54 protein-coding genes (2 of these 54 running past the window's edge) are annotated in these 55,746 nt (G+C 72.5%); 24 read left to right on the top strand and 30 right to left on the bottom strand.

The window, feature by feature from the left end:
* From htpX to AMK10_RS01650, 3 genes are all read left to right on the top strand, one after another.
* Window positions 1-534 carry the 3' portion of a zinc metalloprotease HtpX gene (gene htpX, locus AMK10_RS01660; RefSeq protein WP_073745971.1) on the top strand. It extends 378 nt beyond the left edge of the window, so the window shows 534 of its 912 coding nt (coding positions 379-912); its start codon lies beyond the left edge, outside the window; the stop codon is at window positions 532-534.
* 9 nt (window positions 535-543) lie between these two features.
* Window positions 544-1,137 carry a PspA-associated protein PspAB gene (pspAB, locus tag AMK10_RS01655; RefSeq protein ID WP_073744047.1) on the top strand — a complete coding sequence of 198 codons (594 nt, stop codon included), beginning with the start codon at window positions 544-546 and terminating at the stop codon, window positions 1,135-1,137.
* A 104-nt stretch (window positions 1,138-1,241) separates the two neighbouring features.
* Window positions 1,242-2,429, top strand: a complete 1,188-nt coding sequence (locus AMK10_RS01650) for a flavin-containing monooxygenase (RefSeq protein ID WP_073744045.1) — start codon at window positions 1,242-1,244, stop codon at window positions 2,427-2,429.
* Window positions 2,430-2,447: 18 nt separating this feature from the next.
* On the opposite strand, the gene AMK10_RS01645 is transcribed toward AMK10_RS01650, so the two are convergent.
* From AMK10_RS01645 to AMK10_RS01635, 3 genes are all read right to left on the bottom strand, one after another.
* The gene (locus tag AMK10_RS01645; RefSeq protein WP_073744043.1) at window positions 2,448-3,305 is read right to left on the bottom strand and encodes a hypothetical protein; all 858 of its coding nucleotides are present in this window, start codon (window positions 3,303-3,305) and stop codon (window positions 2,448-2,450) included.
* An 83-nt stretch (window positions 3,306-3,388) separates the two neighbouring features.
* Complete coding sequence (locus AMK10_RS01640) at window positions 3,389-4,708, bottom strand: MFS transporter (protein WP_073744041.1); 1,320 nt, start codon at window positions 4,706-4,708, stop codon at window positions 3,389-3,391.
* Window positions 4,709-4,774: 66 nt separating this feature from the next.
* A complete protein-coding gene (locus tag AMK10_RS01635) occupies window positions 4,775-5,200 on the bottom strand; it encodes a ribosomal maturation YjgA family protein (RefSeq protein WP_073744039.1) in 426 nt (141 codons plus the stop codon).
* Window positions 5,201-5,262: 62 nt separating this feature from the next.
* Between AMK10_RS01635 and AMK10_RS01630 the strand changes: the two genes are divergently transcribed.
* Window positions 5,263-6,252, top strand: coding sequence for a GlxA family transcriptional regulator (locus AMK10_RS01630; protein WP_073744037.1), 990 nt, complete (start codon window positions 5,263-5,265; stop codon window positions 6,250-6,252).
* A 112-nt stretch (window positions 6,253-6,364) separates the two neighbouring features.
* Here the strand turns inward: AMK10_RS01630 and AMK10_RS01625 are convergent, their stop codons facing one another.
* The 3 genes from AMK10_RS01625 to AMK10_RS01615 form a co-directional block, all read right to left on the bottom strand.
* Window positions 6,365-6,835 (bottom strand): ATP-binding protein, encoded by a 471-nt coding sequence (locus tag AMK10_RS01625; protein WP_073744035.1) that lies wholly within the window; start codon window positions 6,833-6,835, stop codon window positions 6,365-6,367.
* A gap of 551 nt (window positions 6,836-7,386) precedes the next feature.
* Window positions 7,387-7,923, bottom strand: a complete 537-nt coding sequence (locus AMK10_RS01620; RefSeq protein ID WP_073744033.1) for an EF-hand domain-containing protein — start codon at window positions 7,921-7,923, stop codon at window positions 7,387-7,389.
* 93 nt (window positions 7,924-8,016) lie between these two features.
* Window positions 8,017-8,391 (bottom strand): STAS domain-containing protein, encoded by a 375-nt coding sequence (locus AMK10_RS01615; protein ID WP_073744031.1) that lies wholly within the window; start codon window positions 8,389-8,391, stop codon window positions 8,017-8,019.
* A gap of 289 nt (window positions 8,392-8,680) precedes the next feature.
* On the opposite strand from AMK10_RS01615, the gene AMK10_RS01610 reads away from it, so the two are divergent.
* Window positions 8,681-9,250 carry an RNA polymerase sigma factor gene (locus AMK10_RS01610; protein WP_073744029.1) on the top strand — a complete coding sequence of 190 codons (570 nt, stop codon included), beginning with the start codon at window positions 8,681-8,683 and terminating at the stop codon, window positions 9,248-9,250.
* Window positions 9,247-10,476 (top strand): zf-HC2 domain-containing protein, encoded by a 1,230-nt coding sequence (locus AMK10_RS01605; RefSeq protein ID WP_073744027.1) that lies wholly within the window; start codon window positions 9,247-9,249, stop codon window positions 10,474-10,476. The genes AMK10_RS01610 and AMK10_RS01605 overlap by 4 nt, the downstream gene beginning before the upstream one ends.
* Before the next feature lie 50 nt (window positions 10,477-10,526).
* On the opposite strand, the gene purU is transcribed toward AMK10_RS01605, so the two are convergent.
* Window positions 10,527-11,426 (bottom strand): formyltetrahydrofolate deformylase, encoded by a 900-nt coding sequence (gene purU, locus AMK10_RS01600; protein WP_073744025.1) that lies wholly within the window; start codon window positions 11,424-11,426, stop codon window positions 10,527-10,529.
* 28 nt (window positions 11,427-11,454) lie between these two features.
* Window positions 11,455-11,901, bottom strand: coding sequence for an SCO4402 family protein (locus tag AMK10_RS01595; RefSeq protein WP_073744023.1), 447 nt, complete (start codon window positions 11,899-11,901; stop codon window positions 11,455-11,457).
* A 174-nt stretch (window positions 11,902-12,075) separates the two neighbouring features.
* On the opposite strand from AMK10_RS01595, the gene AMK10_RS01590 reads away from it, so the two are divergent.
* Complete coding sequence (locus AMK10_RS01590; protein ID WP_073745969.1) at window positions 12,076-13,344, top strand: ABC transporter substrate-binding protein; 1,269 nt, start codon at window positions 12,076-12,078, stop codon at window positions 13,342-13,344.
* 103 nt (window positions 13,345-13,447) lie between these two features.
* Here AMK10_RS01590 and AMK10_RS01585 read toward each other — a convergent pair whose 3' ends face one another.
* Together AMK10_RS01585 and AMK10_RS01580 are read right to left on the bottom strand one after the other, a co-directional pair.
* Window positions 13,448-15,004 carry a hypothetical protein gene (locus AMK10_RS01585; RefSeq protein WP_198959604.1) on the bottom strand — a complete coding sequence of 519 codons (1,557 nt, stop codon included), beginning with the start codon at window positions 15,002-15,004 and terminating at the stop codon, window positions 13,448-13,450.
* Window positions 15,005-15,164: 160 nt separating this feature from the next.
* Window positions 15,165-16,547 carry a transcriptional regulator gene (locus AMK10_RS01580; RefSeq protein ID WP_073744021.1) on the bottom strand — a complete coding sequence of 461 codons (1,383 nt, stop codon included), beginning with the start codon at window positions 16,545-16,547 and terminating at the stop codon, window positions 15,165-15,167.
* Window positions 16,548-16,804: 257 nt separating this feature from the next.
* On the opposite strand from AMK10_RS01580, the gene AMK10_RS01575 reads away from it, so the two are divergent.
* Genes AMK10_RS01575 through AMK10_RS01565 form a run of 3 tightly spaced genes read left to right on the top strand, consistent with a single transcriptional unit; the run spans window position 16,805 to window position 20,048 of the window.
* Window positions 16,805-17,482 carry a bifunctional DNA primase/polymerase gene (locus AMK10_RS01575; RefSeq protein ID WP_073744019.1) on the top strand — a complete coding sequence of 226 codons (678 nt, stop codon included), beginning with the start codon at window positions 16,805-16,807 and terminating at the stop codon, window positions 17,480-17,482.
* 38 nt (window positions 17,483-17,520) lie between these two features.
* Entirely contained in the window at window positions 17,521-18,405 is an 885-nt protein-coding gene (locus tag AMK10_RS01570) for an ABC transporter ATP-binding protein (protein WP_073744017.1), read from the top strand.
* Entirely contained in the window at window positions 18,402-20,048 is a 1,647-nt protein-coding gene (locus AMK10_RS01565) for a transporter (RefSeq protein WP_073744015.1), read from the top strand. The genes AMK10_RS01570 and AMK10_RS01565 overlap by 4 nt, the downstream gene beginning before the upstream one ends.
* Before the next feature lie 150 nt (window positions 20,049-20,198).
* Here the strand turns inward: AMK10_RS01565 and AMK10_RS01560 are convergent, their stop codons facing one another.
* Window positions 20,199-21,092: an alpha/beta fold hydrolase gene (locus AMK10_RS01560; protein ID WP_073744012.1), complete on the bottom strand. Its 894-nt coding sequence runs from the start codon at window positions 21,090-21,092 to the stop codon at window positions 20,199-20,201.
* A gap of 819 nt (window positions 21,093-21,911) precedes the next feature.
* Window positions 21,912-22,604, bottom strand: a complete 693-nt coding sequence (locus AMK10_RS01555) for a metal-dependent transcriptional regulator (protein WP_073744010.1) — start codon at window positions 22,602-22,604, stop codon at window positions 21,912-21,914.
* Between the two features lie 210 nt (window positions 22,605-22,814).
* On the opposite strand from AMK10_RS01555, the gene AMK10_RS01550 reads away from it, so the two are divergent.
* Window positions 22,815-23,570: an SIS domain-containing protein gene (locus AMK10_RS01550; RefSeq protein ID WP_073744008.1), complete on the top strand. Its 756-nt coding sequence runs from the start codon at window positions 22,815-22,817 to the stop codon at window positions 23,568-23,570.
* A gap of 73 nt (window positions 23,571-23,643) precedes the next feature.
* Here the strand turns inward: AMK10_RS01550 and AMK10_RS01545 are convergent, their stop codons facing one another.
* Entirely contained in the window at window positions 23,644-25,029 is a 1,386-nt protein-coding gene (locus AMK10_RS01545; protein ID WP_073744006.1) for a PAS domain-containing protein, read from the bottom strand.
* A 382-nt stretch (window positions 25,030-25,411) separates the two neighbouring features.
* The gene (locus AMK10_RS01540) at window positions 25,412-26,197 is read right to left on the bottom strand and encodes an SDR family oxidoreductase (protein ID WP_073744004.1); all 786 of its coding nucleotides are present in this window, start codon (window positions 26,195-26,197) and stop codon (window positions 25,412-25,414) included.
* A 101-nt stretch (window positions 26,198-26,298) separates the two neighbouring features.
* Here AMK10_RS01540 and AMK10_RS01535 point away from each other — a divergent pair, with 101 nt between their 5' ends.
* Entirely contained in the window at window positions 26,299-26,898 is a 600-nt protein-coding gene (locus tag AMK10_RS01535) for a TetR/AcrR family transcriptional regulator (RefSeq protein ID WP_073744002.1), read from the top strand.
* Between the two features lie 4 nt (window positions 26,899-26,902).
* On the opposite strand, the gene pdxH is transcribed toward AMK10_RS01535, so the two are convergent.
* A complete protein-coding gene (pdxH, locus tag AMK10_RS01530; protein ID WP_073744000.1) occupies window positions 26,903-27,535 on the bottom strand; it encodes a pyridoxamine 5'-phosphate oxidase in 633 nt (210 codons plus the stop codon).
* Between the two features lie 251 nt (window positions 27,536-27,786).
* Between pdxH and AMK10_RS01525 the strand changes: the two genes are divergently transcribed.
* On the top strand, window positions 27,787-28,896 hold the full coding sequence (locus tag AMK10_RS01525) for a citrate synthase 2 (protein ID WP_073743998.1): 1,110 nt from the start codon (window positions 27,787-27,789) through the stop codon (window positions 28,894-28,896).
* Between the two features lie 182 nt (window positions 28,897-29,078).
* The gene (locus AMK10_RS01520) at window positions 29,079-29,723 is read left to right on the top strand and encodes a hypothetical protein (RefSeq protein ID WP_073743996.1); all 645 of its coding nucleotides are present in this window, start codon (window positions 29,079-29,081) and stop codon (window positions 29,721-29,723) included.
* Window positions 29,724-29,778: 55 nt separating this feature from the next.
* On the opposite strand, the gene AMK10_RS01515 is transcribed toward AMK10_RS01520, so the two are convergent.
* The 11 genes from AMK10_RS01515 to AMK10_RS01470 all read right to left on the bottom strand — a co-directional run bounded on the left by AMK10_RS01515 (window position 29,779) and on the right by AMK10_RS01470 (window position 42,214).
* Complete coding sequence (locus AMK10_RS01515; protein ID WP_073743994.1) at window positions 29,779-30,357, bottom strand: TetR/AcrR family transcriptional regulator; 579 nt, start codon at window positions 30,355-30,357, stop codon at window positions 29,779-29,781.
* On the bottom strand, window positions 30,345-31,079 hold the full coding sequence (locus tag AMK10_RS01510; RefSeq protein WP_073743992.1) for an enoyl-CoA hydratase family protein: 735 nt from the start codon (window positions 31,077-31,079) through the stop codon (window positions 30,345-30,347). Before AMK10_RS01510 ends, AMK10_RS01515 begins: the two co-directional genes overlap by 13 nt.
* On the bottom strand, window positions 31,076-32,653 hold the full coding sequence (locus AMK10_RS01505) for a 4-coumarate--CoA ligase family protein (RefSeq protein ID WP_073743990.1): 1,578 nt from the start codon (window positions 32,651-32,653) through the stop codon (window positions 31,076-31,078). The genes AMK10_RS01510 and AMK10_RS01505 overlap by 4 nt, the downstream gene beginning before the upstream one ends.
* Before the next feature lie 82 nt (window positions 32,654-32,735).
* Window positions 32,736-33,902, bottom strand: a complete 1,167-nt coding sequence (locus tag AMK10_RS01500; RefSeq protein WP_073743988.1) for an acyl-CoA dehydrogenase family protein — start codon at window positions 33,900-33,902, stop codon at window positions 32,736-32,738.
* Window positions 33,899-35,929, bottom strand: a complete 2,031-nt coding sequence (locus tag AMK10_RS01495) for an acetyl/propionyl/methylcrotonyl-CoA carboxylase subunit alpha (RefSeq protein WP_073743986.1) — start codon at window positions 35,927-35,929, stop codon at window positions 33,899-33,901. The genes AMK10_RS01500 and AMK10_RS01495 overlap by 4 nt, the downstream gene beginning before the upstream one ends.
* Before the next feature lie 8 nt (window positions 35,930-35,937).
* Window positions 35,938-37,533 (bottom strand): acyl-CoA carboxylase subunit beta, encoded by a 1,596-nt coding sequence (locus AMK10_RS01490; RefSeq protein ID WP_073743984.1) that lies wholly within the window; start codon window positions 37,531-37,533, stop codon window positions 35,938-35,940.
* Complete coding sequence (locus tag AMK10_RS01485; protein ID WP_073743982.1) at window positions 37,530-39,233, bottom strand: acyclic terpene utilization AtuA family protein; 1,704 nt, start codon at window positions 39,231-39,233, stop codon at window positions 37,530-37,532. The genes AMK10_RS01490 and AMK10_RS01485 overlap by 4 nt, the downstream gene beginning before the upstream one ends.
* Entirely contained in the window at window positions 39,230-40,036 is an 807-nt protein-coding gene (locus AMK10_RS01480; RefSeq protein WP_073743980.1) for a TIGR03084 family metal-binding protein, read from the bottom strand. Before AMK10_RS01480 ends, AMK10_RS01485 begins: the two co-directional genes overlap by 4 nt.
* A gap of 363 nt (window positions 40,037-40,399) precedes the next feature.
* On the bottom strand, window positions 40,400-40,567 hold the full coding sequence (locus tag AMK10_RS37590; protein WP_198959603.1) for a hypothetical protein: 168 nt from the start codon (window positions 40,565-40,567) through the stop codon (window positions 40,400-40,402).
* 94 nt (window positions 40,568-40,661) lie between these two features.
* On the bottom strand, window positions 40,662-41,180 hold the full coding sequence (locus tag AMK10_RS01475; protein WP_073743978.1) for a mycothiol transferase: 519 nt from the start codon (window positions 41,178-41,180) through the stop codon (window positions 40,662-40,664).
* An 89-nt stretch (window positions 41,181-41,269) separates the two neighbouring features.
* On the bottom strand, window positions 41,270-42,214 hold the full coding sequence (locus tag AMK10_RS01470) for an EamA family transporter (protein ID WP_073745965.1): 945 nt from the start codon (window positions 42,212-42,214) through the stop codon (window positions 41,270-41,272).
* A gap of 159 nt (window positions 42,215-42,373) precedes the next feature.
* Here AMK10_RS01470 and AMK10_RS01465 point away from each other — a divergent pair, with 159 nt between their 5' ends.
* Entirely contained in the window at window positions 42,374-43,303 is a 930-nt protein-coding gene (locus tag AMK10_RS01465; RefSeq protein ID WP_073743976.1) for a LysR family transcriptional regulator, read from the top strand.
* A 63-nt stretch (window positions 43,304-43,366) separates the two neighbouring features.
* On the top strand, window positions 43,367-44,530 hold the full coding sequence (locus AMK10_RS01460) for a serine hydrolase domain-containing protein (protein WP_073743974.1): 1,164 nt from the start codon (window positions 43,367-43,369) through the stop codon (window positions 44,528-44,530).
* A 222-nt stretch (window positions 44,531-44,752) separates the two neighbouring features.
* Here the strand turns inward: AMK10_RS01460 and AMK10_RS01455 are convergent, their stop codons facing one another.
* Window positions 44,753-46,555, bottom strand: a complete 1,803-nt coding sequence (locus AMK10_RS01455) for an LCP family protein (protein ID WP_073745963.1) — start codon at window positions 46,553-46,555, stop codon at window positions 44,753-44,755.
* 520 nt (window positions 46,556-47,075) lie between these two features.
* Between AMK10_RS01455 and AMK10_RS01450 the strand changes: the two genes are divergently transcribed.
* The 8 genes from AMK10_RS01450 to AMK10_RS01415 all read left to right on the top strand — a co-directional run bounded on the left by AMK10_RS01450 (window position 47,076) and on the right by AMK10_RS01415 (window position 54,497).
* Window positions 47,076-48,599, top strand: a complete 1,524-nt coding sequence (locus tag AMK10_RS01450; protein ID WP_073743972.1) for an ATP-binding protein — start codon at window positions 47,076-47,078, stop codon at window positions 48,597-48,599.
* Entirely contained in the window at window positions 48,596-49,036 is a 441-nt protein-coding gene (locus AMK10_RS01445) for a roadblock/LC7 domain-containing protein (protein ID WP_073743970.1), read from the top strand. Before AMK10_RS01450 ends, AMK10_RS01445 begins: the two co-directional genes overlap by 4 nt.
* Window positions 49,033-49,404 (top strand): DUF742 domain-containing protein, encoded by a 372-nt coding sequence (locus AMK10_RS01440; protein ID WP_073743968.1) that lies wholly within the window; start codon window positions 49,033-49,035, stop codon window positions 49,402-49,404. The genes AMK10_RS01445 and AMK10_RS01440 overlap by 4 nt, the downstream gene beginning before the upstream one ends.
* Window positions 49,385-50,038: a GTP-binding protein gene (locus AMK10_RS01435; protein WP_073743966.1), complete on the top strand. Its 654-nt coding sequence runs from the start codon at window positions 49,385-49,387 to the stop codon at window positions 50,036-50,038. Before AMK10_RS01440 ends, AMK10_RS01435 begins: the two co-directional genes overlap by 20 nt.
* Complete coding sequence (locus AMK10_RS01430) at window positions 50,035-51,270, top strand: cytochrome P450 (protein WP_073743964.1); 1,236 nt, start codon at window positions 50,035-50,037, stop codon at window positions 51,268-51,270. The genes AMK10_RS01435 and AMK10_RS01430 overlap by 4 nt, the downstream gene beginning before the upstream one ends.
* On the top strand, window positions 51,267-52,475 hold the full coding sequence (locus AMK10_RS01425; protein ID WP_073743962.1) for a cytochrome P450 family protein: 1,209 nt from the start codon (window positions 51,267-51,269) through the stop codon (window positions 52,473-52,475). The genes AMK10_RS01430 and AMK10_RS01425 overlap by 4 nt, the downstream gene beginning before the upstream one ends.
* A gap of 141 nt (window positions 52,476-52,616) precedes the next feature.
* Window positions 52,617-53,735 (top strand): phosphoserine transaminase, encoded by a 1,119-nt coding sequence (serC, locus tag AMK10_RS01420; RefSeq protein ID WP_073743960.1) that lies wholly within the window; start codon window positions 52,617-52,619, stop codon window positions 53,733-53,735.
* Between the two features lie 150 nt (window positions 53,736-53,885).
* A complete protein-coding gene (locus tag AMK10_RS01415) occupies window positions 53,886-54,497 on the top strand; it encodes a Uma2 family endonuclease (protein ID WP_073743958.1) in 612 nt (203 codons plus the stop codon).
* A 21-nt stretch (window positions 54,498-54,518) separates the two neighbouring features.
* Here AMK10_RS01415 and AMK10_RS01410 read toward each other — a convergent pair whose 3' ends face one another.
* The 3 genes in view from AMK10_RS01410 to AMK10_RS01400 are tightly spaced (at most 51 nt apart) and all read right to left on the bottom strand, a layout consistent with a single transcriptional unit that may run on beyond the window.
* Window positions 54,519-54,935, bottom strand: a complete 417-nt coding sequence (locus AMK10_RS01410; RefSeq protein WP_073743956.1) for a DUF4259 domain-containing protein — start codon at window positions 54,933-54,935, stop codon at window positions 54,519-54,521.
* Window positions 54,936-54,949: 14 nt separating this feature from the next.
* On the bottom strand, window positions 54,950-55,642 hold the full coding sequence (locus tag AMK10_RS01405) for a class I SAM-dependent methyltransferase (protein ID WP_073743954.1): 693 nt from the start codon (window positions 55,640-55,642) through the stop codon (window positions 54,950-54,952).
* Window positions 55,643-55,693: 51 nt separating this feature from the next.
* Window positions 55,694-55,746 carry the final stretch of a GNAT family N-acetyltransferase gene (locus AMK10_RS01400; RefSeq protein WP_073743952.1) on the bottom strand. The gene runs 484 nt beyond the window's last position, so 53 of the gene's 537 nt are visible here — the last part of the coding sequence; its start codon lies off the right edge, out of view — the gene reads right to left on this strand; its stop codon occupies window positions 55,694-55,696.

The raw sequence follows: 55,746 nt of genomic DNA, 5'->3' as shown, positions 1-55,746 counted from the left end.
ACCGGGTTGCTGCGCAGACTGGAGCCGGAGGAGCTCGAAGGCGTACTGGCCCACGAGATGTCGCACGTCGCGCACCGCGATGTGGCCGTGATGACGATCGCGTCCTTCCTCGGGGTGCTGGCCGGGATCGTCACCCGGGTCGCCCTCTGGGGCGGCTTCGCCCGCAACAGCCGGGGCAACGACCCCGCCGGCATCATCGTCATGCTCATCCCGCTGATCAGCGCGGTCGTCTACGCCCTGAGCTTCCTGCTGACCCGGCTGCTCTCCCGCTACCGCGAGCTCTCGGCCGACCGCACGGCCGCCCTGCTCACCGGCCGCCCCTCGGCGCTCGCCTCCGCCCTGACGAAGGTGAGCGGGCAGATGGCCAGGATTCCGACGGAGGACCTGCGGAAGGCCGAGCCGTACAACGCCTTCTACTTCGTGCCGGCCTTCGCCGCCAAGGAGGGCCTCGGCCGGCTGCTCTCCTCGCACCCGACCCTCGAACAGCGGCTGGACCAGCTGGCCCGTATCTCCGCCGGCCTGTCCCGCCCGTAAGGAGTCCCCGTGGGCCTGCTCGACAGCATCCTGGGCCGCAGCAAGCCGGTCCGCCCCGATCTCGACCAGCTCTTCGCGGTGCCCTCCGCCGCGCTGACCGTCCAGGCGGGGACGGGCTTCACCCCGACCGGGACCGGCTCGGTGTGCTTCGCGGGGGTGGAGGGCGGCACGTTCGCCCGCATCCGGGAGGACGTACGGGAGTTGCTCGACGCGGACACGGAGCGGGGCGGCATCCCCGTGGAGTTCAGCCGGGACGCCTACGGCTACACCTGGCTCCTCGCCCGCCAGGAGCCCGGCAGCGCCGACGGTACGGCGGCCCTGGTCAACGACCTGCATGCGGTCAACACCCTGCTGCGGGACGGCGGCTTCGGCCCGCATCTGCTCTGCTCGATGATCGGCTTCCGCAACCCGCAGGGCCGTGTCCTCGCGCTGGTCTACCTCTACAAGCGCGGCACCTTCTATCCGTTCGCCCCCGCCCCGGGCGGCGGGGAGAGGCGCGACAACGAGCTGGAACTCCAGGTGCGGGCGGTGCTGGGCGACGACCTGCGGGTGGAGAGCGACCTCTCGCGCTGGTTCCCGGTGTGGGGCGCGCCCGGTCTCTGAACCACGGCCGCCCGGGCCGCGCGGCCGGCACCCGTGATCATTTCGCAACCGATTCCCACCCGAACCGGGACCCATCATGTCCATGTCCTATTACGCTCCGAACCATGCCCGAACCCACCTCCACCTCCGGTGACGCCCTGCCCGACTCCATCGACCGCACCGACGGCCGGCCGGTCTATGTGATCGGCGGCGGCCCGGGCGGTCTCGCCGCCGCCGCGGCCCTGCGGGAACAGGGCGTACGCGCGGTGGTGCTGGAGAAGTCCGAGCACGTCGGGGCGTCCTGGCGCCGCCACTACGAGCGGCTGCACCTGCACACGACCCGGCGCTGGTCCGCGCTGCCCGGGCTGGCGATGCCCCGCAGGTTCGGGCGCTGGGTCTCGCGCGCGGACATGGTGCGCTACCTGGAGAAGTACGCCGAGCACCACGAGCTGGAAGTCGTCACGGGCGTCGAGGTGACCCGGATCGGCCGGACGCCGGACGGCACCGGCTGGCAGCTGGACGCGACCGGCGGGCGGGTGCTCACCGGGCGCGCGGTCGTCGTGGCCACCGGCTTCAACCACACCCCGAGGACACCCGCGTGGCCCGGCCGCGAGGGCTTCACCGGCGAGCTGCTGCACGCGGCGGAGTACCGCGCCCCGGCGCCGTACGCGGGCAAGGACGTCCTGGTGGCCGGGATCGGCAACACCGGGGCGGAGATCGCCGTCGACCTGGTCGAGGGCGGTGCCTCCCGGGTGCGGATCGCGGTCCGCACGACCCCGCACATCGTGCGCCGCTCCACGGCCGGCTGGCCCGCGCAGGCGACCGCGGTGCTGGTCCGCAGGCTGCCGGTCGGGCTCGTCGACCGCGCGGGGCGCCTCCTGAGCAGGGTCGCCGTCCCCGACCTGGCCGCCCAGGGCCTGCCCCGCCCGGACACCGGCCTGTACAGCAGGGTCAAGCAGGGGGCGATCCCGATTCAGGACGTCGGCCTGATCGACGCGGTGAAGACCGGCCGCGTGGTCCCCGTGGCGGCCGTCGAGTCGTTCGACGGGGACGCGGTGGTCCTGGCGGACGGCACCCGGATCACGCCCGACGTGGTGATCGCGGCGACCGGCTACGAACGCGCCCTGGAACCCCTGGTGGGCCACCTCGGTGTACTCGACTCCCGGGGCCGGCCCGTGGTGCACGGTGCCCGCGCACCGGAGCGGGCACCCGGCCTGTACTTCACCGGGTTCACCAATCCGATCAGCGGCATGCTCCGCGAAATCGCCCTGGACGCGCGGAGGATAGCCAAGAAGCTGGCCTCGGCCGGCTGACGGCGGGAGCGAGGGGCCTCAGGGGGCGGCCTGCTGGACGAGTATCCGGACGTCCCCGGCGTCCGGATCGCCGAACAGGACGTACAGCTCGGGCCGTTCCGCGGTCCCTCCCACGGTCCACGCGCCCACCTGGCAGTCCTCTCCGGCGACGTCGAACTCGACCGCCCCGGCGGCGTAGCTCCACGTCCCCGTGCCGTCGCAGCGCCCCTCCCTCTCCCAGCCGTCGTACGGCATCGCGGTCAGCACCGCCCCACCGTCCGCGCGCAGAACGACCTCGGCCGGCCCGTCCTCGCTCGCCCAGACCCCGGCCATGGCCTCCTTCGAGGGACGCGGGGGTGCGTAGTCCCCGATGACTCCGGTGTGGAGCGCGCCCCCGCAGGCCACCGCAACGGCCACGGTGAGCAGGAGGCCGGCGGGCAGCACCCGGAACAACACCTCGCCCAGGCTGTACGGCCGTCCGCGCCGTTCCTCGCCCCTGCGGAACCGTGCGACGCACAGCAGCGGCAGGGCGGCGCTCGCCGTGATCGCGGCCCAGCAGGACAGGAACGGGGCGCCGGCCGCGGCGAGCGCCGCCGCGTACGCCGCTCCGATGACGACCGGGGCCGCGCAACGCCACTGCCACAGCGCGCCCTTCGCACGGCGGGCGAGGGCTTGGGCCACCAGATCGGACGGCATCGTCATCAGGGCGGTGTGCACCGCTCCGAGGAACAGCAGGAGCGGCGGACCGAAGACGCACACGCACAGCAGCCCGAGCGGTGCGTAGGGCGGCCTCCCGTACTCGTCGGTCCGGCCCAGCTGCACCACCAGCCAGCCGGCGAGCGCCGCGCCCAGTTGCACGGCGCAGACCAGCATCGCCGCGGTGCCTTCGGGCGCCATCGCCCCGGAAGGCCCATATCTCCGCATCAGCCCCACCCGTCCGCCGGAGAAGGAGCACGGTAGCGGTCCCGTCCGGCCGGGGTTCAGGCGGCCAGGGTCGCCGGCCGGTCCTCCGGCTGCCTGCGGATCACAAGGGCCATCAGGGCGGCCGTCGCGCACAGGGCACCCGAGGCGTACCAGACCAGGTCGTAGGAGCCCGTCACATCGCGGGCCACACCCCCGAGGAAGGCGACCAGGGCGGCGCCCACCTGGTGCGAGGCCAGGACCCAGCCGAAGACGATCGCGCTGTCCTCGCCGTACTGCTCCCGGCACAGGGCCATGGTCGGCGGGACCGTGGCGACCCAGTCGAGTCCGTAGAAGACGATGAAGAAGACCATCGGCGGGTGCACCGAGGGGGCCAGCAGCATGGGCAGGAAGAGCAGCGAGATCCCGCGCAGCCCGTAGTAGACGGCCAGCAGCCTGCGGGCGTCGAAGCGGTCGGTGAGCCAGCCGCTGAAGACCGTGCCGATGATGTCGAAGATCCCGATCACGGCGAGCAGCGAGGCCGCCGCGGTGATCGCCATGCCGTGGTCGTGGGCGGAGGGAACGAAGTGGGTGCGGATCAGGCCGTTGGTGGAGGCACCGCAGATGGCGAACGATCCGGCCAGCAGCCAGAAGGGGCCTGTGCGGGCCGCGTCGAACAGGACGCGCACGGTGCGTCTCGCGGCGCCCCGCGCGGGGGCCGGCTTCTCCACGTACGCGCCACCGTAGGGGGCGAGGCCCACGTCGGCCGGATGGTCGCGCATCAGGAGCCAGACGAACGGGACGACGACGAGGGCCGCCAGGGCGACGGTCACCGAGGCGGGGCGCCAGCCGTGCTCGTCGACGATCCAGGCGCACAGCGGGAGGAAGACCAGCTGTCCCGAGGCTCCGGCCGCGGTGAGGATGCCGGTCACCAGCCCCCGGCGGGCCACGAACCAGCGGTTGGTGACGGTCGCCGAGAAGGCCATGGCCATCGAGCCGGTGCCCAGGCCGACGAGCAGGCCCCAGTAGAGCATCAGCTGCCAGGACGCCGTCATCCAGACGCTCGCCAGTGCCCCGGCCGCCACCGCGCTGAGGGCGACGACCACGACCCGGCGGATGCCGAACCGGTCCATCAGCGCCGCGGCGAACGGCGCGGTCAGCCCGTACAGCGCCATGTCGATGGAGACGGCGAGACCGATCTCGCCGCGCGACCAGCCGAACTCCGAGTGGAGGGGGTCGATGAGCAGGCCGGGCAGGGAGTTGAAGGCGGCGCCGCCGATGATCGTCACGAAGGTGACGGCGGCGACGATCCACGCGCGGTGGATGCGGCGGCGTGAGGGACGGGGCGGGGCGGCGGAGACGGCCACGCTGTCGGTTGTCTGGGTCACGCGCTCCAGCATCCGGGCGGCGGAAGCCCCGGACGAGTGGCCTGGAGGACACCCTTCGAAGGGATCGGGCCACCGCGGTCAGAACTGCGCGAGGGAGCCCCCGCGCACCGTCCGGCGGTGGACGGCCCAGGCGAGGGCTGCCCCCACGGCGTACCAGAGCAGGTCCGGGGCGTTGAACGTGGAGCCGAGCACCAGCCGTGCCACCGTGCTCCGCCGGGCCAGATCGGCCGGTACGCCGGTGAGCTGGGCCAGCTCCACCACCCAGCTGACGGCCAGGGCGGCTCCCGCGGCGGTCAGTGGCCGCACCCGGGGTGCGAGGAGGACCACGAGGGTGTGGATCAGCACCGTGTAGAGGGCGTCGCCCGCGTACTTCGCCGCGTCCCCGCCCGCCGTCGCGCGCACACCGAGGCCCGCCGCCACGGTCACGACGGCCGCGGCCACCGCCGCCGCGCGGACGGCCCGAGCCGGGGGAACAACCGCGCTCGCGGTCGGCTTCTCGTTCATGACCGGTACGTTTATCAGGCCGTACCCGGTAGCACTGAATCCGCGGGAGAACGGGAGTCCGTATGCGCCACCGCGTGGTCGTCCTCGCGCTGGACGGGGTGATCCCCTTCGAACTGGGTATTCCGCAGCGGATCTTCGGCCGGGCGCGCGACCTGGAGCCGTCCGACGGCTCCGGGAGCCTGTACGAGGTCGTGACCTGTTCCGTGCGCCCGCCGGGCGAGGTCCGCACCGACGCGGACTTCAGCATCGTGGTCGAGCACGGCCCCGAGGCGCTGGCCGCCGCCGACACGGTCGTCGTCCCGGCCTCGTACGAGCTGGGCCCCGTCCACGAGGAGGGCCGGCTCACCGGCGAACTGGCCGATGCGCTCGGGTACATCAGGCCGGGCACCCGGATGGTCTCCATCTGCACGGGCGGCTACGTCCTCGCGGCGGCCGGACTTCTCGACGGGCGCCCCGCCACCACGCACTGGTCCTCGGCCGATCACTTCCAGCGGCTCTTCCCGAAGATCCACGTCGATCCGGACGTCCTGTTCATCGACGACGGCGACGTGCTGACCTCCGCCGGAGTGGCCGCCGGGATCGATCTCTGCCTGCACATCGTGCGCCGCGACCACGGCACCGCCGTCGCCAACGACGTCGCCCGCCGCACCGTCGTGCCCCCGCACCGGGACGGCGGCCAGGCGCAGTACATCAGCCGGCCCGTCCCCGAGCCGAGGTCCGCGACGACGACGAGCGCGCGGGCCTGGGCGCTGGGGCGGCTGGAGCAGCCGATCCTGCTGCGCGACCTGGCGCGGCTGGAGTCGATGAGCGTGCGCACCTTCACCCGGCGCTTCCGCGAGGAGGTCGGTGTCAGTCCGGGACAGTGGCTCACCCAGCAGCGGGTGGAGCGGGCCCGGCAGTTGCTGGAGTCGTCGGACCTGTCGATCGACCAGGTGGCACACGACGCGGGCTTCGGTACGGCGACCTCCCTGCGGCAGCACATGCAGGCCACGCTGGGGGTCTCGCCCACCGTCTACCGACGGACGTTCCGATCGGCGTCCGCCGGAAGGTGAGGCACGGGGCTCCGGGACAGGGCACCGGCATCACGGCGTTCGCGGCCGGGATCGCGGCGTTCGCGGGGCCGGGCTCCGGCACAACCCGCGACCCCGGACCGGAGGCACCGCCTCAGAGGCGGGCCCGGTCGCCGGGCTGCTCCTGGATCGCCGGGACCATCACCGGGCCGCCCCGGTCCACCTCGCACCAGATCCGCTTCCCCGCGCCCTCGGGCTGCCAGCCCCAGCGGTCGGCCAGGCCGTCCACCAACTCCAGTCCGCGCCCGCCGGTGTCCTCGCCCTCCGCGTGACGGGGCTGGGGCGGGCGGGTGCTGGTGTCGGCCACCTCGACCCTCACCGTCCCCGTCGACCCCGGGGAACCCGCCGGGCCCGCCGTGCCGAACAGCATCCGCAGCACGGCCGGACAGCCCGTGTGGACCACCGCGTTGGTGACGAGCTCGGAGATCAGCAGGATCAGCGTCTCCGCGAGTGGCTCGTCGTCCTCCAACCCGGACCCGATCAGCCGCGACCGCGCCCATCTGCGGGCCCGCCCGACCTCTGCGGGATCCGCCCCGACCTCCAGCTGAACCTGAAGCACCTGCACCGCTCACACCATCCGAACCGGCGGACACATCGCCTCGCGCCTCCTCGGGGTCACGGAACGTGACTCCCCTGCGAGACAGCATGGTTGACGTACAGTCACCGCAACAAGCGCTTCGGGCATATTCCAGCGCGAAGGAGTACGCGTGGTCCATACTGTGCGACGCGTGCTGCGGAGAGTCGAACAGAAGCGCGTCGGCGCCCCGGGAAACGTGCCCCCGGCAGGCCCCGCGCAGCTCCGTGGGTCGCGAGCAGGGCACCGTTCGCCGACCGGGGCGCCCGCAGGGGCCGCACCCGGATCCTCCGGTTCCAGTGCCACTCGCATCCAACGGAGCGTACCCGAGCCGGACCGCGCGACTCCGCCCGGTGACCGCCCGCACCCGGGGCGCATATGGTCACCGGATGCGCTGTGTCACTCCCCGGGCACCTTCCGTACGCCCCCGGTCAGGCACGACGGCGCTGCGACAGCACCGCGGCCCGGCCCCGGGTCACCCCGGGCCGGGCCGTGGAAGTGCGCGAACTGCTCGCGTCGTTGGGCGTGTTGTGCGCGGGCGGCTACGCGTCCGGCTCGATCACGGTGAAGTAGGCGGAGAAGGCGGCGACCGCTTCCGTTTCCGCGATCCGGCCGTCCTGGTCGGTGTCCAGACTCCGGGCGGCGACGCTCGCGACGTCGTCGGCGGCGCCCAGCACCCTCAGGGCGCGCTCCACGGCGGCGACCGGCGCCGAGGCGGGCGCGTGGCCCTCGAGGTCGGCGCCGTCCGCGACGGCGATCGCCGCCCGCAGGAAGGGGCGCGCGATCTCCGCGAAGCGCCCGGGGCTGTCCCGCAGCCGCTTCACCGCCCCGCCGACGAACTCCTCCCGGTTGACACGCTGGTCCCCGTCCACATCGGCGATGCCCGCCATGCCCTGCCAGAAGGCCTCGGCACCCGTGTAGAGGGCCTGGCCCCTGTCGCAGCGGGCCTTCGTACCGAACTCGGTGAGCAGACGGGCCGCGGCGGCGTTGAAATCGGCGCGATCGATGTAGCCGTTGCCGTCCTGGTCGAAGGCGGCGAAGCGGTGCGCGATCTTGCGCTCGTACTCTGCGCTGTCCATGCGGGGAGCGTACGACGCCGAAGGGCGTCACGTGTCACCGCTGTCCATCAGTGATGTGACAACCTCGTACGCCGCCGGTGCGGCGGGCGGGTGTCAGGCGGTGAGCGGCTCGGATCCCTCGTCGGTCGCCGCGTCCGCGTCGGGGTAGACGTCGAAGAGCCGGCGTACCCCGAGGGCGCCGAGCACCTTGTTGACGTGCGAGCCGTCCACCGCTCCGCGGGCCGGGAGGATGAGCCGGAGCCGGCCGCCGCAGGACTTCATGAGGCGCCGGGAGGCGATCAGGACGCCGACACCGCTGGAGTCGCAGAAGAGGACGCCCGAGAGGTCGAGGACCACGTCGTGGCGGCCCGCGGCCACCGCTCCGTGGACGGACTGGCGCACGACGGGTGAACTCACGAGATCGAGCTCGCCGTGGATGCGCAGCACGGTCCACGCGTCCTGCTCGGTCTCGTACACCTTCAGCGTCACGCGACTCGGCCTCTCGTCCGGGGATTCCGGAGGATCCGGAAGTTACCGTTCCTCCTCGCGGCTGCCCCCCTGGGCTCCGGCGAAACACCGTTCGGCACATCGGGCCCGTACGCGATTCCTCCAGAAATGATCACTTCAGGATCGTTTACGCGGCCATGAAATGGCAAGGCGCCGTTCATTCCTTATCATTCAACGCCACTGAGGGGACGTACTTGTCGCAAAGGTACGTGCACGGCCGATGTCGCCGACTACATTTCGACGTGACGAGGGGAACAGGGCTGGGGGCTCGATGGCGAAAGACGCACCACCGCGCTGGGACCGCCGCATGCAGCAGCGGCTGGCGCGGGGCGAGGCGGCGGCTCTCGGCGAGCTCTACGACCGCTTCGCCGCCCTCGTGCACAGCCAGGCCCACCGGATGCTCGACGACGAGGACGCCGCGGACCAGGTGACCCGCGAGGTCTTCTGCTACGTCTGGGAGAACCCGGACGCCTACAACCCCAAGCACGGTTCGATGCGCTCCTGGGTGGCACGGCTCACCCACCGCCGGTCCGTGCTGCGGCTGCGCGGGGAGCACGAAGGGGCCGAGGGGCAGGACGCCGAGGAGCTCGAGCACCGGGTGCTCAGGGCCACCGCCGCGGCCCGCGCCGACTACATCGTCGCCTCCATGCCCGCTCCCCTGCGCGCCGCCCTGGAGCTCGCGTACGTACAGCGCAGGGACTACCGCCAGGCCGCGTCCGACCTCGGCGTCACCGGGGACGAGGCGAGGCGCCGGCTGCGGCTCGGGCTCCAGCTGCTCTCCACCGCGAACACCCGGCCGTCGGCGGACACCGCGCCTCCGGGATACGGACCGACACCGTGAACGAGGACAGGAGCGGCGAGGCCCGCGACGGAGAGCAGCCGGTCGAACGGCGCATACCCGGCCCCCGGGCGGCCGCTGACGACCGCGAGCAGCTGCCGCCGGTCCTGCCCGGGGGCTCAGGTCAGCCACTCACCCACAAGGTGCTCAAGTCTCTGCTCGGCGCCTGGGCCCTGGCCGCCTGCTCCGCCGAGGAGACCGCGGCGGTCGAGGACCACCTCACCATGTGCGCCCCCTGCGCGGACGAGGCGCTGCGGCTGCGCGACGCGGTGGGCCTGCTGCACACCGACGGCACCCTGGACCTGGACCCGATGCTCAGGTCCCGCGTCCTGGAGGGCTGTCTGGGGCGGCGACCGCCGCGTATTCCCGTGCCCGCCTGGGCCGCTCCGTACGACGCGGAGACCGCCAGGCTCGACGCGCTGCTGCGTGACATAGGCGACTCGGAGTGGCACGCCCCGGTGCGTCTGAGGTGGTTCGAGGGCGAGCGCCAGGTGAACCGCAAGACGACGGTCGCCGGGGTCATCGGTCATCTGATGGCCGTCGACGGCCTGGTGTCCGCGGCGCTCGGCCTGGACGACCCGCTCGGCAGGGGCGAGAAGCCGGCCTCGGCGACCGAGCGCACCGAGCACTACTGGTCGTCCGCCCACCGGCCGCCGACCCGGACCGTGCGGGAGCCGTGGCGGGAGCAGAGCCACGCGCTCGTCCGTACGGTCTCGTTCGCCGGCCGCGGTGTCGCGGAGCTCTCCGTCCCCTACGGCGACTTCGCCCTCCCGCTGCAGGACTCGCTCCTGGAGAGGGCCTTCGAGTGCTGGGTGCACGGCGGTGACATCGCGAACGCCGTGGACTATCCCTACGAGCCGCCCGCCGCCGCCCACCTCCACGGGATGATCGACCTGGCGGCCCGGCTGCTCCCCGCGACCCTCGCCGAACGGCGCCGTGCGGGGCTCGCCGCACCGGCCAGGCATCTGGTCACGGCGGGGAGGCCGGGGCGCTCGCTCCATCTGGAGGTCGAGGGCCGCGGCGGCGGCGACTGGTACATCGCGCTGGACTCGCCCGCCGCCCTCGGCTCCCCCGCCCACACGGTCGCGCAGGTCGCCCTGGACGGGGTGGAGTTCTGCCGGCTGGTCGCCGGGCACGTGCCGCCGGTCGAGGCGGCGGCCGGCCAGGAGGGCGACCGCGAGGCGATCCACGACGTCCTGTGCGCGGCGGCCTCCCTGAGCCGGCTGTGAGCCCGGCGGCTCCCTGAGGGCCGTCCGCCGGGTCCCGGGGCCTTCGGGTCTCAGTCGAAGACGACCGTGCGGCGGCCGTTGAGCAGGATGCGCCGCTCCGCGTGCCACTTGACCGCGCGGGCCAGCGCCTGGCACTCCACGTCGCGGCCGACGGCGACGAGCTGGTCCGGCGTGACGCCGTGGCCGACGCGCTCGACCTCCTGCTCGATGATCGGCCCCTCGTCGAGGTCGGCGGTCACGTAGTGCGCCGTCGCGCCGATCAGCTTCACCCCGCGCGCATGCGCCTGGTGGTACGGCTTCGCACCCTTGAAGCTCGGCAGGAAGGAGTGGTGGATGTTGATGATCCGGCCGCTCAGCTGCTTGCAGAGATCGTCCGAGAGCACCTGCATGTAGCGCGCCAGGACGACCAGTTCGACGTTCTCGCTCCGCACCAGCTCCAGCAGCTGCGCCTCGGCCTCCGGCTTGTTGTCCCTGGTCACGGGGATGTGCCGGAAGGGCACTCCGTACGAGGCGACGAGCTCGGCGAACTCCGTGTGGTTGGAGACGACCGCCACGATCTCGACGGGCAGCGCACCGGTGCGGGAGCGGAACAGCAGGTCGTTCAGGCAGTGCCCGAACTTGCTGACCATCAGCACGATGCGCATGCGGTCGCTCGCGCGGTGGATCTGCCACTCCATCCGGAAGGAGTCCCCGATCGCGGCGAAGCTGGCCCGCAGCTTGTCCACGGTGACCGTGGCGTCCGCCGAGAAGTGGACGCGCATGAAGAAGAGACCGGTGTCGTGGTCGCCGAACTGCTGACTGTCCTCGATGTTGCAGCCGGTCATGAAGAGATAGCTCGACACGGCGTGCACGATGCCCTGCTTGTCGGGGCAGGAGAGCGTGAGGACGTACTGCTCGGCGGTGGCGTCCGAGGCAGCGGTTACGGATTCGGCAGGCTGCGGCGCGGTCATCCCCGTAGGGTGCCACACCGCCCGGAGGTCACGCCGATCTGGTCATGATGCGGAGCACGTCCAGGGAGCGCGGCGGGGTGTCGGGGTCCTCCGCGTCATTGGTGGCGAGCATCACATGGGCTTCGCGGGCGGCCATGACCGCCTCGCCCCAGCCCGGGTGTTCCAGATAGGCGGATACGGGGGCGTCCGCGCCCGTCTGGTGCATGATGCGCAGCACCCGCAGGGCGGCGACGTCCACGAGGGCGGCCTCGGCCGAGTCGCGGAAGATCGTGCCGACGTACTTCTCGGCGGACCAGTTGTCGAGCCAGGTGTCCTCGACCAGGCGGTACACGGCGTCGGTGACGTCGCCGTACCCCTCCCGGCCGGCCAGCCAGCACTCGTGGTGGAAGACGGGGTCGGAGAGCATGTGCAGCGCCGAGCGCACGTTGCTGCGCCAGCGCCACCACGGCATGTCGTTGAGCGGCATGCCGCCCATGGTGGAGGAGCGACGGCCGCGACGGGAAGTGTTCTCCGAACCTTGCTGCACGGTTGTCGATCGTACGTTCCCCTCCGGCGGCCGTGCGCGGCCCCCCGCAATTCACCTGTACGTCACCATGCGTTGACCGGCGCACACTGCGGCGTTACCCGTGAGCCGCAAAAGTTCATGCCCATGACCGGATGGCGACGCCTCTCCTCCCCCCGCCCCTACAAGCTCCTCACATCGGTGGCGGCCGGGGCACTGCTGATATCCGGCTGCGGTGTACTCCCTGGAGCCTCGGGGGGCTCCAGGGAGCCCGTCACCGTGATGACCTGGGCCCCCGACACCACCGGAGCCGACACCGTGAACATGGCCGGCATGCCGGCCATGGCGCGGACCTACGCCCGCTGGATCAACGAGCAGGGCGGGATCGACGGCCACGAGCTCCGCGTGCTCACCTGCAACGAACAGGACACCGCGAGCGGGGCCTCGAAGTGCGCCCGGCGGGCGGCGGACGAGGACGTGGCGGCGGTCGTCGGCTCGTACAGCAGATACGGGCGGGCGTTCCTGGCCCCGCTGGAGTCCGCCGGAATCCCGTACATCGGCGGTTACGGCGCCTCGGCCGACGAGTTCACCAGCTATCTGTCCTACCCCGTCAACGGCGGCCAGCCCGCGCTCGTCGCGGGCAACGGGGAGCAGCTCGCGGCCGACTGCGAGCGGGTCTCGCTGGTGCGGCCCGACACCCTGGTCGGCGACACGCTGCCCGGGCTCCTCGACGCGAGCCTCAGCCGGAGCAACCGGCCCGCGTCCTACGACATCAGCGCGCCCGAGGAGGCCACGTCGTACGACTCCCAGGCGGCCAAGGCGCTGGAGCAGGCCGGCGGCGGCTGTGTGACGGCGGTGCTCGGCAAGGGCACGGGGACGTTCTTCGACTCCTTCCGCCGGCTGGAGTCGAAGGACGACGAAGTACGGATCTCGTCCGTGCTGGGCAGTGTGGGCCAGGGCCTCATCGACCGCTCGGGCGGCCGGAACAGCCCCTTCGAGGGGGCCCTCGTCACCGGCTGGTACCCGGACTCGGGCGACGCCCGCTGGGACGAGATGCGTCAGGTGATCGACACGTACGCCTTCAAGGACAACCGGATCGATCCCGAGGACACGGGCGTGCAGACGACCTGGATCGCCTACACCGTGCTCAAGGCGGTCATCGAGGCGATGGACGAGTCCTCGATCACGGCGGGCGGTGTCTCCGTCAGCCTCAACCGCGGCACCGAGGTGGACACCGGCGGCCTGACGCCGGTCCTGCGCTGGCGCTTCCAGGACATGGTGGGCACGGCCGCCTACGGGCGCATCGTCAATGGGCGGGTGACGTTCCAGGTGGTCCGTGACGGGCGTCTCACGTCCGCGAAGAAGGGCTTCGTGGACATCACGGAGACGCTCGTGAACGCCGGCTCCGGCGTCTGACGCAGGACGGCGGACCACGGGGCCCGGCGGGCCACGGTGTCCGGCGCGCCGCACGCTCGTCGGCCTCCGGCTCCCGTGGCGTCCGGGGCCGGAGGCCGTCGCGTCAGAGCTGCGTCGGGGCGCGCTCCGTCAGCGTGTACTTGCGCGCGATGGAGTTCCACAGCCCCGAGGCCTTGCGCTTCTGGATGGTGGCGTCGCTGCTGGAGGCGTTGCCCTTGTTCGTCTCGTCCGTCGTGCGGGCCTTGCCGCCCTTGCAGACCTTCTTGTCGTCCTTCGCCTGGCGGGCCCACGCGGCGTAGTGGTCGTCGGCCTCGGCCGACGCCTGCCAGGCCTTCGTCAGCGAGGTCTTCAGCTGCTCGTGGTCGGGAAGCTGGTCGACGCTCAGCGCTTCCAGCCTGGTGACGAGGCTGCGTCGCTGCGTGGCCGCGCCCGTCAGGTCGGTCTCGGCCTGGTCCAGCGCCCGGCAGCCCCTGATCTTCTCGACGGCGCTGATCACCGCGGCACGGCTGTTGTTGCTGTCCGCGAGGAGCTTGTCGAGCGCCTCCGCCTGCGGCTTCGCGGGGTCGGCCGCCGCCTCGGTGGGCTCCGCGGCGGACGAACTCCGGGAGGCCACCGGCTGCTTGTCGTCCGGGCTCTCGTCGCCGCCGCTCAGCAGCGCGCCCGCGCCGAGACCGATGACGGCGCAGCCGATGACGACCGCGGCGATCAGCGGGATGTGCGGGGACCGTCTGCGCTGCGGGCCGTGGCCCTGGTCGGGCTCGTCAGCGCCGTAGCCGCCGTGACCGCCGTGGCCTCCGTGCCCGGCCTGGCCGCCGGGTCCGCCCTGTCCGCCCTGTCCGCCCTGGAGGTTCTGCAGGCCCGACTGGTAGGGCTGCGCGCTCTGCGGCTGCTGCGCCTGGTAGGGCCGGTGCTGCTGCTGGGCCTGCTGCTGCCCGGGGTCGAAGCGGGGCATCTGCTGCGTGGCGCCGGCGGGCTCCTCGCTGCGGAAGAGGCTGTCGAACTCCGCGGGCGGCTGCCGGTCGCCCGGGGCCCCGGGACGGATGCCGTACGGAGCGCCGCCGGGCACCGGGGGTATGTACTGGGTGGCGTCGGCGTCGGAGGGCTGCTCGGACGCGGCGGACCGGCCCAGGTACTGGGTGGATTCCGCGGGACGCTCGGGCGGCAGCCCGCCGGGGAAGGAGCCGCCGGGCACGGGCGCGATGTACTGCGTGGCGTCCGCGTCCCCGCCCTGCCCCATGCCCTGCGCTCCGGCCTGGCCGGCGCCCGGGGTGTTCTCCGGCGGCAGCGGCTGGGCGTAGGTCTGCGGCTGCGGGTACGCGTCCTGCTGGTGCTGCTGGTACGCGCCTTGCTGGTGCTGCTGCTCCTGGGGTGCGTACGACTGCTGCGGGGCCTGGTACTGGCCGTGCTGGGGTGCGTACGAACCCGGCGCCTGCTGCTCGGGCGGCAGCTGCCCCGGCGCGTGGCCCTCCTGCGGGGTGGCCTGCGGCCCCCAGGGCTGGCCCCACGGCCGGCCGCCCGCAGGCGCCGCCTGGTCCGGCTGCGCGGCCGGTGGCGCGCCCGGGGTCCATGGGGCACCACCGTCCGCGGGCAGCACGACACCTTCGTGCGCGGGCCGTACAGCGGGAAGCTGCCGCTCGTCACCCTGTCCGCTCTGCGTCACCGGGACTCCTACGTGTCAACCTATGGAATCGTCGGCTCACGCTACCGGGTGGCCCGAGCGCGACGCCAAGCGCCCAAGGCCCCTCACCACCCCTCCACACTGCGGTAACGCGCAGCACGCCCGCGACGCTGTTCCTGGTCAACTCGCCGAAGACGCCCGGTCAGGCGGCCTGGAGCTCCAGTCTGGCTCCGAACTCCCGGACGGCGGGCTCGTTCCCGAACGGCTCCAGACGCTGCTGGAGGTCGTCGAGATATTCCGCACCCCGGCTGGAGCGCACCGTCCCCAGGAGCTCCATCGCCCGCAGCCCCGTGTGGCACGCCTGCTCCACCTCGCGCTGCTGCACCTGCGCGCTGGCGAGGAGCACCAGGCCGATGCCCCTGCGCCGGGCCCGGGACTCCGGGAGTGCGGCCAGGGCCTCCTTCGCGCGGCGGGCGGCGGGCTCGGCCTGCCCCAGGTCGCGGTGACAGTGCGCCAGCTCGTCCGCGAGATAGCCGGCGTCGAAGTGCGTGATCCAGGACGGGTCGTCGCCGGTGTCCGGGTCGGCCTGCTCCAGGGCGGTCAGCGCACGGCTCGCCGCCACCTGGCAGGTGCGGGCGTCTCCCATGAGCGCGTGGCCCCGGGCCTCGGCGGCGTGGAACATGGCCTCCGCGCGCGGGGTGACCCGGCCCCGGGCGCCCTCCTGAGCGGCCCGCGCCAGCTGGGCGATCTCCCGGGGGTTGCCGAGCTGAGCGGCGAGGTGGCTCATCGACGCGGCGAGCACATAGCCCCCGTACGCCCGGTCGCCCGCGGCCTGGGCGAGGCGCAGCGCCTGGATGTAGTACCGCTGGGCGAGCCCGGGCTGCCCGGTGTCGACGGCCATGTATCCGGCGAGCTCGGTGAGCCGGGCGACGGCGCCGAAGAGCTCACGGCCGACCGATTCGCGGTACGCCCCCGAAAGCAGCCCGGACACCACGCTGTTGAGGTAGTGCACGAGGACGGGCCGCACGTGCCCGCTGCCGAAGCGGTGGTCCAGGTCGACGAGCGCGGCCGTCATCGCCCGCACCGCCTCGACGTCCGCCGTCCCGACCCTGCTCCCGGCGGTCCGGGCCACCTGCGGGTCGGCGCCCGTGATCAGCCAGTCACGGCTGGGCTCGACCAGCGCGGACGCGGCCACGGCGGAGCCGGACAGCAGGTCGCGACGGCCCACGTCGCTGCGCCACAGCTCGCAGACCTGCTCGATCGCGCCGAGCACGGTGGGCGCGAACTGCAGGCCGACGCCCGAGGCGAGGCTCTTGCCGTTGGCCATGCCGATCTCGTCGATCGTGACCGTGCGGCCGAGCTTGCGGCCGATCGCCTCGGCGATGATTCCGGGCGCCCTGCCGCGTGGCTGCTGGCCGCGCAGCCAGCGGGCCACGGACGTCTTGTCGTAGCGGAGGTCGAGACCCCGCTCGGCTCCGACCATGTTGACCCGTCGTGCGAGACCGGCGTTGGAGCACGCCGCCTCCTGGATGAGCGTCTGGAGCCGTTCGTTCGGCTGACGGGCGACGAGAGGCCTGGCTGCCATTCTTTTTCCCCCTGGGACCGCAGTGAGCTGGTGAGGCATCACTGCCCGGCACGGCACAAGAAATGCGCATATTCATCTGCATCGGGTACACGTGGTGGCGCGTTGGCACAGTTCTGCAAGGGGTTACCCCCGGATCGGTGCGCTTGCTCACGCGCGCCCCCGCCCATGCATCCGTGCGCCCCATATGCAGGATCGATCCGCCATATTGGGCGCACGCGCGCCCGTAACCCCTGGTGGCGACCGGAGTTGTGTGGTGCGTGGAAGAGCCCATCGGAGTGACGGAAGCCGCACGTATCCCTCAACAGCGGTGTGAACAGCTGCTCGAAGCCGCTGCGTGGTACACCCAGGAACGGCACTGGGACGTGTTCCCCGGCACCTGGCTCGAAGCCGTGGGCGGGACGGAGCGCTGCTCGTGCGGCGACGCCCTCTGCGAGGAGCCGGGGGCGCATCCCGCCCGTCCCGACTGGGCGGGCCAGGCGACGGGCAGCGCGGCGGCGGCCCGCAGGATGTGGTCAAGGCAGCCCGGGTCGTCGGTGCTGCTGCCGGCCGGGCGGACCTTCGACGCCCTCGACGTACCGGAGTCCGCGGGCTTCCTCGCGATGGCCAGGATGGAGCGGATGGGTCTCACGCTCGGCCCGGTGACCCGCACCCCGGACCGGCGGATGCTCTTCTTCGTCCTGCCGGGAGCCGCCGCGAAGGCGCCCGCCCTCGTCCGGCAACTGGGCTGGGACGCCCGGGCCATCGGCATGGTGGGGCGCGGCGAGGGAGAGTACGTGGCCGGGCCGCCGACCAGGGTGGGCGGGCGCGGGGCCGTGCAGTGGGCCCGCAGGCCCTCCCGCGTCAATCTGTGGCTGCCGGACGCGGACGAGCTGATCAACCCGCTCGCGTACGCCTGTGCGCGGGAGGCGGCCGACGCCCGCGCGCGCCTTTCGTAGGCTGGTCCCCACACGCGGGGATACCGAAAGGCAGTGCCATGCCGGACCAGGCGGACAGCACGGGCGGGGCGGACAGGGCGAGCGGGGCGGGCGGCGCGGCCCCGGTGGCCGACAGGACGGTGGTGGAGGGGACTTCGCCGGGCGCCGGGGCGGCTTCGCCGGTGGCCGTACGGGTGGAAGGGCTGTGGAAGCGCTTCGGGCAGCAGGTCGCCGTCTCCGGGATCGATCTGGAGCTGCCCGCGGGCAAGTTCATCGGCCTGGTGGGTCCCAACGGCGCGGGGAAGACCACCACGCTCTCCATGGTGACCGGGCTGCTCAGGCCGGACATGGGACGGATCGAGGTCGCGGGCCACGACGTGTGGCGCGACCCGGTGGAGGTGAAGTCACGGATCGGTGTGCTCCCCGAGGGGCTGCGTCTCTTCGAGCGGCTGTCGGGGCGTGAACTCCTGGCGTACAACGGCCGGCTGCGCGGGCTGCCCGGCGCCGAGGTGGACAAGCGCGCGACCCAGCTGCTCGACGTCCTCGATCTGGCGGGTGCGCAGCACAAGCTGGTCGTGGACTACTCGACCGGGATGCGGAAGAAGATCGGGCTGGCGACGGCGCTGCTGCACAACCCCGAAGTCCTCTTCCTCGACGAGCCGTTCGAGGGCGTGGACCCGGTGTCCGCCCAGACCATCCGCGGGGTGCTGGAGCGCTACACCCGCTCCGGGGCGACCGTGGTCTTCTCCAGCCATGTCATGGAGCTCGTCGAGTCCCTCTGCGACTGGGTGGCCGTGATGGCGGGCGGGCGGATCCGCGCCCACGGCACGCTGGCCGAGGTGCGGGGCGACGCCGCCTCCCTCCAGGCGGCCTTCCTCGAACTGGTCGGCGCGGGCGCCCGGGACACCGGTGACTCCCTGGACTGGCTGGGCGGTGCCCGATGACCGTCCTGGACGCCGCCCCCACCGGGTCCGCCGTCCCTGCCGCTCGCGGTCAGGGTCTCGTGCCGGTGTTCGTGAGCCTCAAGCTGACGCTGTTGCGCAACGGTCTGCGCCAGTCGTCCGGGCGGCGGGCCGCCTATGTGGCCTCCCTCGTCGTCACGCTGCTGCTCGCCGCGGGCCAGCTGATCGGCCTGATCGCGCTGCGTGGCTCCGCGCACGCGGAGACCCTGGTGGTGCTGCTGAGCGCGCTTCTGGCTCTGGGCTGGGCGGTGATGCCGCTGTTCTTCCCGAGCGGCGACGAGACGCTGGACCCGAGCCGGCTGGTGATGCTTCCGCTGCGGCCGGGGCCGCTGATCAAGGCACTGCTGGTGGCCTCGCTGATCGGCATCGGGCCCCTCTTCACCCTGGTGCTGGCCCTGGGCTCGGTGATCGCGGTGGCGCACGGCGCCGCGGCGGTGGTGTCCGGGGTGATCGCCGTGCCGCTGACGCTGCTGGTCTGTGTGGCGCTGGCGCGGTCCGTCGCCACGGCGAACATCCGGCTGCTGACCTCGCGCAAGGGCCGTGACCTCGCGGTGCTCAGCGGGCTGGTGATCGCGGTGGGCATCCAGTTCGTCAACTTCGGTGCGCAGAACCTGGAGCGGGCGGGCGGGCTGTCCTCGCTGGAGCCGGTCGCGGACGTGGTGCGCTGGCTGCCGCCGGCCTCGGCCCTCGGCGCCGTGGGGTCCGCCTCCGAGGGGGCGTACGGGACGGCGGTGGCGCAGGTACTGGTCTCGCTGCTGGCGCTGGGGGTCCTGATGGGGCTGTGGCAGCGGAGCCTGGTGAAGCTGATGACGGCACCGGACGGTTCCACGATCGCCGCGGCCGAGCCGTCCGCCGAGCGGTCGGGCGATGACCGTTCAGGGCTCCACGCGCTGCTGCCCGAGGGGCGTACGGGGACGGTGATGCAGCGGAGTCTGCGCTATGTCGTACGGGACCCGAAGACCAAGGCGTCCTGGGTGACGGCGCTGGCGATCGGTCTGATCGTGCCGGTGCTCAACGCCGTGCAGGGCGTCGGATCGGTCTACTTCGCCTGCTTCGCGGCGGGCATGCTCGGCATGCAGATGTACAACCAGTTCGGGCAGGACACCTCCGCCTTCTGGATGGTGGCGCTCACGGTGTCGTCGGCCAGGGACGCCTACCTCGAACTGCGGGCGCGGGCCCTGGCCCTGCTGCTGATCACCCTGCCGTACACGGTCCTGGTGACGGTGGTGACGGCCGCGGTGGTCGGGGACTGGGCGGCGCTGCCGGGCGTCATGGGGCTGTCCTTCGCCCTGCTCGGCGCGATGCTGGCGACGGGCGCCCTGGCCTCGGCGCTCTTCCCGTACTCGATCCCGCAGGACGGGGCGTTCAAGAACGTCGCGCCGGGGCAGGCCGGGCTCGCCTGGATCTCCATCTTCGGCGGCATGGTGGCGGCGGCCGTGCTGAGCGCCCCGGTGATCGCGCTGACGATCTGGCTGCATGTGGCGGACCACCACGGCCTGCTGTGGCTGCTGCTTCCGGTGGGAGCTGTCTACGGGGCGTTCATCGGCTGGCTGGGCGTGCGGCTGGCGGCTCCGCGCACGGCGGACCGGCTCCCGGAGATCCTGGCCGCGGTCAGCAAGGGCTGAGCGGCCGGGGGCTCGGGGCTCCGGGCCGGGGGCAGGGACTTCCGGGCCCGCGGCGGCTTCCGGCCGGCGCAGGGACTTCCGGGCGGGGCAGGAGGGACACGGGTGGCCAGGGGCTTCCCGGGCGCCCCCGCGTCATGGCCTGACGAGCGGTCAGGGGCTGACGGGCTCCCTGTCGTCCCGGAAGTCCTCCGCGAGCTGTTCGAGGAAGGGCTCCACCGCCGTGCGCCAGCCGTCTGGCTGGTCGTAGTGGACGAGGTGTCCGGCGTCCGCGACCTCGGCGTACTGCCCGCGCGGCAGGACACGGACCATCTCCTGGGCCTCCGCCCTGCCCAGCTCCCCGTCGATCCCGCGCAGGACCAGGGTGGGGCAGCGCACCTGCGCCAGCTCCTCCCAGTGGGCGTCGTAGACCCAGGTGGCCCGGGAGACGAGCATCTGCTCCCGGGAGAAGACGGGCCGCCAGCCGTCGGAGCTCTCGGCCATCACCTCGGCGAAGAACTCACCGCGCGAGGGGTTGGGCCGCTCCACCCAGGGGTCGTCCTCGCCGAACCACTTCCGTACGTCGGCGAGCGTCGCGAAGGGCAGCGGCCAGGCGTCGAACCAGTCCTCCCACTCCCGCTGGGAGGCCCCGCCGAGCGCGGAGGCCCGCATGTCGCAGATGATCAGGGCCTTGACGAGATCGGGGCGCTTCGCGGCGAGCTGCCACGCCGTGAGCGCTCCCATCGAGTGCCCGATGAGGGTGACGGGGGCGAGGCCGAGCTGTTCGATCGCCGCCTCGACGTCCGCGACGTAGGCGTCACGGGTGAACGGCCCGTCGGACGGCTTCTCGCTGCGGCCGTGTCCCCGCTGGTCGAGGCCGACCGGCCGGTGGCGTTCGGAGAGCCAGCGGGCGGTGGAGGCCCAGTGCGCGGCCCGCCCCATCAGGCCGTGCAGCAATAAGATCCCGGGGGCCTGCCCGCCCTCCGGGCGCCCTTTGGGCTGATCGGCGAACTCCCAGGCCGCGAGGCGTACGCCGTCGGACCCGGTCACATCAACGCGCCGCACCATAGGTCTGGCACTCCCTTCGGGTCCTCGATCACCGTGTACCGCGTACGAGCCAGACTATCGAACCTTTATTCGAAAACTCGGGTCCGGCTCGCACGATCCCACGTTTGGGTGACAGCGGTTCAGGATTGATGCGCCCGGCCGGGGGGAGACCTTCACCGGGAAGCGGATCACTCGGGGACAAGGGGTCCGCGGGGACTGACCTCGGGAGCTCGGGGCTCCAGGTCAGCGCAGGGGAGGACCGGCCCCGGCGCCTCAGGGCACCGGGGCCTCGCCCTGTTCCAGAACAGATGAATCCACCGGGTCCGGCCGGCCTGCCGGGCACACCCGCTCCACCGGATCCGCCCGGTCCTTCGGGTCCGCGATCACTCCGGACCGGCGGCGCGGCTCGCCCGGCCCGCGGGGCCGTCGAGGCGTCACAGAACCCGGCCGCCCCCTCACAGCGCACGTGCCAGTGCGACGGGCGCATTTCCCGCTCCCTCCCCGACCGCGCGGCAAGGTCTGCCGGCGCCCCCAGGTCAATGCAATGGCCACAGCCTGGCACGCGATTCGCCCGGGCGCTGCGATTCCGGGCGGAAAACAGAAAGCGGGCTTACCGGCGCAGATCTGCACGTGCATCCGCACCGGCGCCTGCACATGCCATCAGGACGCCGGTGCGTGCATCAGCGCTGGTCAGCGACTGATCAACGCCGTGCCGATGCTCTTGCCGCTCGCTGTTCGGTTGTTCATTCCGCTTCGGCCCGAGCGACTGCCCCGGCCTCAGCTTCCGCCGGCTGCTTCTGCTCACGCCGGCTGCTTCTGCTCACCGCTTCTGCTTACTGCTTACTGCTTCGCGACGAACACGTGCGACGCGACCTCGGCGTCCAGCTCGGCCGCCTCGCCGCTGGAACCGACCAGCACCCCGCCGGCCGACTCGGTCACGCTGACGACCGAACCGGGCTGCACGCCCGCCCGCCGCAGCGTGTACATCAGCTGTGCGTCGGTCTGGATCGGCTCCCCGATCCGGCGCACCACCACGGTCTTGCCCTCCGAGCCCGGGTCGAGCTCGGCCAGGCTCACCATGCCCTCGTCCAGGAACGGATCGGCCTCGGCCTTCTCGCCCAGCTCCTCCAGACCCGGGATCGGGTTGCCGTACGGAGACTCCGTCGGGTGCCGCAGGAGCTCCAGCACCCGCCGCTCCACGGCCTCGCTCATCACGTGCTCCCAGCGGCACGCCTCGGCGTGGACCTGCTCCCACTCCAGGCCGATGACGTCGACGAGCAGACACTCGGCGAGGCGGTGCTTGCGCATCACCCGCGTCGCCAGGCGCCGCCCCTCCTCGGTCAGTTCCAGATGGCGGTCGCCCGCGACCTGGACCAGTCCGTCCCGCTCCATGCGCGCCACCGTCTGGCTGACCGTCGGACCGCTCTGGTCCAGCCGTTCGGCGATCCGGGCGCGCATCGGGACCACGCCTTCCTCTTCGAGCTCGAGGATGGTGCGGAGATACATCTCCGTTGTATCGATCAGTCCGGACATACGTGCCCCTCGATGCTGTGACATGAAGTCGTCGTGCGATGGCCCTCCACCAATTCTGACGCATGGCGCCGACAACCGTGCCCCGCCGTCGCATGCCTGTGCTGCCGGGCGGTCCGGGCCCCTATTGACAGCCCAGTGGTCCAGACCGCAACGTGATCCGCGGCACGGGCACCGCACGGACCCCCATCTCCCGCAGGAAAGGCCTCCTCGATGAGCGACAGCAAGCTCGCCGGTCAGTTCTTCGACGCAGCGATCGGCCTGCTGGAGCGGGTGCGCGACGAGGAGTCCGGCGCCGTCGCCGCAGCGGGTGCCGCGATCGCCGACACCGTCGCGGCGGGCGGCCGGCTCTTCGCCTTCGGTGCGGGGCACTCCTCGCTCGCGGCGCAGGACGTCGTCTACCGGGCCGGCGGATTCGCCCTGATGAACCTGCTCGCCGTGCCGGGCACCGTCGGCGTCGACGTCATGCCCGCCACGCTCGGCTCAGCGCTGGAGCGGGTCGACGGCCTCGCGAGCGCGGTGCTCGACTCCAGCCCGGCCCGTTCCGGGGACCTGCTCGTGATCATCTCCCTGTCCGGGCGCAACGCGCTGCCCGTGGAGATGGCGCAGAACGCGCGGGCGCTCGGGCTGACGGTCATCGGGGTCACCTCGGTCGCGTACACGACGGGCACCAAGTCCCGGCACGCCTCGGGCGGTTTCCTGCGGGACCACTGCGACATCGTGCTCGACAGCAAGATCTCCATCGGGGACGCGGAGCTGACGGCGGAGGGCATCGAGGCCCCGTTCGCCCCGGCGTCCACGGTCGTCACCAGCGCGCTGATGCAGGCCATGATGGCCACCGCGGCCGAGGAGCTCGTCGCCCGGGGCATCGAGCCGCCGCTGCTGCGCTCGGGCAACGTCGACGGCGGGCACGAGTGGAACGGGCGCGTGATGCGGGAGTACGGCGACCGGATCTTCTACCGCCACTGACGCCCCGCCGGGCGCCTCCTCCGGCCCCTCGGAGCCCCGGCCCGGCGGCCCGCCGGGCGTCTCCTCCAGCCCTTCAGAGCCCCGGTTCGGCGGTCAGCCGGGCCAGGTCGACCGCCGAGGCGACCCGGACCGCCACGCTCTCCGCGTACACCACGTCCGGCCGTTCGAACGCGCTGCGGTTCGCCGCGCGAAGGAACGTCACCACGCCCAGCGTCCGCCCCCGGCTGCGCAGTACCGTGCTCAGCGCGTGCACCGAGTCACCGGGCCACTGGTGCTCCACCGCCCACGCCGCGCCCGCTCCGACCGGCGCGGCGACGCGGACGGACCCCGTGCGCTCCACCGCCTGGAGTGCCGGGTGCCCCGGGCCGTAGCGCACCGGGAGCGGGCCGCCGGAGACCGGCAGGCACGGGCCCGGGGCGTCGGACGGCGTCGCGGCTGCCCGTACGAGCCGCTCCCCTGCCGCCAGGTCCGCCCGCACGTCCAGCACCGCGTGGTCGGCGAACCCCGCCAGGGCGTAGTCGAGCGACGTGGTCGCCGCCTCCATCGGGTCCTCGCACTCGGCGGCCTGCCGGGCCGCCCGGTGCAGCTGGGCGGCCCGGAAACGCATCCGGTCCGCCTCCTGCTCGGCGAGCTTCGCCGCCGTGACGTCCCGGAACAGCCAGCCGACGCCCAGCGGAACCGGCTCCTCCGCGAGCGGCGAGGCCAGCCGGAGGAACCCGCTGCGCCAGCAGCGCCGCCGGTCGCCCTCCGCCGTCCGCAGCGTCACCCAGAGCTCGGCGGGCGCGGGCGGCGGGCCCTCGGCCAGGACGTGCTGGAGCGCGCCCTCCAGGTCCTCGACGCCCTGCACGATCAGCTCGCCCAGCGGGCGCCCCAGCAGCGTGGTGCGCCCGCCGCCCAGCGCCCGGGCGGCGTAGGCGTTGACGATGGTCGGCCGCAGGTCGACGTCGACGGCGACGACACCCCAGGACGCGTCCTCGAACAGTGCCTCGCTGAGCGCGATGGAGCGCTCCAGGTCGATCTGGGCGTGCACCTCGCTGAACGCGCAGTACACCCCCGCCGGCTTCCCGTCCTCACCGCGCACGCCCGAGGACTGCGTACGGACGAGAACGCGCCCGCCGTCCTTGCGCAGCAGCGCGAACTCGTGGACCTGGCGTCCAGGGGCGTCCATGACGGCCAGCAGTCGTTTCTGCACGTCCCCCGCGTCCGCGCTCCGCACGGCCCATCCCGCGAAGCCGCGCCGTCCGACGGCCTCGGCGGCGGTCCAGCCGAGAATCCGTTCCGCCTCGCGGTTCCAGTGGGTGATCGTGCCGTGCGCGTCGAACGCGCAGAGCGCGGCGTCCATCCCGTCGAGCAGCGCGGCGAGCAGACGGGAGCCTGGAACGACTGCCGACGGCTCCCGCTCGGGGTCCTCGTCGGGACCGAGCGCGTCGGTGGTCCCGGTGCTCCTGGAAGCACTCACTCCGTACCTCCCGCAGGGCGTCTTCCGCTTCGCGTTCCGCATTGCCGCACGTCAGACAATTGAACTCGAACGTGAGCCACCACACAGCCACTTCCCGGAAATCCGGTGTCCACCGGCGCTCCCGTTAATTCGCTTGTGCGGTCCCGGGGCGGTTCCTAGGCTGTGCGTACACGTTGAAAGGAGGTGATCCGAAAAGTGCAGTCTTATCGGATTCGTGAGGTGGCTGCGGGCTGACAGCCCGTCGTCGCACATCGTGCACCTCGGCAGGCTGTCTGCCGAAACCCAAGCAGTCACCGACCCGCAGGCTCGCCGGTAAGTCCGGCCGGCTCCTCCGCAAGGAGGGACCAGAGCCTGCGGGTTTCCGCGTTCCGGGCGGGGAGGGTCAGTACTGCTCGGACTGGCCGCCGTCGATCGGGACGACCGTCGCGTTGATGAAGCCGGACTCGTCGGAGAGCAGGAAGGCGACCAGGTTGCCGACCTCCTCCGGCTTGCCGAAGCGCCGCATCGGGTTGCCGCTGACGAAGGCCGCGCCGGCCTCCTCCCAGTTCACCGGGTCGATCTGGCGGAGCGAGCCCTCGACCATCGGGGTCATGATCGCGCCGGGGGCTATCGCCTTGATGGAGACCCCGAACTGCCCGTACTCCACACCGGAGTTACGGGTGAGGCCGACGACGCCGTGCTTGGCCGCCGCGTAGCCGGACTGGTTGCCGACGCCCCGGATGCCGCCGACGGAGGCGGTGTTCACGACCGAGCCCGAGCCCTGGCCCTTCATGACCGGGAGCACGTACTTGAGGCCGAGGAAGACGCCGCGGAGGTTGATCGACACGACGCGGTCGAACTCGTCGGTGCCGAAGTCCTGGGTGAGGTTCTGCTTGCCCTCGATACCCGCGTTGTTGAAGAAGCCGTCGATGCGCCCGTAGGCCTCGATCGTGGCGGAGACGTACCGCCGCACGTCGTCCTCGGAGCTGACGTCCGCGGTGATGCTCAGGACCTCCGCGCCGGGCACGGCCTTCTCGATCTCGGCCGCGGTGTCCGCGAGGCCCTGCTCGCTGACGTCGACCAGGGCGAGCCTGGCGCCTTCGGACGCGACCCGCAGGGCCGCCGCGCGGCCGAGGCCGGAGCCGCCGCCGGTGATGAGGACGACCTTGCCGCCGAAACGGTCTTCCATGACTGAACCTCCACGCTGAGATGTGCCGGATGACACTAGACTAGACAGTACGTACAGTCTAAATATTCCGGCCGTGCCCGCCCGCTGCGCAGGAGACCCTCATGGACGACCGTTCCGCCACCCCTCGCCCCCGGCGCGGCCCGCACCGTGACCCCGACGCCCATGAGGCCGTCCTGGCTGCCACACGGGAGCTGGTGGACGAGCTGGGCTACAAGGGCGTGACGATGGACCGCATCGCCACACGTGCCGGGGTGGCCCGGATGACGGTCTACCGCTGGTGGCCGAACAAGGCGGCCGTGGTCACCGAGGCGGTCGCGGACCGGCTTGCCCCGGGCCCGGCCCCCGACACCGGCGACGTGCGCGAGGACGCGCTGCTCTGGCTGCGGAACCTGGTGCGCACCTTGACCCTGCTGGGCGACCCCGGGGTGGTGACGGGCGCGCTGACCGAGCGCGGGGAGCCGGGCCGGGCCGATCTGCGGGATCTCCTCAAGGCCCACTCCGCGCCGGTCTCGCAGCTGTTGCGCAACGGCGTGGAGCGGGGCGGGCTGCCGCGGGACCTGCCGGTGGAGGCGGTCGTGGACAGCTGGGTGGGCTATGTCGTCTACCGCACGGTGTTCCTGGGCCAGGAGATCACCGAGGCCGAGCTCCTGGACCTCGTACGCCTGCTGCCGCCGCCTCCCCAGGGGCCGGGGGCGGCCTGACGGGTCACGGGCAGAGCCGCTCCACCCGCCAGCCGGCGGCCGGGCTCTCGCGCACGTAGCGGAGCCGGTCGTGCAGCCGGTTCTCGCGGCCCTGCCAGAACTCGATCGCGTCCGGTACGACGCGGAAACCGCCCCACTGCGGCGGCGCGGGGACCTTCTCGCCCTCGGGGTAGCGGGCTGCGAGCTCCTCGTAGCGGTCGACCAGCTCCTGCCGGGAGCCGACCACGGTCGACTGGTCGCTCGCCCAGGCGCCCAGCTGGGAGCCGTGCGGGCGGGTGCGGAAGTAGGCGACCGTCTCCTCGCGGCCCACGCGGGAGGCGGTGCCGGTGACGATGACCTGGCGGGCCAGCGGGTGCCAGGGGAAGAGCAGCGAGACGTACGGGTTCGCGGTCAGTTCGCGGCCCTTGCGGGAGCCGTAGTTGGTGAAGAAGACGAAACCGCGGTCGTCGTAGTGCTTGAGCAGCACCGTGCGGGAGGAGGGCCGTCCCTCGGAGTCGGCCGTGGAGACCACCATCGCGTTCGGCTCGTGGAGCGCGCCGCCCCCCGCGACCTGGCGGAACCAGTGGGCGAACTGGTCCATGGGGTCGGCGGCGAGGTCCTTCTCGGTGAAGTCCTCGGAGCGGTACTGCTCGCGCATCGCGGCCGGATCGGTGGTGCAATCGGATGACGGAGTGCGAGAGGAGGCGGAAGCGGAGGACGGAGTGGCATCAGCTGTGGGCACGGGGCCATCCTGCCGCAGCGGGCCGGTGTTCCCTGCGGGCAGGGGTTCGGTCCCCGGGCCGGCAGGCTGTGCCGGACGTCACCCTTCCCCGCGTCGTGGGAACCCGCCAGTATCGTGGACAGGCCTTTGTCGCCGTCATACAGCCGCCGAGCCGAAGGAGCCGCCCGATGTCCGACTTCGTACCCGGACTTGAAGGAGTCGTCGCGTTCGAGACGGAGATCGCCGAGCCCGACAAGGAAGGCGGATCGCTCCGTTACCGCGGCGTCGACATCGAGGATCTCGTCGGCCACGTGTCGTTCGGCAACGTCTGGGGGCTGCTGGTGGACGGGGCGTTCAACCCCGGTCTGCCGCCCGCCGAGCCGTTCCCGATCCCGGTGCACTCCGGCGACATCCGTGTGGACGTGCAGTCCGCGCTGGCCATGCTGGCGCCCGTGTGGGGCCTGAAACCGCTGCTCGACATCGATGCCGAGCAGGCCCGCGACGACCTCGCGCGCGCGGCCGTGATGGCCCTGTCGTACGTCGCCCAGTCGGCCCGTGGCCAGGGCCTGCCGATGGTCCCGCAGAGCGAGATCGACAAGGCGGAGTCCGTGGTCGAGCGGTTCATGATCCGCTGGCGCGGCGAGCCGGACCCGAAGCACGTCAAGGCGGTCGACGCCTACTGGACCTCGGCCGCCGAACACGGCATGAACGCCTCGACGTTCACCGCCCGTGTCATCGCCTCCACCGGCGCGGACGTCTCGGCCGCCCTCTCCGGCGCGGTCGGCGCGATGTCGGGCCCGCTGCACGGCGGGGCCCCGTCCCGGGTCCTCGGCATGATCGAGGAGATCGAGCGGACCGGCGACGCCCGGGCCTATGTGAAGCAGGCGCTGGACAAGGGCGAGCGGCTGATGGGCTTCGGCCACCGCGTCTACCGCGCCGAGGACCCCCGCGCCCGCGTCCTGCGCCGCACGGCCCGTGAGCTGGCCGCCCCGCGCTTCGAGGTGGCGGAGGCCCTGGAGAAGGCGGCCCTGGAAGAGCTCCACGCCCGCCGCCCGGACCGCGTCCTGGCGACGAACGTCGAGTTCTGGGCGGCGATCGTGCTGGACTTCGCGGAGGTCCCGGCGCACATGTTCACGTCGATGTTCAGCTGTGCCCGCACGGCCGGCTGGTCGGCGCACATCCTGGAGCAGAAGAGGACGGGCCGCCTGGTGCGCCCCTCGGCGACGTACGTCGGCCCGGGCACCCGCGACCCGCACGAGATCCCGGGCTTCGACCAGCTGGCGGACCTGGGCAACTGACGGAGGGCCGGGCAGGTCGTGCCTCACCCGTCGCACGCCTGTGGCTCGCCTGTGTCATTCCTGGCGGCATCCTGAGACGCGTCACGGCGCGCCCCGGTGACGGACCGTCGTCACCGGGGCGCCCGGTAGTTGAACGCACCGGCTGCCCTTCGGGGCTCCCCTCACTGCCAGTTAGGTCAAAAATGACACACAAGGGACGCATCGCCCTCGCTGCCGCTCTCACCGCCATGACGCTCGGGCTCACGGCCTGCGAGGACGGCGCCGACTCGGCATCGGGACCGGACTCACCGTCGGCCTCCGCCCCGGCACCGTCCGATCCGGCCGGCGAGAGCCCGTCCGCGGAGCCCACCGACGACGGCGCCGCTCCGGCCGACGGGGACGTCACCGCACCGGGCTCGAAGCTCGAGGTCGGCGACAGGGCGGTCCTGCCGTTCACGTACGGGACGGACAAGAAGGGCACCGTCGCCGTGACGGTCACGGCGATCGAGAAGGGCGCCGAGGCCGACATGGAGCGGTTCGGCGCGAAGGCGAAGGGCATGACGCCCTATTACATCCGGATGAAGGTGGAGAACGTCGGCGGCACCGACCTGTCGTACGCGTCGCTGAGGCTGCGCGGGCAGCTGGCGGGCGGCGGCCCCACGGGGGTCATCCTGATCGGCGACCTCCCGGGCAAGTGCGACAGCGAGACGGCCCCCCGCGACTTCACCACCAAGGGCGCGTCGTACGAGACCTGCTCGCTCAGCGCCACGAAGACCGAGCCCGTCGCGGCCGCTTCGTTCGACGAGGGTGACGCGTACACCGACAGCCCGGTCCTCTGGACCAGCTGACCCTCCGTTCCTGTCCTGGCGCCGTGCGTCGCGTCCTCGACGGCCGCGCAGGGGATCAGCCCAGCGCGTCGTCGAGCAGGGCCGCCCACTGCGTGACGACGCGGCGCCGTCGCGCCCCGTCGTCCGTCAGCAGGTTGGCGAGGCCGAGGCCCCGGGCCATGTCGAGGAGGCCCTGCACCGTCTCGCGGACCCCGGGGCGGGTCTCGTCGGCGCCGAGGAGGCCGACGGCGATGCGGTGGGTCTCCCGGCCGACGCGGGCCTCGAGTTCGGTGACCCGGGGCCGGAGCTGCTCCTCGTTCGAGGCCGCGACCCAGAGCTGGAGCGCGGCCCGGAAGAGCGGGCCGGTGTAGAGGTCGACGAGCGCGCCGACGACTTCCGCGCGGCCCTGGACGGGCAGGGCGCGCAGGGCGGCCGAGCGTTCCTCGGCGACGTATTCGACGGCGCCGGTGAACAGGTCCTCACGGGTGGGGAAGTGGTGCTGGGCGGCGCCGCGCGAGACCCCGGCGTGTTCGGCGACGACGGAGACGGTGGAGCCCGCCCAGCCGTGTTCGGCGAGGCAGGCCACCGCTGATGCCAGGAGCCGCTGCCGGGTGGCGCGGCTCCTGTCCTGCTTCGGGGAGGTCACAGCACCCATGAGGGATCCCGTCGTTCCAGGAAGGCCGTCATCCCCTCCCGTGCGTCGTCGGAGGCGAAGAGCGCTGCGGAGCGGGTGACGAGATCTTCGGCGTACTGGTCGAAGCCACGCAGCACAGTAGCCGTGACCAGCTCCTTCGATGCCGCCAGCCCCTGGGGGGAGGCCCTGCGCAGTCCGTCCAGTACCGGTACGAGCGCCTTGTCCACATCCTCGGCGGCGATGCTCACGAGGCCGATGCGGGCGGCCTCCGGTCCGTCGAAGCGTTCGCCCGTGAGGTAGTAGCGGGCGGCGGCGCGCGGGTCGAGGCGGGGCAGCAGCGGCAGGGAGATGACGGCGGGGGCGAGGCCGAGGCGGGACTCGGTGAGGGCGAAGGTGGCATCCGCTCCCGCCGCCGGGATGTCGCAGGCCGCGAGGAGCCCGAGGCCGCCGGCCCGGACATGACCCGTGACCCGGGCGACGACGGGCTTGGGCAGGGCGACGATCGCCCGCATCAGGGCGACGAACGCCGCCGGTTCGGGTGGTGCGGTCAGGTCGGCGCCCGCGCAGAAGGTGGTGCCGGTGTGGGTGAGGACGACGGCCCGCACGGAGTCGTCGGCCGCGCAGCCGGCCAGGGCTTCGGTCAGTTCTCCGACGAGACGCGCGGAGAGCGCGTTGCGCTTGGCGGGTGCGTCGAGGGTGAGCGTGGTGATGCCGCGCTCGTGGACGGGGGGTGCCAGGGTCATCGCTGCTTCTCCCGGTCGCGCAGCTCCCGCCGCAGGATCTTGCCGGACACCGCTCGGGGCACGGCCTCGATGAACTCCGCCTGTCTGACCTTCTTGTACGGGGACACCCGGTCGGCGACATAGGCGATGACGTCGTCCTCGCCGAGGTCCTCGGCGCCGGGGGCGCGGACCAGGAACGCCTTGGGGACCTCGTTGCCGTCGGCGTCGTACACCCCGATGACGGCGGCGTCGGCGATCGACGGGTGGGTCAGGAGGAGTGCCTCCAGGTCGGCGGGGGCCACCTGGTAGCCCTTGTACTTGATGAGTTCCTTGACCCGGTCGACGACGTACAGCCAGCCGGCCTCGTCGACCCTCCCCACGTCCCCGGTGTGCAGCCAGCCGTCCTCGTCGATCATGGCGGCGGTGGCGTCGGGGCGGCCGAGGTAGCCCTTCATCACCTGGGGGCCGCGGATGAGGATCTCGCCGGGGGTGTCGAGGGGGACGTCGATGCCGGGGTCGGTGAGCGAGACGATCCGCATCTCCGTGCCGGGCAGCATCTTCCCGACGGTGCCCGGCGGCGGGTTCTCCGCGTCGAGGGGCACGACATGGGTGCCGGGCGAGAGTTCGGTCATGCCGTAGGCCTGCCGTACGGCGGGTACGCCGAGCCGGGTGGAACAGGCCGCGGCGAGTTCGGCGTCCAGGGGGGCCGCGGCGCTGACGATGTACTCCAGCGACGAGAGGTCGTAGTCGCCGACGAGCGGGTGCTTGGCGAGGGCCAGGACGATGGGCGGGGCGACGTACAGGCCCGCGATGCGGTGGGTCTGGATCGTCTCGAGGAACTGGGTGAGGTCGAAGCGGGGCAGGACGACGACCGTGGCGCCGTAGCGCAGCGGTCCGTTCATGAGCGCGGTCAGCCCGTAGATGTGGAAGAACGGCAGCACGGCCAGGATGCGGTCGCGTTCGCCGAGGGGGACGAAGGGGCGGAGTTGCTCCAGGTTGGTGGCGATGGAGCGGTGGGTGAGCATGACGCCCTTGGGGGTGCCGGTGGTGCCCGAGGAGTACGGGAGCACGGCGACGTCCTCGGCCGGGTCGAAGGTGATCTCCGGTTCGGCGGCGGTGGAGGCGAGCATGTCGAGTACGGAGGTGTGGCCCTCGGCCTGGTCGCAGACGTAGATCTGCTCGATGCCCCCCGCGATCCGTGCGGCGCCGCGGGCGACGTCGAGCAGCGGGGAGACGGTGACGATCCAGCGGGCCGCGGAGTCCTGGAGCTGCTTGGCGAACTCCTCGGCGGTGGCCAGCGGGTGGATGGTGGTGACGGTGGCACCGGCCCTGGTCGCCCCGTAGAAGACGGGCGGGTAGGCGATCGTGTTGGGGCTGTGCAGCGCGAGGACGTCGCCCTTGCGCAGTCCGGCATCGGCGAGGAAGGCGGCGATGCGCCGGTGGAAGGTGTCGAGCTGGGCGTAGGTGACGGTCATCCCGTTGGTCCCGTCGACCAGGGCCGGGGTGTCACCGAAGTCCGCGGCGTTCCCGAGGACGGCTTCGTGGATGGGTGTATCGAGGGCCGGGACATCTGCGTACTCGCTGTGGAACACCATGGCGGTCCCCTTCGACGCGGGTGGAGAGCCAGAATCGCCCCTGCGGGAGCGGTTGGGGAGACCCGTGACACGACCGAGGACGTCAGTACGACTTCGGCAGGCCCAGGGTCTGGTGGGAGACGTAGTTCAGGATCATTTCGCGGCTGACGGGTGCGATACGGGAGACGCGCGCGGCGGTGACGAGGGAGGCGAGTCCGTACTCGCGGGTGAGGCCGTTGCCGCCGAGGGTGTGGACGGCCTGGTCGACGGCCCGGACGCATGCTTCGGCCGCGGCGTACTTCGCCATGTTGGCGGCCTCGCCCGCGCCGGTGTCGTCGCCGTCGTCGTAGAGCCTGGCGGCCTTCTGCATCATCAGCCGGGAGAGTTCCAGCTCGATGTGCGCCTGGGCGAGCGGGTGGGCGATGGCCTGGTGGGCGCCGATGGGCGCGCCCTTCCAGACGGTGCGGGTCTTCGCGTAGTCCACGGCCCGCTCGACGGCGTAGCGGCCCATGCCGATGGCGAAGGCGGCGCCCATGATGCGTTCGGGGTTCAGCCCGGCGAAGAGCTGGAGCAGGCCCGCGTCCTCGTCGCCCACGAGGGCGTCGGCGGGCAGCCTCACGTCGTCGAAGGTCAGCTCGAACTGCTTCTCGGCCGCGTGGAGTTCCATGTCGATGTGGGTGCGGGTGAAGCCGGGGGTGTCGCGGGGGACGATGAAGAGGCAGGGCTTGAGGCTGCCGGACTTCGCGTCCTCGGTGCGGCCGACGATCAGGGTGGCGTCGGAGATGTCGACGCCGGAGATGAAGACCTTGCGGCCGCTGAGTATCCAGCCTCCCCCGTCGTCGCGGCGCGCGGTGGTGGTGATGCGGTGCGAGTTGGAGCCGGCGTCGGGCTCGGTGATGCCGAAGGACATGGTGAGGGAGCCGTCGGAGAGACCGGGCAGCCAGGCCCGCTTCTGGGCCTCGGTGCCGAAGCGGGCGATGACGGTGCCGCAGATCGCCGGGGAGACGACCATCATGAGCAGGGGGCTGCCCGCCGCGCCGAGCTCCTCCAGGACGATGGAGAGCTCGGCCATGCCGCCGCCTCCCCCGCCGTACTCCTCGGGGAGGTTGACGCCGAGGTAGCCGAGCTTGCCCGCCGCCTCCCAGAGTTCGCGCGGGTGCTCGCCCTTGCGGGCCAGATCGGTGGTGTAGTCGCGGCCGAAGCGCTTGCCGAGGGCGGCGACCGCGGCGCGCAGCGCCTGGTGCTCCTCGGTTTCGAGGACGGTGCTCATGGTGTCGTCTCCTCCTGGTGCGCGGGGGCGTTCGCGGGGGCGTCCTGTACGACGGCGAGCAGCGCGCCGACCTCGACCTGGAGTCCGGGGGCGGCGTGGAGCGCGGTGAGGGTGCCGGAGGCGGGGGCGAGGATGCGGTGTTCCATCTTCATCGCCTCCAGCCAGATCAGCGGCTGCCCGGCCTCGACGGCGGCGCCGGGCACGAGTCCCTCGGCGAGGCGGACGACGGTGCCGGGCATGGGGGCGAGCAGGGAGCCGGGTTCGGTGCGTTCGGCGGGGTCGGTGAAGCGGGGCAGGGCGGTGAAGGCGTACGAGCCGGACGCGGTGTCGACATGGACCCGGTCGCCGTGGGCGGTCACGGCGAAGTGCCGTGTCACACCGCCGGTTTCGAGGGTGACGGCACCGGGGCGTACGGCGACGACCCGCTCGCCCGTACCGGGGACGGGGATGCCGTCCCGGCCGGTGCGGTAGGCGATCTCGTACGCGGTGCCGTCGGGCTCGCTCCGGTAGCGCCGGGTCTGCGGCTGCGAGGCGAGGTTGCGCCAGGCCCCGAAGCGGGCGGGTCCGGAGCGGGCGCGGCGGTCGGGTCCGGAGCCGGCGGGAGCGGAGCCGGCGGGGCCTGGGCCGCTTCCCCCGGCCGCGGCCGAGGCGAGGGCCGCCGCCGTGGCGGCGAGGGTGCGGGCCTCCTCCTCCCCGGGGCCGCCGGCCGCCGTCAGCGCGGTCAGGTGCCGGTCGTAGAAGCCGGTGTCCAGGCGTCCCGCGACGAAGTCCGGGTGCCGCAGGGAGCGTACGAGCAGCTCCCGGTTGGTGACCGGTCCGTGGATGCGGGCGCGTTCGAGCGCGCGGGCCAGGAGCCGGACGGCCTCGGTGCGGGTCGGGGCGTGCGCGATGACCTTGGCGAGCATCGGGTCGTAGTGCACCCCGATGGTGTCGCCGCCCGTGTAGCCGGTGTCGAGGCGGATGCCCGGTCCGTCCGGCAGATCGAGTGTGAGCAGTGCTCCGGTCTGCGGCTGCCAGTCACGGGCCGGGTCCTCGGCGTACAGCCGGGCCTCGACGGCGTGCCCTCCGGCCACCGGGGGCGCGGCGGCGGGCAGGGGCGCGCCCTCCGCGACGCGCAGTTGCAGGGCGACGAGGTCGAGCCCGAACACCGCCTCCGTGACGGGGTGTTCGACTTGGAGCCGGGTGTTCATCTCCAGGAAGTACGGGCGCCCTTCGGCCGAGACGAGGAACTCGACGGTCCCCGCGCCCCGGTACCCCACCGCCTGGGCGGCGGCGACCGCCGCGTCGTGGAGCCGCCCGCGCAGCGCCTCGCCGAGGCCGGGCGCGGGGGCCTCCTCGATGACCTTCTGGTGGCGGCGCTGGAGCGAGCAGTCGCGGGTGCCGAGCGCCCACACCGTCCCCTCGCCGTCCGCCATGACCTGGACCTCGACGTGCCGGCCCCGCTCGACGTAGGGCTCGGCGAAGACCTCGCCGTCCCCGAAGGCGCTCGCCGCCTCGGCGGACGCGGCGGTCAGCTCCTGGGGCAGCACGGCCAGGTCCCGCACGATCCGCATCCCGCGCCCGCCCCCGCCCGACGCCGCCTTCAGCAGCAGGGGGAGGTCCGAGGCCGTGGCGCTCCCCGGGTCGACGGGGGCGAGGAGGGGGACCCCGGCGGCGGCCATCAGTTCCTTGGCCCGGGTCTTGGACGCCATCAGCTCGATGGCCTTGACCGGCGGTCCGACCCAGACGAGGCCCGCGTCCTGCACGGCGCCCGCGAAGCCGGCGTTCTCCGAGAGGAAGCCGTATCCCGGGTGCACGGCGTCGGCCCCCGCGGCGAGCGCCGCGGCGACGACGAGGTCGCCGCGCAGATAGGTCTCGGAGGGCGCGTTCCCCGGCAGGCGTACGGCGGTGTCGGCCTCGCGCACATGCAGGGCGCCGGCGTCCGCGTCGGAGTACACGGCGACGGTGGCGATGCCGAGCTCGCGGCAGGTGCGAAAGATCCGGCAGGCGATCTCGCCCCGGTTGGCGACCAGCAGTGTGGTGATCATCCTCTGCCTCACATCCGGAAGACGCCGAAGCCGCGCGCGCCTTCGACCGGTGCCGTGTGGATCGCGGACAGGCACATCCCGAGGACGGTCCTGGTGTCGCGCGGGTCGATGACCCCGTCGTCGTACAGCCGCCCCGAGAGGAACATCGGCAGCGACTCGGACTCGATCTGCTGCTCCACCATGGCGCGCAGCCCGGCGTCGGCCTCGTCGTCGTAGGGCAGCCCCTTCGCGGCGGAGGAGGCGCGGGCGACGATCGAGAGGACGCCCGCGAGCTGCTGGGGGCCCATGACCGCGGACTTGCTGCTGGGCCAGGCGAAGAGGAAGCGCGGGTCGTAGGCCCGGCCGCACATGCCGTAGTGGCCGGCGCCGTAGGAGGCGCCCATCAGCACGGACAGGTGCGGGACCCTGGAGTTCGACACCGCGTTGATCATCATCGCGCCGTGCTTGATGATGCCGCCCTGTTCGTACTCCTTGCCGACCATGTAGCCGGTGGTGTTGTGGAGGAAGAGGAGCGGGATGTCGCGCTGGTTGGCCAGCTGGATGAACTGCGCCGCCTTCTGCGACTCCTCGCTGAACAGCACGCCCTGGGCGTTGGCGAGGATACCGACGGGATAGCCGTGCAACCGCGCCCAGCCGGTGACCAGGCTCGTCCCGTAGAGCGGCTTGAAGGCGTCGAAGTCCGAGCCGTCGACGAGCCGGGCGATGACCTCGCGCGGGTCGAAGGGGACCTTGAGGTCGCCGGGCACGATGCCGATCAGCTCGTCCTCGTCGTACTTCGGCGGCTCCGCCGGGCCCGGATCGGGGTGCGCCTTGCGCCAGTTGAGCCGTGCGACGATCCGCCGGGCCTGGCGCAGCGCGTCGTGCTCGTCCAGGGCGTAGTGGTCGGCGAGGCCCGAGGTGCGGGCGTGCATCTCGGCGCCGCCGAGCGACTCGTCGTCGCTCTCCTCGCCGGTGGCCATCTTCACCAGGGGCGGGCCGCCGAGGAAGACCTTGGACCGCTCCTTGATCATGACCGTGTGGTCGGACATCCCGGGGACGTACGCCCCGCCGGCCGTGGAGTTCCCGAACACGACCGCCACGGTGGGGATTCCGGCGGCGGAGAGCCGGGTGAGGTCGCGGAAGAGCGCCCCGCCGGGTATGAAGATCTCCTTCTGCGAGGGCAGGTCGGCGCCGCCGGACTCCACGAGGGAGACGCAGGGCAGCCGGTTGGCGAAGGCGATCTCGTTGGCGCGCAGGGCCTTCTTCAGGGTCCAGGGGTTGGAGGCGCCGCCGCGTACGGTCGGGTCGTTGGCGGTGATCAGGCATTCGACGCCCTCGACGATCCCGATCCCGGTGACGAGGGACGCCCCGACTGCATAGTCGCTGCCCCAGGCGGCCAGCGGGGACAGTTCGAGGAACGGGGTGTCCGGGTCGACCAGCAGCTCGATCCGCTCGCGGGCGAGGAGCTTGCCGCGCCCCCGGTGCCGCGCGGTGTACTTCTCGCCGCCGCCCGCCAGGGCCTTGGCGTGCTCGGTGTCCAGTTCGGCGAGCTTGGCGAGCATGGCCTCGCGGTTCGCGGCGTGGTCGGGCCCGGTGGTGTCGAGTGCGGTGGGCAGGACGCTCATGCGGTCACCTCCGTTTCGTCCAGCAGCTGTACGGGGACGGGGACATGCCGGGAGCGCAGCCACTCCCCCACCGCCTTGGCCTGCGGATCGAAGCGGGCCTGCGCGGCCACGCCCTCACCGAGGAGGCCCCGCACGACGAAGTTGAGCGCCCGCAGTCCGGGCAGGACATGGCGTACGACGGTGAGCCCCGCGGTCTCCGGCAGCAGTTCCCGGAACCGCTCGACGGTCAGCTCGTGGGCCAGCCACCGCCAGGCCTCGTCCGTGCGGACCCAGACGCCGACGTTGGCGTCCCCGCCCTTGTCGCCGCTGCGGGCCCCGGCGACGTGTCCGAGGGGCACGGTCCGGGTGGGTCCTGCGGGAAGCGGTTCGGGCAGGGCCGGTTCGGCGACCTCGGTGAGTTCCCGGTACGGACCGGTCGCCGGGACGGTCTCCCGGGACCCGTCGGGCAGCACGGCGACGTGCTCGACCTCGCCGGCCGGTACGTACGCGGCCTCGAAGACCCCGTACGGCGCGCCCTTCCCCGGTGGGGCGGTCACATGGAAGCCCGGGTAGCTGCCGAGCGCCAGCTCGACGGCCGCCCCGGAGACCGCCCGGCCGACCGCGTCCGCGTCCGGGTCGCGCACGACGAGACGGAGCAGGGCGCTCGCGGTCTCCTCGGTGGCGGCGTCGGCCCGGTCGGTGCGGGCGAGCTCCCAGCGCACCTCGGCGGGCTTGGAACCGGCCCGGTCGAGGGCGTCGGCGAACTGCTCCCGCACCAGACGGGACTTGGCCTCGATGTCGAGGCCGGTGAGCACGAACACGACCTCGTTGCGCCACCCGCCGAGCCTGTTCAGCCCGACCTTGAGCGTGGGCGGCGGGGCCTCGCCGCGTACGCCGTCGATCCGCACCCGGTCGGGCCCGTCCTGCGTGAGCCGTACGGTGTCGAGCCGGGCGGTGACGTCGGGTCCCGCGTAGCGGGCGCCGGTGGTCTCGTACAGCAGTTGCGCGGTGACGGTGCCGAGGTCGACGACCCCGCCGGTGCCTTCGTGCTTGGTGATGACGCTGCTGCCGTCCTCGTGGATCTCGGCGAGCGGGAACCCCGGGCGGCGGACGTCGTGGTCGCCGAAGAAGGCGTAGTTGCCGCCGGTCGCCTGGGTCCCGCACTCCAGGACGTGCCCGGCGACGACGGCTCCCGCGAGGGCGTCGTGGGCGTCGGGACCCCAGCCGAAGTGGGCGGCGGCGGGCCCGGTGACGAGGGCGGCGTCGGTGACCCGGCCCGTGACGACGATGTCGGCCCCGGCGCGCAGACAGGCGGCGATGCCCGCGCCGCCGAGGTAGGCGTTGGCGGTGAGGTGTCCCTCGGGCACGGGCCGGCTGTCGCCCTCGACGTGCGCGACCCGCACGGGGACGCCGGTCCGCTCGGCCAGTTCCCTTACGGCGTCGGCGAGTCCGGCCGGATTCAGCCCGCCGGCGTTGGTGACGATCCTCACCCCGCGCTCGTGGGCGAGCCCGAGGCTCTCCTCCAGCTGCCGCAGGAACGTCGAGGCGTATCCGCGCCCGGGGTCCTTGAGGCGGCTGCGGCCCAGGATCAGCATGGTGAGTTCGGCGAGGTAGTCCCCGGTCAGGACGTCGAGCGGACCGCCGGTGAGCATGTCGCGGACGGCGTCGAACCGGTCGCCGTAGAAGCCGGACGCGTTACCGATGCGCAGCGGCCGGGTCATCGGTCCGCCTTCGGGGACCGTCCGGGTCCGGCCGGCCCGGCGAAGGCCTGCGCGATGTCCAGCCACCGGTCGGCGTCCGCGCCGACGGCCTCGACGGCGAGGTCGTCGCGGTGGGCGCGCTGGGTGACGAGCAGGCAGAAGTCGAGGAGCGGCCCGGTGACCCGCTGGGCGGCGTCCTCGGGCCCGTACACCGTCGATACGCCGTCCTCGGCCAGCAGTTCCACCCGGAACTGCTCGGCGGGCGGTTGCAGGCCCCGGACGAAGTAGGCGTAGTCCCGGGCCCGTACGCCGATCCTGGCGACGTGCCGCAGCCGGGCGGTCGGCTTGCGGGCGACGCCGAGCGCGTCGGCGACGTCCTGGCCGTGCGCCCAGGTCTCCATGAGCCGCGCGGACGCCATCGAGGCGATGCTCATGGGCGGCCCGTACCAGGGCAGTTTCGTCCCCGCGGGCGCGGCGCGCAGGGCCTCCTGGAGCCGGGCCCGCCCCTCTCGCCACTCCACGAGCAGCGCCTGGGGCGTGAGGGCGGCGACGGCCTCATCGGCGGCCTCGTCGACGAAGCTCCCGGGTGCGGCCAGGGCTCTGTCGACCTCGGCGGCGAAGGCGTCGGGCTCGGTGGCGGCGACCAGGGCCACCTCGTCGGTCCAGTTGAGGTGAGCGATCTGGTGGGCGACGGTCCATCCCTCGGCGGGCGTCGGCGCGGTCCACTCCTGTGCACTCAACCCGGCTACCAGCAGGTCGAGTTCGTCGCTCTCCTCACGCAGGTCGTCGAGCACGGCGGCGGTCACGGCCGATGCGTCGGGCACGGTGCGCTCCCCTCGGGGCGTGGCGGTGTGCCCCGGAGCATGCCAGCGGCCCATAAAACAAGCAAGCATGCTTGCATGATTTATTTCGGGGCGCGTACTCCGGGCCTTCGGGCGGGCGGCGGTCAGCCGACGTGACAGCCGGGCACGGAGGGCCGGCGCACGGTCAGCACCACGGGTCCTTGAAGTCGCCCAGCAGCCACCCGTGGTCCAGGGCCGCGTCCACTGCCGCATGCCCCCCGTACACACCGTCGCCCATGCCGGACGCAACGAGGCCCTCCGTCACGCCCGGCCTCGTTCACACCGCTGACGCCCGGTTTCACCGCGTTCCGCATTCTGCCCGTGGACGGCTGAGCGGCTCCCGGCTCACTCCCCGCGGTCGCCCTCGGCCTGCGAGGGTTCGGTCCGCGGGACGTCAGGGTGCGTTTCGGGGGCCCGGCCTCGCTCCGCCGGCTCGTCGCGCTCCCCTTCGGCCTGCGAGGGGGTGTGCGAGTACAGCCCGGCGTACTCGTCGGTTTCCTTGGTGGCTCCCATGCGCGGGCCTCCTTCCTCGGCTCCTTCCATCGTCCCTCCGGCGCCCCGTCCCGGCACGGTGGACCCTGTGCCGGGAGCGGGCGCGAGGGGCTCGTCAGTGCCCCTTCGACGCCGCTTCGGCCATCTTCGCCGTGGTGCTGGCACCGTCCAGCGCCTCGCGGATGATGTCGGCGTGCCCGCTGTGGTGGGCGATCTCGCGGAAGATGTGCCACAGGACGCGGCGGACGGTCCAGACGACCGGCTCCGGGGGCGACCAGGGGTACTGGGGCAGCGTGACCTCGCGGTCGAGGTCGACCTCCTCGCGCACCGTGCGGTCGAAATCGGCCGCCGCCGCGTGGAAGGCCTCCAGAAGCCCGGGCACCGTCTCGTCGTCGGTCATCCGGTTGCCGTCGGGGTCGAGGTCCGCCCAGTCGACCTTGGCGGGGGCGGTGCCCTCGACGACGTCGAGCCAGCTGCGCTGCACGAGTCCGAGGTGCTTCAGGAGTCCGCCGAGGGTCAGCTCGCTGACCGTCGTCCGGGCGCGGGCCCCGGCGTCGTCGAGCTCGGCGACGGTGTAGAGAAAGTTCGTGCGCTGGTCCGCCACAAGGGCGAGGAGATCGTCGTGCTCCGGCATGTGTTCCTCCAGGTCGGCCGTCGCGACCACCCTAGGATCGGACGCCCGGCCGCGCAGGGGGAACGCCGAGGTCCCCCCGCGCGACGGCCTCAGCGCTTCCGGGAACGCCGCCCCTGGCTGCGTACGGCGCCCATGCTCGCCCCGATGACCAGGGCGATGGCCAGGGCGTCCGTCGAGGAGAGCGCCTGGTCGAGGATGAGGAAGCCCGCCGTGGCGGCGATGGCCGGTTCGAGGCTCATCAGGATCGCGAAGGTGGGGGCGGGCAGCCTCCGCAGGGCCATCAGCTCCAGGGTGTACGGGAGGACCGAGCTCAGCAGGGCCACGGCGATGCCCAGGCCGAGCGTGGTGGGGACCACGAGCTTCGAGCCGGCCTCCATGATGCCGAGGGGCAGCGAGAGCACCGCCGCCACGACCATGGCCAGCGCCAGGCCGTCCGCCTGCGGGAAGCGGCGGCCGGTGCGGGCGCTGAAGACGATGTACGCCGCCCACATGGCGCCCGCGGCCAGGGCGTACGCCGCTCCGACCGGGTCCAGGCGGTCGAAGCCGCCGCCGCTGAGCAGGGCGACTCCGCCGAGCGCCAGGGCCGCCCAGACGAGGTTGACCAGCCGGCGGGAGGCGACCACGGACAGGACCAGCGGGCCCAGGACCTCCAGGGTGACGGCGGCGCCCAGCGGGATGCGTTCGAGGGACAGGTAGAAGAGCGTGTTCATGGCGCCCATCGCGACGCCGAAGGCCACCACGGTGCCCCAGTCGGCGCGCGAGTGCCCCCGCAGCTTCGGCCGGCAGACGACCAGCAGGACCACCGCCGCGGCGGCGAGCCGGAGTGTGACGACCCCGAGTGCCCCGGCCTCGGGCATCAGCAGGACGGCGACCGCCGCGCCGAACTGGACGGAGAGCCCGCTCGCCACCACCAGCGCGATCGGGCCGAGCGCGGGCCTGCCGCCACCGGGGCGGTCCGGTGCGTCGAGCGCGGCCACCGCCTCCGGTACGGCAACCGCTGCGGCCGGCTCTACGGCAGCGCGCGAGTCCTTCACCAGGAACCTCTCATCCAGTTCGTTCAGCTTCGAGCAGTCCAATACATTGGACCAGGCGTCTACGATACGGCACCAGGGAGGGGTGGCCCGCACCCTCACGTTAGGGACCGGCGCGCCTCCCGTGAAATGCCGATTGCACTCCCGTTATGCTCCGGGCGCATGAGCACTGGACACGGCACGGGCAACGGCGGGCGAGGGATCGAGATCCGTCATCTGCGGGCCTTCCTGGCCATCGCCGACGAGGGCAGCGTCACCCGCGCGGCCACCCGGCTCCGGGTCACCCAGCCCGTCGTCTCCCGTACGCTCGCCGCCCTCGAGAGGGCGCTGGGTGTGCGGCTCGTCGACCGGTCGACCCACCACCTCGCCCTGACCCCCGAGGGCGTCGCCTTCCGCGACAAGGCCACCGCCGCGGTCGGCGCCTTCGACGAGGCCCTCGATCCCGGACGGCTGCGGCACTGGCCGCTGCGGCTCGGGCACGCCTGGTCCGCGTTCGGCCCGTACACCACGCCGCTGCTGCGGACCTGGCAGCAGCGGTATCCCTCGACCCCGCTCGAACTGCTGCGCATCGACGACCGTACGGCGGGGCTCACCCGGGGCGAGGTGGACGCGGCACTGCTGCGCGGGCCGGTGGACACCCCGGGCCTGGCCACCGAGGTGCTGTTCACGGAGGGCCGGGTGGCCGCCGTCGCCGCCGACGGACCGCTCGCCGGCCGCCCCTCGCTCTCGCTGGCCGACCTCACCGGCGCCCCCGTCGTCCTGAACACCGTCTCGGGGGCCACCACGCTCGGCCTCTGGCCGTCCGACGCGCGCCCCGCCGCCACCCTCACGGTCGCCAACACCGACGACTGGCTCACCGCGATCGCGGCCGGCCGCGGCAACGGGGTCTCGGGGGCGTCCACCGCGGGGATGCACCCGCACGCGGGGGTCACCTATGTGCCGCTGGACGACGCCCCGCCGCTGCCCGTCCTGCTGGCCCGCAGGGACGGGCCGGGCCATCCGGCGCTGCCCCGGCTTGCGGCGCTCGCCCGGGAGATCGTGGCGCGCGAACAGCGGGAACCACCGGGAAATTCCACGCCACAGGAGGAATGAAGCCTGACAGCAAGGGAGTTGGCAGACCTGTACCGGTCGGGTCGATCAGCTCTGGGGGCACTCATGACGGACACAGGCGGCACCATCACCGTGCACGGCACGGCAGCGGCGGGCTTCGAGGGCGTACGGGAGGAGTTCGCCGCCGTACTCGCCGCGGACCACACGGAGCCCGGCGGCCAGCTCGCGGTGTACCGGGACGGCCGGCTCGTGGTGGACCTGTGGGCCGGGGAGGGCATCGACGGGGACTCGCTGCCCGCCGTGTACTCCTCCACCAAGGGCGCCGCCCATCTCGTCGTGGCCATGCTCATCCAGGACGGCGTCATCGATCCGGAGCGTACGGTCGCCTCGTACTGGCCGGAGTTCGCCGAGGGCGGCAAGGGTGAACTGACCGTCCGCGAGCTGGTGGCGCACCGGGCCGGGCTGGTCTGGGCGGACGGCGGCTTCACGGCGGAGGAGCTGGCCGACGACCGGCTGATCGCCGCGCGGCTGGCCGGACAGCGGCCCTACTGGACGCCCGGCACGGAGTACGGCTACCACGCGCTCGTGATCGGCGCCCTCACCGGCGAGGTGGTCCGGCGGGCCACCGGACGGTCCGTCCAGGAGCTTTTCGAGGAGCGGGTGCGCGCGCCGTACGGACTGGACTTCCACCTGGGCCTGCCCGAGGCACTGGAGTCCCGCTACGTGGACATCAGGCCCGGCGTCCCCACCCCGGAGCAGGCGGCGGAGATGGCGGCGAACCCGCTCGACCCGGACAGCCTCCGCGCACTCGCGTTCGGCTTCGCCGGGAACCCGCCGCTCGATCTCATCGCCCTCGTCAACAACCGTGCGCTGCGCGCGCTCGGCCCGGCGTCGGTCGGCGGCGTCGGCTCGGCGCGGGGGCTCGCGGGCATGTACGCCGCCGCCGTCACCGGGCTGGACGGCCGGGCGCCGCTCCTCACCCCGGAGACCGTGGCCGAGGCCGGCCGGGTGCGGTGGAAGGGCACCGACCTGGTGACCGGCGAGACCGACCACTTCGCGTTCGGCTTCGAGGCGTCGCAGGCGTCCTACCCGGCCCTGGGCGAGGGCGCCTTCGGCCACTCCGGAGCGGCGGGCTCGCAGGCGTACGCCGACCCCGCGAGCGGAGTGGCCTACGGCTACACCCGGCGCCGCTTCGCCCTGCCGGGCGGTGCGGCCCCGGAGAACGAGCGGCTCTCGGCGGCCGTGAGCGAGGCCGTCGCGAAGCTCTGACACCCGGGACCGTACGTCCACGGCTCCACCAGGACCTCGACGGCGACGATGCGCCCCGTCCGCCCGGCACGGCGCACCCACGGGCGGCGTCGAACACCCGGGCCTCCGAGGCCCGGACGGCACCCGGCCCGCGAACGGCACCCGTCCTCCGGACAGCACCCCGTCCCCGAACGACGCCCGGCCCCCGCACGATGTGCGGGGCCGGGCGCGGTCGCGAGGGGGTTACTTGGCGCAGACCGCCTTGTCCGCCTCCACCCGCTGGATGTCCTCCGGCGCCTTCTGCGGGGCCGAGAGCGGGCTGCCCGCCTCGGTGAAGTCCGGGCCGAGCGTCAGCACCATCGGGTCCATCTCGCCCGCGTCCGTCGTCGTCGGCTTGAGGGCCGAGGCCGACAGGCCCATCATGTCGGCCAGCCGCCGGGCCTGGTCGGCCTGGTTGGGGGCGTAGACGAGCTGGGTCTTCTTCACGTCCGCGGGGGCGTTGGCCTTGTTCGTGGACTTCAGCACGCCTTCCTCGTTCTGCAGCCAGTCCAGGGCGGCCTGTGCGGAACCGGCGGGGGCACCGCCGTTGAAGACGTCGACCCGCACGTCCGCCGGGTCGGCCATGTCGCCCTTCAGCTTGGCGTCCGCCGCCGCCTTCGCCTCGGCCTTCTCCTGCTTGGCCACGGCGGTGAAGGAGACGTCCTCACGCATCATCGAGAAGACCTGGGGGGCCTTGGACTCGTCGAGGATGACGGTCGCCTTGTCGTTCGGGTTGTCCAGCACCGGGACCGTGGTGAAGGTGATGTTCTTCGGGTCGACCGAGGCCAGCTCCATGCCCAGCTTGCGCAGCTGGTTGATGTCGGCGATCTTGTCGTCGACCGTGAGCGCCTTGGTGGCCGCTTCCGCGAGGGACCACATCTTGGTGGGGCTCGTCAGGGTGTCGTTGGACTTCAGCTTGCGCATGAGCGAGCCGAGGAACTGCTGCTGGATCTCGATGCGGCTCAGGTCGCTGCCGAACCCGACGGAGTGACGGGTGCGCAGGAAGGCCAGGGCCTGCTCGCCCTGGAGGGTGTGCTCGCCCTTGGACAGCTTGAGGTGCGAGTCCTTGTCGTCGATGTCCTTGGCGAGGCAGACGTCCACACCGTCGACGGCCGTCGTCAGGGACTTGACCGCGTTGAAGTCGGCCACCATGAAGTGGTCGGGCGTGATGCCGGTGAGCTCGGTGACGGTGCGCATGGTGCAGCTGGGGGTGCGGTCGGACTGTCCGAGACTGGTGTTGAAGCGCCCGCCGGTGGTCGCCGGGATGTCCTTCTCGGAGCCGTCCTCCAGTGTGGTCGGACATTCCGGGATGTCCGTTATCAGGTCACGCGGGATGCTCAGCGCGGTGGCGTTCGTCCGGTCCTTGGAGACGTGGAAGAGGATGTTGGTGTCGGCATGGCCGACGCTGCCCGCGTCCCCGTAGCCCTCGTTGCCCGCGCCGGTCCGCTTGTCGGTCCCGATCACCAGGACGTTGATCGCCCGGTCCTTGCTGAAGCCACCGGTGCTCGCGCCGTCGGTGGAGACGGCGGTGATGTTGCCGTTGAAGTGCTGGTAGACGAGATAGCCGGTGGTGCCGACGCCCACCAGCAGGAAGGCGAGCACGCCGCCGGTCCACACCAGGGCCTTCTTCTTGCGCGACTTCTTGGGCTTCGCCTTGCGGCGCCCGGCCGCCGGCGGGGCGCCTCGGCCGCCCGCCCTGCGCCCCTCGTCCCGGTCGCCCGGCCTGCGCCCCTCGTCCCGGTCCCCGCGCCCTCCGCCGGAGCTCCTGCGTCCGCCGCGCTGTCCGGGCACGGCGGCCCGGTCGTCCTCGGGCGGTGTCGCGGGGCCCCTTCCGCGGCGCGGGCCCGGGGTCCTGGCATCGGAGGCACCACGGCCGGAACCGGACGACGCCGACGATCGCCCTGAGGAAGGGGTCAGTCGCAGTTCGTAATCACCGGTGTCCGGATTGAGTACCCACTGGTCTGCGGGGTCGATGCCTTCGTCCCGCCCACGGCCTTGCGCGTCCACGGTTGCTGCGTCCTCCGTCGGGGCCACGCGGCGCCTCCCCCTTCAAGGCGCGCGGTGTGTCTTACGGCAGTGCCCGACCTGGCAGGCCGACTGCACCGGAGCGCTCACACTAGCTGGCCACCGGCCCATGGGCGACGATCGTGACAATTCAAGCTTCACACAGGGGACATATCGCCACATATAGCGCTACTCACCCGCCCGGCGCGGCGCTTGACCCGACGGACATCGCTCGAAGAGATCGGCAAGAGTCCTTTCCAGCCAGATTTCAAACAGAAGTGGCCACAAGGAATCCCCAAACAAGTCGCCAATTCTCCTATAGTTGCCGTGACTTGATCAGGAACAATCAGCTCCAGTTGTGGTTCTTTCACCACCACCACACCGGAACATCCCGATTGCCCCACTTGTCACACCCGCACTTCGCGCAACACCCGCAGCACCCGCACCTCTCGCAGTACCCGCAGTACCCGCACCTGCGTCACACCTGTCCCTTCCTTCGCACCGTCCGCCCCAAGGACTCCGATTGCGCCCTTCACTCCGGCAGACCGCGCTCGCCCTGCTGATCTCGGCAGCCGTTACCGGTTCCCTGTGCCTGTGGGCGGTCTCCGCCGCCCCCGACTCGGTACGGGCCCCGCTGTCGTGGGGGGCGGCAGCAGCCGCCCTGCTGCTGTGCGTCGCGGTGACCGTCACCGTTCACACACTCGCCACCGCGCGCAACCTGCGCGCCCTGCGCGCGGCCGACGCCGAGCGCTTCACCGCCGAGACCTCGCGCCTGGTCTCGACCTCCGCCGCCGAGGCCCAGCGCTTCACCGCCGAGACCGCCCGGATCAGGGCTGCCGCGTCGGCGGAGGCCGCCAGGGTCACCGCCGAGGCGGACGACCGGGCCGCGCGGGTCACCTCCGAGGCCACCGAGCAGCACGAGCGGCTCACCGCCGAGGCCGCCCGGCTGACCGCCCGCGCCCGGCGCAGCGAGACCGAGCGCTCCGCCGCCGTCGCCGCCTGCGCCAACGCCGCGGGCCGGATGCAGGCCCTGGCCACCAGCATGCTGGCCGACCTGCGCGAGATGGAGCACCGGCACACCGCCGAGGACGTGCTCGGCGATCTGCTGCACCTGGACCACCGCACGGCCCAGGCGGGCCGTCTCGCCGACTCCATCGCCGTGCTGACCGGCGCGCGCTCCGGGCGCCGCTGGGCGAAGCCGATCGTCATGGAGTCGATCCTGCGCGGCGCGATGGGCCGGATCGGCGGCTACCAGCGCATCCGCCTCCACTCGACCAGCGATGTCGCGATCGCGGGCCACGCCGCCGAGGGCGTCATGCACGCCCTCGCGGAGATCCTCGACAACGCTGCCAACTTCTCGCCGCCCACCGCCGAGGTCCATGTGTACGTCGAGGAGGTGCCGGCGGGCATCGTCGTCACCGTCGAGGACAGCGGCCTGGTGATGAGCGATGTGCAGCTGCGCCGCGCCGAGCGCGCCGTGTCCGCCGACAACCAGGACCTCACCGCCATCTCCGGCACCCGGCTCGGCCTCGCCGTCGTCGGCCGGCTGGCCCGGAAGCACGGCCTGACCGTCTCCTTCCGGCCCTCGGCGCGCGGCGGTACCGGCGCGCTGATCATGCTGCCGCAGGAGCTCATCTCCCGTACGACGGCTCCCGCGCCCCTCGCGGACGCCGACCGGCGCCCGGAGCCGCAGCCCGAGCCGGAGCCGGACCACTCGACGCCGGGCTCCGAGGGCCGGGCCGCGGACCGTGCCTCGGAGAAGGCGGCGGACGCCGCGGGGTCCGAGCCCCGGACCGCGTCCGGCACGCCGGAGTCCGCGGCCGAATCCACCGGCTCCGTCCCGCAGGTCGGCGAGAGCGGCCTGCCCAAGCGGCGCCGCGGCCGCACCCTGGCCGCCGCCGAAGCCCGTACCGGCAACGCCGCCCCCGGCGACGCCGACTCCCCCCGGCCCCGTACCACCGACCCGAAGGTCCAGGCTGCCCGCTTCAGCACCTTCAGCCAGGCGGTACGTGCCAATTCACCGCACCCGGAAGGCAACACCCGATGAGCGCGACGACCGACGAGAAGCTCAACTGGCTGCTGGAGGGCCTGCTCGACCGCACGCCCGGCGCCCGGCACGCACTGGTCCTGTCCAGGGACGGCCTCAAGCTGTGCCGGACCCCCGAGCTCTCCGTCGACCAGGCCGACCAGCTGGCCGCGATCTCCGCCGGCATCCAGAGCCTGTCGCACGGCGCGTCCATCGAGTTCGGTGACGGCACCGGCGGCGTACGGTCCGCGATGACCGAGTTCTACGGCGGTGTGCTGTTCATCGTCGAAGCGGGTGCGGGCGCCCACCTGGCGGTCGTGGCGGCGGAGGACTCCGACGTCGGCCTCGTCGGCCACAACATGAGCGAGCTCGTCGAGCAGCTCGGCGAATACCTCGTCGCCCCGCCGCGCGCCTCCTCCGACACCGTGGCCACCGCCACGGAGACAGCGGACGTATGACGCAGCTACCGCGCCCCCGCCCCGGCCGCGACGACGATCCGGACCGGCTGTACACCCTCACGGGTGGCCGCAGCCGGTCCGACTCGGCCGCGTTCGACCTGGTCACGCTCGTCGTCGCCGAGTGCGAGCCGAGCGCCGGAATGCAGTCGGAACACGTCGCGATCCTGCGGATGTGCGACAGCCCCACCGCGGTCGTCGAGATCTCGGCAACCCTGAATCTGCCCGTCAGCATCGTCCGCATCATGCTGTGCGACCTGCTCGACACCGGCCGGATCAGCGCCCGCCACCCCCGTACTGCACGTGTCGAGGACCGTCTCCCCGACACCGACACCCTGGAACAGGTGCTCGTTGGACTCCGCAACCTCTGACCGTGCCGCCCTGCAGGCGACGGCCGACAACGGACTGAAGATCGTCGTCGTCGGCGGCTTCGGGGTCGGCAAGACCACCATGGTCCGTTCCGTGAGCGAGATCCGTCCGCTCAACACGGAGGAGACCATGACCCGTGCGGGCGAGGACGTCGACGACCTCGACGGTGTGCACTCCAAGACGTCCACCACGGTCGCCTTCGACTTCGGCCGCATCACGCTCGACGCGCGGTCGGTCCTCTACCTCTTCGGCGCGCCCGGCCAGGAACGCTTCTGGTACCTCTGGGACAGCCTCTTCTCGGGCACCCTGGGCGCCGTCGTCCTCGTCGACACCCGGCGGCTCGCCGACTCCTGGTACGCCATCGACCGGCTGGAGCACCACGGCACGCCGTTCATCGTGGCGTGCAACGACTTCGGCGGTCCGCTCCACACCGAGCAGCAGATCCGCGAGGCGCTGGACCTCTCCCCCGAGGTCCCGCTCGTGGAGTGCGACGCCCGGGACCGTTCGTCCAGCAAGTACGTCCTGATCACGCTGGTCGAGCACCTCTATGCCCTCTCCGTCGCCCGTGAGAAGGGCGCCGGCGCGACCGCGGGCACCAGGACCGCCGCGGCGATGACCCCGGAGCGCACGCCATGACCAAGTGCCCCATGTCCCAGAACTTCGCCCCGCTGTCCGGTCCCCGGTTCCAGACCGACCCCGTGCAGCTGTACCGGGACATGCGCCGGGACAACGGCGCGGTGGCACCCGTCGTGCTCGACGGCGACATCCCCGCGTGGCTGATCCTCGGCTACCGCGAGCTGCACCAGGTGACCAACGACCCGGTGCTCTTCAGCCGGGACTCGGAGCTGTGGAACCAGTGGGAGCACATCCCGGACAACTGGCCGCTGCTGCCGATGATCGGGCGCAAGCAGCCGTCGATCCTCTACACGGTCGGTGAACGGCACACCGTCCGCGCGGCCATGATCAGCAACGCGCTGGAGGCCGTCGACCCGTTCGCGCTCAAGGGGTACGCGGAGGAGTTCGCCGACGACCTCATCGACCGCTTCTGCGCCACCGGCAGGACCGACATCATCGCCGAGTACGCGATGCTGCTCCCCGCCCGTGTCCTCGCGAAGCTCTACGGCTTCAGCGACGAGGTCGGCGGCCCCCTCGTGGGCGCGCTGAACGACATGATCGACGGCCGCGAGCGCGCGCTGGCCGGGCAGCAGCACCTGGGTGCCGCCATGGGGCAGCTCCTCGCCGACAAGCTGGCCGAGCCCGGCGACGACGTCGCGACGCGGATGCTCCAGGACCCGGGCGGCTTCAGCGTCGAGGAGGTCGCCCAGGACCTCATGGTGATGATGGCCGCGGGCCACCAGCCGACCGCCGACTGGATCGGCAACTCGCTGCGGCTGATGCTGACCGACGACCGTTTCGCCGCGTCGCTCTCGGGCGGCCGGCACAGCGTCGGCGAGGCCATGAACGAGGTGCTCTGGGAGGACACGCCCACCCAGAACGTGGCGGGCCGCTGGGCCTCCCGCGACACCCACCTCGGCGGGCGCCACATCCGCGCCGGCGACCTGCTGCTCCTCGGCATCGCCGCCGCCAACGGCGACCCCCAGGTGCGTACCGACGGCTCCGCGCTGACCGGCGGCAACAACGCGTTCCTCTCCTTCGGACACGGTGAGCACCGCTGCCCGTTCCCGGCTCAGGAGACCGCGGAGGTCATCGCCCGTACGGGGATCGAGGTGCTCCTGGACCGGCTGCCGGACGTGGACCTCGCCGTTCCCGCGGACAAGCTGACCCGGCGTCCGTCCCCGTGGCTGCGCGGACTGACGGACCTGCCGGTGCACTTCACGCCCACTCCCGCACTTGGAGGCCAGAAATGACCCGGATCGCCCTCGATCCCTTCGTCGCCGACCTCGACGCCGAGAGCGCCGCGCTGCGCGCCGCGGGCCCGCTGGCCGAGGTGGAGCTCCCCGGAGGGGTGCACTGCTACGCGGTGACGCATCACGCGGAGGCCCGCCAGCTGCTCACCGACAGCCGCGTGGTGAAGGACATCAACGTCTGGAACGCCTGGCAGCGCGGCGAGATCCCGATGGACTGGCCGCTGATCGGCCTCGCCAACCCGGGCCGCTCCATGCTGACCGTCGACGGCGCCGACCACCGCAGGCTCCGCACCCTCGTCGCCCAGGCGCTGACCGTGAAGCGGGTGGAGCGGCTGCGGTCCGGCATCGAGGCGCTGACGAACGCCTCCCTGGACCGGCTGGCGGCGCACCCCAAGGGCGAGCCGGTCGACCTGAAGGCGGAGTTCGCCTATCCGCTGCCGATGAACGTCATCAGCGAGCTGATGGGCGTGGACGCGGCCGACCACCCCCGGCTGAAGGAGCTGTTCGAGAAGTTCTTCTCGACGCAGACCCCGCCGGAGGAGGTCCCGCAGATGATGGCGGACCTCGGCACCCTCTTCACGAAGATCGTCGACGACAAGCGGGCGAACCCGGGCGACGACCTGACCAGCGCCCTGATCGCGGCCTCCGAGGACGGCGACCACCTCACCAACGAGGAGATCGTCAACACGCTGCAGCTGATCATCGCGGCCGGTCACGAGACCACGATCAGCCTGGTCGTCAATGTCGTCGAGGCGCTCCAGACCCACCCCGAGCAGCGCAAGCGCGTGCTGAACGGCGAGGTCCCGTGGGAGAACGTGATCGAGGAGACCCTGCGCTGGAACACCCCGACCTCGCACGTCCTGATCCGCTTCGCGACCGAGGACATCGAGGTCGGCGACAAGATCCTGCCGAAGGGTGAGGGCCTGATCATCTCCTTCGGCGCGCTGGGCCGCGACGAGAAGCAGTACGGGCCCACCGCCGGGGAGTTCGACATCACCCGCTCCCCCAACCGCCACATCGCCTTCGGCCACGGCCCGCACGTCTGCCCGGGCGCCGCGCTGTCCCGGCTGGAGGCGGGGGTCGCCCTGCCCGCGCTGTACGAGCGCTTCCCCGACCTGGACCTCGCGGTCCCGGCCTCCGAGCTGCGGAACAAGCCGATCGTGACCCAGAACGACCTGCACGAGCTCCCCGTCGACCTGGGCTGATCCCGGCGGCTCCTCGATCATGGTCCGTGCGGAGCGGGCGCCCGCCGCCCGCTCCGCACGGACCGTCCATGATCCGGAGCGGGCGTCTCACCGGACGGACATGGTCCTCGACCGCTTCCGGGAGGGACTACGCTCCGCTTCGTGGCTGATATCCAGATTCCCGCAGACCTCAAGCCCGCCGACGGCCGTTTCGGCGCCGGGCCCTCCAAGGTGCGGACGGAGGCGGTCGACGCGCTGGCCGCGACCGGCACCTCTCTTCTCGGTACGTCCCACCGCCAGGCCCCGGTCAAGAACCTGGTCGGCGAGGTGCGCGACGGCGTGCGCAGCCTCTTCTCCCTCCCCGAGGGGTACGAGGTCGTCCTGGGCAACGGCGGCTCGACCGCCTTCTGGGACGTCGCGACGCACGGCCTGATCGAGTCGAAGTCCCAGCACCTGAACTTCGGCGAGTTCTCGTCGAAGTTCGCGAAGGCGGCCAAGCTGGCCCCGTGGCTGGCCGACCCGACCGTCATCGCCTCGGACCCGGGCACCCACCCGGACCCGAAGGCCGAGGCGGGCGTCGACGTGTACGCCTTCACCCACAACGAGACCTCCACCGGTGTCGCGGCCCCCGTCAAGCGGGTCGCGGGCGCCGACGAGGGCTCCCTCGTCCTGGTGGACGCCACCTCCGGTGCGGGCGGCCTGCCGGTCGACATCACCGAGACGGACGTCTACTACTTCGCCCCGCAGAAGTCCTTCGCCTCCGACGGCGGCCTGTGGATCGGTGTCTTCTCCCCGGCGGCCCTGGAGCGCGCCGCGCGCGTCCACGCCTCGGGCCGGCACATCCCGGAGTTCTTCTCGCTGCCCACGGCGATCGACAACTCCCTGAAGAACCAGACGTACAACACCCCGGCGCTGGCCACCCTCTTCCTGCTGAACGAGCAGCTGAAGTGGATGAACACCCAGGGCGGCCTGGAGTTCACGACCGGCCGCACCGCCGCGTCCTCGCAGAACCTGTACGGCTGGGCCGACGAGTCGAAGTACGCCACCCCGTTCGTCACCGACCCGGCGAAGCGCTCGCAGGTCATCGGCACGATCGACTTCGAGGACGGCATCGACGCGGCGGCCGTCGCCAAGGTGCTCCGCGCCAACGGCATCGTCGACACGGAGCCGTACCGCAAGCTGGGCCGCAACCAGCTGCGCGTGGCGATGTTCCCGGCGATCGACCCGGCGGACGTCCAGGCACTCACCGCCTGCATCGACTACGTCATCGACAAGCTCTGACGGTCACCCGTCCCGGACGGCCCTGCTCACCCCGGTGAGCAGGGCCGTTTCTGCTTTCACTCGCCCGGGTGACGGGCCGGGATCACGACGGAAACCGGCCCACCGCCCTACGATGATGCTCTCGACACCAGCCATCCCAGGAGGCCCGCAATGTCTGCGGCAGCAGTCGAGCACCCCTGTGACGATGGACCGGAACCGATGCTCGTGACGGCGGACCGTCTCATCGAGCGGCTTCCGGGGCATCGCGTCGAGATCATCGGGGGCGTCATCACCGTGGCCCCACGCCCGGACGGGCCGCACGCCCGCACGCTCACCAAACTGATGCGGCCGTTCATCACCGCCGGGCTCGACGACGGCGAGACGGAAGTCCTCCAGGCCGTGGGACTCTGGCTCCCCGGCGGCCCCGAGGAGTACGCGATTCCGGACCTGGCGATCGTCGACGCCGATCTCGACGAGCACCTGGTCGAGAACAACTGCTACGACCCGGCCTGCTTCCGGCTCGTCCTGGAGGTCACCTCCGGCAACTACCAGGCCGACCTGCGGCACAAGGTGGTGGCCTACGCCGAGGCGAAGATCCCCGTCTACGTCATCGTCGATCGCAGGCACGGCCGCGTCCACGTGCTGACCGAGCCCCTGGCTTCCGGTTACGACCGCCACGAGGTGTACGCCCCCGGCCAGCAGGCCCCGCTGCCCGCCTCCATCGGCGCCGAGGTCTCCCTCGACGTCGCCGAGCTGGTGCGGGCGGGCCGCTCGAAGGGCTGAAGGCCGAAGCCCGTCGGCCGGCTAGTGTCCCGCCCCGGCCAGAATCGCGCGGAGCTCCCCGACGCCCGCGCTCCACTGCTCGGCCTGCCCCGCGTCGGCCCACAGCTCCCGCAGCTCGGACTCCGCGGCGACCACCCGCTCCAGGGCCCGCACGGCGAGCTCGCGCAGCTCCACCGGGAGCGGGGGCAGGGGTTCGTCGGGGCCGTAGACGGAGTCCACCTGGGGTCCGCCGGGCTTCTGGGCGGCGAGCAGCGCGGAGGCGGCTATGGCCGTCACCGCGTCGTCGGCGTCGAGATACTCCTCCGGGCCCGTGCGGGCGGCGAAGCCGAGCGCCTCCCGGATCAGCTCCTCCCGCTTGGCGGGCGGGGCGTCGTCGAGACTCCCCGCGAAGTCCGCCGCGGTGTCGCTGTCGAAATGGCCCATCCCCCAGGTGCCCATGGGAGCCCCCTCCTTCAGTCGGTGTCCCCATCCTGCCGCCCGCCACTGACAATCGGCTTCCGCGCGATCAGGAAGGCCTGGTCCGTCGGCTCGGGGTAGGCGCTCTCTGTGTCCCTCTCGCGCACCGTCCGCGCCCGCATCGTCAGCCCGGCCTCCACCAGCAGCGCGGCGACCCGGTCCGGCTGCCTGCGGTGGAAGTCGAGCTCGATCTCCAGGCCCCAGGCGTCGTCCCGCCGCAGCACCGCGTCACCCGCCTGGAAGCCGAGCATGAGGTGCCCGCCGGGGGCGAGGACGCGGTGGAACTCGGCGAGGACCGCGGGGAGCAGGTCGTCCGGCACATGGATCGTGGAGTACCAGGCGAGGAGGCCGCCGAGAGCGCCGTCCGGGAGGTCGAGGGCGAGCATCGAGCCCTCCTGGAAACGGAGTTCGGGGTAGGCCCGCCGGGCCACCGCGAGCATCCCCGGCGACAGGTCGACGCCGAAGACGTCCAGGCCCAGGCCGTGCAGATGAGCCGTCACCCGCCCGGTGCCGCAGCCGACGTCGGCCACCGGCCCTCCCCCGTCCGCCAGGACGATCTCGGCGAAGCCGGCGAGCAGGGCCCGGTCGACGGGCTTGGCGGTGAGTTCGTCCTGGAAGGCCGCGAAGTAGCCGTCCGCCATGACGTCGTACGACGCGCGAGTGGTACGCAGGAAGTCTGGTTCGGTCACGGTCGGGCACTGTAGCGGGGACCACTGACAGTCCGGGGCGCGCCGGCCCGGTCAGGCGCCGGACCCCGGACCCGGTGCGGCGGGCGTCTCGTACCGCCATCGCA

The organism is Streptomyces sp. CB02058 (assembly GCF_001905505.1).
Taxonomy (GTDB): Bacteria; Actinomycetota; Actinomycetes; order Streptomycetales; family Streptomycetaceae; genus Streptomyces.
Note: the sequence above shows the minus strand (reverse complement) of the source record. Positions and strands in the feature narration are given on the sequence as shown.

Bases quoted from the DNA above. Each gene is read 5' to 3' on its own strand.
- AMK10_RS01650 (WP_073744045.1), top strand. From the start codon at position 1,242: ATGCCCGAACCCACCTCCACCTCCGGTGACGCCCTGCCCGACTCCATC.
- AMK10_RS01645 (WP_073744043.1), bottom strand. From the start codon at position 3,305: ATGGCGCCCGAAGGCACCGCGGCGATGCTGGTCTGCGCCGTGCAACTG.
- AMK10_RS01640 (WP_073744041.1), bottom strand. From the start codon at position 4,708: ATGCTGGAGCGCGTGACCCAGACAACCGACAGCGTGGCCGTCTCCGCC.
- AMK10_RS01635 (WP_073744039.1), bottom strand. From the start codon at position 5,200: ATGAACGAGAAGCCGACCGCGAGCGCGGTTGTTCCCCCGGCTCGGGCC.
- AMK10_RS01630 (WP_073744037.1), top strand. From the start codon at position 5,263: ATGCGCCACCGCGTGGTCGTCCTCGCGCTGGACGGGGTGATCCCCTTC.
- AMK10_RS01620 (WP_073744033.1), bottom strand. From the start codon at position 7,923: ATGGACAGCGCAGAGTACGAGCGCAAGATCGCGCACCGCTTCGCCGCC.
- AMK10_RS01610 (WP_073744029.1), top strand. From the start codon at position 8,681: ATGGCGAAAGACGCACCACCGCGCTGGGACCGCCGCATGCAGCAGCGG.
- purU (WP_073744025.1), bottom strand. From the start codon at position 11,426: ATGACCGCGCCGCAGCCTGCCGAATCCGTAACCGCTGCCTCGGACGCC.
- AMK10_RS01595 (WP_073744023.1), bottom strand. From the start codon at position 11,901: ATGGGCGGCATGCCGCTCAACGACATGCCGTGGTGGCGCTGGCGCAGC.
- AMK10_RS01590 (WP_073745969.1), top strand. From the start codon at position 12,076: ATGACCGGATGGCGACGCCTCTCCTCCCCCCGCCCCTACAAGCTCCTC.
- AMK10_RS01580 (WP_073744021.1), bottom strand. From the start codon at position 16,547: ATGGCAGCCAGGCCTCTCGTCGCCCGTCAGCCGAACGAACGGCTCCAG.
- AMK10_RS01570 (WP_073744017.1), top strand. From the start codon at position 17,521: ATGCCGGACCAGGCGGACAGCACGGGCGGGGCGGACAGGGCGAGCGGG.
- AMK10_RS01565 (WP_073744015.1), top strand. From the start codon at position 18,402: ATGACCGTCCTGGACGCCGCCCCCACCGGGTCCGCCGTCCCTGCCGCT.
- AMK10_RS01560 (WP_073744012.1), bottom strand. From the start codon at position 21,092: ATGGTGCGGCGCGTTGATGTGACCGGGTCCGACGGCGTACGCCTCGCG.
- AMK10_RS01555 (WP_073744010.1), bottom strand. From the start codon at position 22,604: ATGTCCGGACTGATCGATACAACGGAGATGTATCTCCGCACCATCCTC.
- AMK10_RS01550 (WP_073744008.1), top strand. From the start codon at position 22,815: ATGAGCGACAGCAAGCTCGCCGGTCAGTTCTTCGACGCAGCGATCGGC.
- AMK10_RS01540 (WP_073744004.1), bottom strand. From the start codon at position 26,197: ATGGAAGACCGTTTCGGCGGCAAGGTCGTCCTCATCACCGGCGGCGGC.
- AMK10_RS01535 (WP_073744002.1), top strand. From the start codon at position 26,299: ATGGACGACCGTTCCGCCACCCCTCGCCCCCGGCGCGGCCCGCACCGT.
- pdxH (WP_073744000.1), bottom strand. From the start codon at position 27,535: ATGCGCGAGCAGTACCGCTCCGAGGACTTCACCGAGAAGGACCTCGCC.
- AMK10_RS01525 (WP_073743998.1), top strand. From the start codon at position 27,787: ATGTCCGACTTCGTACCCGGACTTGAAGGAGTCGTCGCGTTCGAGACG.
- AMK10_RS01520 (WP_073743996.1), top strand. From the start codon at position 29,079: ATGACACACAAGGGACGCATCGCCCTCGCTGCCGCTCTCACCGCCATG.
- AMK10_RS01515 (WP_073743994.1), bottom strand. From the start codon at position 30,357: ATGGGTGCTGTGACCTCCCCGAAGCAGGACAGGAGCCGCGCCACCCGG.
- AMK10_RS01510 (WP_073743992.1), bottom strand. From the start codon at position 31,079: ATGACCCTGGCACCCCCCGTCCACGAGCGCGGCATCACCACGCTCACC.
- AMK10_RS01505 (WP_073743990.1), bottom strand. From the start codon at position 32,653: ATGGTGTTCCACAGCGAGTACGCAGATGTCCCGGCCCTCGATACACCC.
- AMK10_RS01500 (WP_073743988.1), bottom strand. From the start codon at position 33,902: ATGAGCACCGTCCTCGAAACCGAGGAGCACCAGGCGCTGCGCGCCGCG.
- AMK10_RS01495 (WP_073743986.1), bottom strand. From the start codon at position 35,929: ATGATCACCACACTGCTGGTCGCCAACCGGGGCGAGATCGCCTGCCGG.
- AMK10_RS01490 (WP_073743984.1), bottom strand. From the start codon at position 37,533: ATGAGCGTCCTGCCCACCGCACTCGACACCACCGGGCCCGACCACGCC.
- AMK10_RS01485 (WP_073743982.1), bottom strand. From the start codon at position 39,233: ATGACCCGGCCGCTGCGCATCGGTAACGCGTCCGGCTTCTACGGCGAC.
- AMK10_RS37590 (WP_198959603.1), bottom strand. From the start codon at position 40,567: ATGGGAGCCACCAAGGAAACCGACGAGTACGCCGGGCTGTACTCGCAC.
- AMK10_RS01475 (WP_073743978.1), bottom strand. From the start codon at position 41,180: ATGCCGGAGCACGACGATCTCCTCGCCCTTGTGGCGGACCAGCGCACG.
- AMK10_RS01465 (WP_073743976.1), top strand. From the start codon at position 42,374: ATGAGCACTGGACACGGCACGGGCAACGGCGGGCGAGGGATCGAGATC.
- AMK10_RS01460 (WP_073743974.1), top strand. From the start codon at position 43,367: ATGACGGACACAGGCGGCACCATCACCGTGCACGGCACGGCAGCGGCG.
- AMK10_RS01445 (WP_073743970.1), top strand. From the start codon at position 48,596: ATGAGCGCGACGACCGACGAGAAGCTCAACTGGCTGCTGGAGGGCCTG.
- AMK10_RS01440 (WP_073743968.1), top strand. From the start codon at position 49,033: ATGACGCAGCTACCGCGCCCCCGCCCCGGCCGCGACGACGATCCGGAC.
- AMK10_RS01430 (WP_073743964.1), top strand. From the start codon at position 50,035: ATGACCAAGTGCCCCATGTCCCAGAACTTCGCCCCGCTGTCCGGTCCC.
- AMK10_RS01425 (WP_073743962.1), top strand. From the start codon at position 51,267: ATGACCCGGATCGCCCTCGATCCCTTCGTCGCCGACCTCGACGCCGAG.
- AMK10_RS01415 (WP_073743958.1), top strand. From the start codon at position 53,886: ATGTCTGCGGCAGCAGTCGAGCACCCCTGTGACGATGGACCGGAACCG.
- AMK10_RS01410 (WP_073743956.1), bottom strand. From the start codon at position 54,935: ATGGGCACCTGGGGGATGGGCCATTTCGACAGCGACACCGCGGCGGAC.